This window comes from Aeromonas sp. FDAARGOS 1402 (assembly GCF_019046925.1).
Taxonomy (GTDB): Bacteria; Pseudomonadota; Gammaproteobacteria; order Enterobacterales; family Aeromonadaceae; genus Aeromonas; species Aeromonas caviae.
Genome location: NZ_CP077201.1, coordinates 3,291,080 through 3,348,750, shown reverse-complemented (window position 1 = coordinate 3,348,750; position 57,671 = coordinate 3,291,080). Strand labels below are relative to the sequence as shown.

Annotated in this window: 43 protein-coding genes (1 of these 43 cut by a window edge); 17 read left to right on the top strand and 26 right to left on the bottom strand. The window is 55.9% G+C overall.

Annotated elements, in window-relative coordinates; translation table 11 throughout:
- The 8 genes from pykF to I6L32_RS15845 all read right to left on the bottom strand — a co-directional run.
- Positions 1-470: the 5' end (the start) of a pyruvate kinase PykF gene (gene pykF / locus I6L32_RS15880; RefSeq protein ID WP_111736066.1), read on the bottom strand. Its footprint begins 943 nt before the window's first position; the window shows 470 of its 1,413 coding nt (coding positions 1-470); the start codon lies at positions 468-470; the stop codon falls past the left edge of the window.
- Between the two features lie 44 nt (positions 471-514).
- On the bottom strand, positions 515-1,693 hold the full coding sequence (locus I6L32_RS15875) for a glycosyl hydrolase 53 family protein (protein ID WP_052130432.1): 1,179 nt from the start codon (positions 1,691-1,693) through the stop codon (positions 515-517).
- A 1-nt stretch (position 1,694) separates the two neighbouring features.
- Positions 1,695-2,042 carry a glucose PTS transporter subunit EIIB gene (locus tag I6L32_RS15870; protein WP_216944156.1) on the bottom strand — a complete coding sequence of 116 codons (348 nt, stop codon included), beginning with the start codon at positions 2,040-2,042 and terminating at the stop codon, positions 1,695-1,697.
- A gap of 54 nt (positions 2,043-2,096) precedes the next feature.
- Positions 2,097-4,151, bottom strand: a complete 2,055-nt coding sequence (locus I6L32_RS15865) for a beta-galactosidase (RefSeq protein ID WP_254203842.1) — start codon at positions 4,149-4,151, stop codon at positions 2,097-2,099.
- 63 nt (positions 4,152-4,214) lie between these two features.
- Positions 4,215-5,414, bottom strand: a complete 1,200-nt coding sequence (locus I6L32_RS15860) for an arabinogalactan endo-beta-1,4-galactanase (protein WP_041212960.1) — start codon at positions 5,412-5,414, stop codon at positions 4,215-4,217.
- Between the two features lie 22 nt (positions 5,415-5,436).
- Entirely contained in the window at positions 5,437-6,288 is an 852-nt protein-coding gene (locus tag I6L32_RS15855; protein WP_041212959.1) for a sugar ABC transporter permease, read from the bottom strand.
- A gap of 12 nt (positions 6,289-6,300) precedes the next feature.
- Complete coding sequence (locus tag I6L32_RS15850) at positions 6,301-7,605, bottom strand: carbohydrate ABC transporter permease (protein WP_041212958.1); 1,305 nt, start codon at positions 7,603-7,605, stop codon at positions 6,301-6,303.
- A 78-nt stretch (positions 7,606-7,683) separates the two neighbouring features.
- Positions 7,684-8,886, bottom strand: a complete 1,203-nt coding sequence (locus I6L32_RS15845) for an extracellular solute-binding protein (RefSeq protein ID WP_223302544.1) — start codon at positions 8,884-8,886, stop codon at positions 7,684-7,686.
- Between the two features lie 587 nt (positions 8,887-9,473).
- On the opposite strand from I6L32_RS15845, the gene I6L32_RS15840 reads away from it, so the two are divergent.
- From I6L32_RS15840 to I6L32_RS15825, 4 genes are all read left to right on the top strand, one after another.
- Positions 9,474-10,556 (top strand): ABC transporter ATP-binding protein, encoded by a 1,083-nt coding sequence (locus tag I6L32_RS15840; protein WP_041212956.1) that lies wholly within the window; start codon positions 9,474-9,476, stop codon positions 10,554-10,556.
- 298 nt (positions 10,557-10,854) lie between these two features.
- Positions 10,855-12,897 carry a methyl-accepting chemotaxis protein gene (locus I6L32_RS15835; protein ID WP_216944155.1) on the top strand — a complete coding sequence of 681 codons (2,043 nt, stop codon included), beginning with the start codon at positions 10,855-10,857 and terminating at the stop codon, positions 12,895-12,897.
- A 25-nt stretch (positions 12,898-12,922) separates the two neighbouring features.
- A complete protein-coding gene (locus I6L32_RS15830; protein ID WP_041212954.1) occupies positions 12,923-13,342 on the top strand; it encodes a hypothetical protein in 420 nt (139 codons plus the stop codon).
- Between the two features lie 123 nt (positions 13,343-13,465).
- Positions 13,466-14,470, top strand: coding sequence for a glycosyl hydrolase 53 family protein (locus I6L32_RS15825; RefSeq protein WP_216944153.1), 1,005 nt, complete (start codon positions 13,466-13,468; stop codon positions 14,468-14,470).
- Positions 14,471-14,679: 209 nt separating this feature from the next.
- On the opposite strand, the gene I6L32_RS15820 is transcribed toward I6L32_RS15825, so the two are convergent.
- Together I6L32_RS15820 and galR are read right to left on the bottom strand one after the other, a co-directional pair.
- Positions 14,680-15,966, bottom strand: a complete 1,287-nt coding sequence (locus tag I6L32_RS15820; protein WP_216945183.1) for a maltoporin — start codon at positions 15,964-15,966, stop codon at positions 14,680-14,682.
- A 496-nt stretch (positions 15,967-16,462) separates the two neighbouring features.
- A complete protein-coding gene (galR, locus tag I6L32_RS15815; protein ID WP_041212951.1) occupies positions 16,463-17,464 on the bottom strand; it encodes an HTH-type transcriptional regulator GalR in 1,002 nt (333 codons plus the stop codon).
- A gap of 312 nt (positions 17,465-17,776) precedes the next feature.
- Here galR and galE point away from each other — a divergent pair, with 312 nt between their 5' ends.
- The 3 genes from galE to galK are packed head-to-tail and all read left to right on the top strand — an operon-like array spanning position 17,777 to position 21,030.
- Positions 17,777-18,796 carry a UDP-glucose 4-epimerase GalE gene (galE, locus tag I6L32_RS15810; RefSeq protein ID WP_041213009.1) on the top strand — a complete coding sequence of 340 codons (1,020 nt, stop codon included), beginning with the start codon at positions 17,777-17,779 and terminating at the stop codon, positions 18,794-18,796.
- A 26-nt stretch (positions 18,797-18,822) separates the two neighbouring features.
- Complete coding sequence (galT, locus tag I6L32_RS15805; RefSeq protein WP_041213008.1) at positions 18,823-19,863, top strand: galactose-1-phosphate uridylyltransferase; 1,041 nt, start codon at positions 18,823-18,825, stop codon at positions 19,861-19,863.
- A 9-nt stretch (positions 19,864-19,872) separates the two neighbouring features.
- On the top strand, positions 19,873-21,030 hold the full coding sequence (gene galK, locus I6L32_RS15800) for a galactokinase (RefSeq protein WP_113070408.1): 1,158 nt from the start codon (positions 19,873-19,875) through the stop codon (positions 21,028-21,030).
- Positions 21,031-21,683: 653 nt separating this feature from the next.
- Here the strand turns inward: galK and I6L32_RS15795 are convergent.
- The gene (locus I6L32_RS15795; RefSeq protein WP_216944151.1) at positions 21,684-21,977 is read right to left on the bottom strand and encodes a hypothetical protein; all 294 of its coding nucleotides are present in this window, start codon (positions 21,975-21,977) and stop codon (positions 21,684-21,686) included.
- 1,970 nt (positions 21,978-23,947) lie between these two features.
- Here I6L32_RS15795 and I6L32_RS15790 point away from each other — a divergent pair.
- Positions 23,948-24,106, top strand: a complete 159-nt coding sequence (locus I6L32_RS15790; protein ID WP_162901958.1) for a hypothetical protein — start codon at positions 23,948-23,950, stop codon at positions 24,104-24,106.
- Between the two features lie 137 nt (positions 24,107-24,243).
- Here the strand turns inward: I6L32_RS15790 and I6L32_RS15785 are convergent, their stop codons facing one another.
- The 7 genes from I6L32_RS15785 to I6L32_RS15755 form a co-directional block, all read right to left on the bottom strand.
- Positions 24,244-25,308, bottom strand: a complete 1,065-nt coding sequence (locus I6L32_RS15785) for a hypothetical protein (RefSeq protein WP_216944150.1) — start codon at positions 25,306-25,308, stop codon at positions 24,244-24,246.
- Positions 25,309-26,022 (bottom strand): M48 family metallopeptidase, encoded by a 714-nt coding sequence (locus tag I6L32_RS15780; RefSeq protein ID WP_216944149.1) that lies wholly within the window; start codon positions 26,020-26,022, stop codon positions 25,309-25,311.
- Positions 26,022-29,126, bottom strand: coding sequence for a type I restriction endonuclease subunit R (locus I6L32_RS15775; protein ID WP_216944148.1), 3,105 nt, complete (start codon positions 29,124-29,126; stop codon positions 26,022-26,024). Before I6L32_RS15775 ends, I6L32_RS15780 begins: the two co-directional genes overlap by 1 nt.
- 17 nt (positions 29,127-29,143) lie before the next feature.
- Positions 29,144-34,879 (bottom strand): DUF4011 domain-containing anti-phage protein Hhe, encoded by a 5,736-nt coding sequence (hhe, locus tag I6L32_RS15770; RefSeq protein ID WP_216944147.1) that lies wholly within the window; start codon positions 34,877-34,879, stop codon positions 29,144-29,146.
- A gap of 253 nt (positions 34,880-35,132) precedes the next feature.
- Complete coding sequence (locus I6L32_RS15765; RefSeq protein ID WP_216944146.1) at positions 35,133-37,187, bottom strand: DUF262 domain-containing protein; 2,055 nt, start codon at positions 37,185-37,187, stop codon at positions 35,133-35,135.
- The gene (locus I6L32_RS15760) at positions 37,180-38,631 is read right to left on the bottom strand and encodes a DUF262 domain-containing protein (RefSeq protein ID WP_216944144.1); all 1,452 of its coding nucleotides are present in this window, start codon (positions 38,629-38,631) and stop codon (positions 37,180-37,182) included. The genes I6L32_RS15765 and I6L32_RS15760 overlap by 8 nt, the downstream gene beginning before the upstream one ends.
- A complete protein-coding gene (locus I6L32_RS15755; RefSeq protein WP_216944142.1) occupies positions 38,631-39,956 on the bottom strand; it encodes a restriction endonuclease subunit S in 1,326 nt (441 codons plus the stop codon). Before I6L32_RS15755 ends, I6L32_RS15760 begins: the two co-directional genes overlap by 1 nt.
- Between I6L32_RS15755 and I6L32_RS15750 the strand changes: the two genes are divergently transcribed.
- Positions 39,955-40,935: an IS5-like element IS5 family transposase gene (locus I6L32_RS15750; RefSeq protein ID WP_000019402.1), complete on the top strand. Its 981-nt coding sequence runs from the start codon at positions 39,955-39,957 to the stop codon at positions 40,933-40,935. The genes I6L32_RS15755 and I6L32_RS15750 overlap by 2 nt on opposite strands.
- Positions 40,936-40,972: 37 nt before the next feature.
- On the opposite strand, the gene I6L32_RS15745 is transcribed toward I6L32_RS15750, so the two are convergent.
- The 3 genes from I6L32_RS15745 to I6L32_RS15735 form a co-directional block, all read right to left on the bottom strand.
- Positions 40,973-41,224 carry a hypothetical protein gene (locus tag I6L32_RS15745; RefSeq protein ID WP_216944141.1) on the bottom strand — a complete coding sequence of 84 codons (252 nt, stop codon included), beginning with the start codon at positions 41,222-41,224 and terminating at the stop codon, positions 40,973-40,975.
- Positions 41,224-43,686, bottom strand: a complete 2,463-nt coding sequence (locus I6L32_RS15740; RefSeq protein WP_216944139.1) for a type I restriction-modification system subunit M — start codon at positions 43,684-43,686, stop codon at positions 41,224-41,226. Before I6L32_RS15740 ends, I6L32_RS15745 begins: the two co-directional genes overlap by 1 nt.
- Positions 43,687-43,825: 139 nt before the next feature.
- Positions 43,826-44,272: a hypothetical protein gene (locus I6L32_RS15735; RefSeq protein WP_236754666.1), complete on the bottom strand. Its 447-nt coding sequence runs from the start codon at positions 44,270-44,272 to the stop codon at positions 43,826-43,828.
- 243 nt (positions 44,273-44,515) lie between these two features.
- On the opposite strand from I6L32_RS15735, the gene I6L32_RS15730 reads away from it, so the two are divergent.
- From I6L32_RS15730 to I6L32_RS23685, 3 genes are all read left to right on the top strand, one after another.
- A complete protein-coding gene (locus I6L32_RS15730; protein ID WP_216944138.1) occupies positions 44,516-45,298 on the top strand; it encodes a Sir2 family NAD-dependent protein deacetylase in 783 nt (260 codons plus the stop codon).
- A gap of 29 nt (positions 45,299-45,327) precedes the next feature.
- Positions 45,328-45,660, top strand: coding sequence for a cyclic-phosphate processing receiver domain-containing protein (locus I6L32_RS15725; RefSeq protein ID WP_080769878.1), 333 nt, complete (start codon positions 45,328-45,330; stop codon positions 45,658-45,660).
- A gap of 336 nt (positions 45,661-45,996) precedes the next feature.
- Positions 45,997-46,176, top strand: coding sequence for an AlpA family transcriptional regulator (locus tag I6L32_RS23685; protein ID WP_216944136.1), 180 nt, complete (start codon positions 45,997-45,999; stop codon positions 46,174-46,176).
- Between the two features lie 38 nt (positions 46,177-46,214).
- Here the strand turns inward: I6L32_RS23685 and I6L32_RS15715 are convergent, their stop codons facing one another.
- Complete coding sequence (locus I6L32_RS15715) at positions 46,215-47,408, bottom strand: site-specific integrase (RefSeq protein WP_042863736.1); 1,194 nt, start codon at positions 47,406-47,408, stop codon at positions 46,215-46,217.
- Positions 47,409-47,596: 188 nt separating this feature from the next.
- Between I6L32_RS15715 and sbcB the strand changes: the two genes are divergently transcribed.
- Both sbcB and I6L32_RS15705 read left to right on the top strand, forming a co-directional pair.
- The gene (gene sbcB / locus I6L32_RS15710; RefSeq protein WP_182976553.1) at positions 47,597-49,012 is read left to right on the top strand and encodes an exodeoxyribonuclease I; all 1,416 of its coding nucleotides are present in this window, start codon (positions 47,597-47,599) and stop codon (positions 49,010-49,012) included.
- A 148-nt stretch (positions 49,013-49,160) separates the two neighbouring features.
- Positions 49,161-49,667 carry a hypothetical protein gene (locus I6L32_RS15705; RefSeq protein ID WP_010674463.1) on the top strand — a complete coding sequence of 169 codons (507 nt, stop codon included), beginning with the start codon at positions 49,161-49,163 and terminating at the stop codon, positions 49,665-49,667.
- Between the two features lie 58 nt (positions 49,668-49,725).
- Here I6L32_RS15705 and I6L32_RS15700 read toward each other — a convergent pair whose 3' ends face one another.
- Positions 49,726-51,441: a glycoside hydrolase family 36 protein gene (locus tag I6L32_RS15700; RefSeq protein ID WP_216944135.1), complete on the bottom strand. Its 1,716-nt coding sequence runs from the start codon at positions 51,439-51,441 to the stop codon at positions 49,726-49,728.
- Positions 51,442-51,571: 130 nt separating this feature from the next.
- On the opposite strand from I6L32_RS15700, the gene I6L32_RS15695 reads away from it, so the two are divergent.
- The 3 genes from I6L32_RS15695 to cdd all read left to right on the top strand — a co-directional run bounded on the left by I6L32_RS15695 (position 51,572) and on the right by cdd (position 53,722).
- Positions 51,572-51,931 carry a CidA/LrgA family protein gene (locus I6L32_RS15695; RefSeq protein ID WP_010674461.1) on the top strand — a complete coding sequence of 120 codons (360 nt, stop codon included), beginning with the start codon at positions 51,572-51,574 and terminating at the stop codon, positions 51,929-51,931.
- Positions 51,928-52,614, top strand: a complete 687-nt coding sequence (locus I6L32_RS15690) for an LrgB family protein (RefSeq protein WP_041212945.1) — start codon at positions 51,928-51,930, stop codon at positions 52,612-52,614. Before I6L32_RS15695 ends, I6L32_RS15690 begins: the two co-directional genes overlap by 4 nt.
- 226 nt (positions 52,615-52,840) lie before the next feature.
- Positions 52,841-53,722: a cytidine deaminase gene (cdd, locus tag I6L32_RS15685; RefSeq protein WP_010674459.1), complete on the top strand. Its 882-nt coding sequence runs from the start codon at positions 52,841-52,843 to the stop codon at positions 53,720-53,722.
- Between the two features lie 641 nt (positions 53,723-54,363).
- Here the strand turns inward: cdd and I6L32_RS15680 are convergent.
- From I6L32_RS15680 to I6L32_RS15670, 3 genes are all read right to left on the bottom strand, one after another.
- Complete coding sequence (locus tag I6L32_RS15680; protein WP_128314062.1) at positions 54,364-56,028, bottom strand: AMP-binding protein; 1,665 nt, start codon at positions 56,026-56,028, stop codon at positions 54,364-54,366.
- A 99-nt stretch (positions 56,029-56,127) separates the two neighbouring features.
- Entirely contained in the window at positions 56,128-56,406 is a 279-nt protein-coding gene (locus I6L32_RS15675) for a YfcL family protein (protein ID WP_010674457.1), read from the bottom strand.
- Between the two features lie 107 nt (positions 56,407-56,513).
- Positions 56,514-57,629 carry an ATP-NAD kinase family protein gene (locus I6L32_RS15670; protein ID WP_128314061.1) on the bottom strand — a complete coding sequence of 372 codons (1,116 nt, stop codon included), beginning with the start codon at positions 57,627-57,629 and terminating at the stop codon, positions 56,514-56,516.
- Positions 57,630-57,671 lie beyond the last annotated feature (42 nt).

The following is a 57,671-nucleotide window of genomic DNA, read 5'->3' as shown; positions in this document are numbered from 1 at the left end:
CCCTTGTTCTCGCCCAGGTCACCGTTGTTGAGCACTTTACAGATCACTTCGCGCTCGGTGATTTCGATGACGTCCAAGCCAATCAGGCCGTCGTCAACCAGGATGCGGTTGCCGACGCGCAGGTCGCTGGCAAAGCCGGCATAGGTGACGGCGACTTTGTCTTTGTTGCCCACCACGGTCTGGTCGGTGGTGAAGGTGAAGGTCTGGCCGGTGACCAGGGAGACGTCGTTGCCGCCTTCGAGCTTGATGGTGCGGATTTCCGGACCCTTGGTGTCCAGCAGGATGGCTGCGTGCTTGCCGGTTTCGGCCATGACAGCGCGCAGGTTGCTGATGCGACCACCGTGTTCGGCGTAGTCGCCGTGGGAGAAGTTCAGGCGCATGACGTTCATGCCGGCATCCAGCATCTTGCCCAGCATTTCTTTGGATTCGGTCTTGGGACCGATGGTGCAGACGATTTTGGTCTTTTTCATGTCAGTCTTCATGGTGCTGTTGTCATCTCTTCAATGTGAAATAGTCAGCGGGTCGGGGCAAAGGCGGCCAACGCCGGCAGTCCTCTGCCCTCCCGATCAAACAGGGCCTGGTTCTCCCAACCATTACCGAGGGGTTCGTCTATCCCGAGGAACGCCATGCCAGCCTGACTGGCCCAGCTGTCACCGGTGACCCGGATCCAGCCCGGCTCCCAGTAGACAAACCCGAGCCCGAGCCGATCCGGCACTGCGCCAATAGCGGCACGCAAGGCATCGAGAAACGCCAGTTGCCCCTCGGGCGTCGCAGCAAACCCGCCGCGCACGGCCTCCTGCTCACCGAAGGCGTTGCGAACAGCGTCCTGGTTGACGGTGTCGTGCCCATAGGCGGTCTCAACCACCAGCAGCGGGAGTCTGATTTGGGTGGCAAGGCTGTTCATGGTGCGCGAGAGGTCACCCAAGGATCCGTGCCAATAGGGGTAGAAGGAGAGACCCACCAGATCGAACGGCACATCGCGCGCCTGCATCGCCTTGAACCAGCGCAGGCACTGAGCCTCATCCCCTCCTTCAGCAAGATGCAGCATCAGTCGTGGGGTGATCCCCCCCTCGCTGCCAGCGCGGATCCCGGCGATGGCCGCCTTGAGCAGCTGGGCCAGTCGATCGAACCCCTCCTCTTCTTCCTGTCGGTGTAGTTGCCCCAGCGGCCACAGCATGCCGTTATTGAGTTCGTTGCCGACCTGTACCATTTGCGGCGGCACCCCAGCCTCGCGCAGGCGCTGCATCACGGCGGCGCTGTAATCGTGCAACATCGCAGCCAGTTCTGCTTCCGACTTGCCTCGCCAGGTCCGTGGCGTGTACTGCTTGCCCGGATCGGCCCAGAAGTCGCTGTAATGAAGATCGAGCAACCAGGGCAGGTTGAGGGACCGGCTTCGCTGCGCCAGTGCAATCACCTTTTCCAGATCATTGTTGCCACCACCAAAGGGTTCCCCCTTGGCCGAGCGGGGATCGACCCACAGCCGCAGGCGCACCAGGTTGAGGCCACGCTCGCGCATCAGGGTTAGCAAATCCCCCTGTCGCGTCTCGTCCTGATAGTGAACGCCCAGGCGCTCGAGTTCGGCCAAGGTGGAGACATCCGCCCCTCGGATGGCCAGGTTGTGAGGAGCGGCTCCAGCCCCTGCACTGATCGCTCCCAGCATGACCAACAGTGGCCAGCTCAGCGGGAGGTACATGCTAGTGTTGCTCCGGCTCGTGCAGCTCGAACCACTGACCGAGCTCGCGGCGCAGGTTGTCCGAGCGCTTGCCGAAGATGGCCTGCACCTCGTCACCGATGATGATGACGCCGATGGCACCGAGACCTTGCAGCGCCTCGCTATCGACCTGCAGCAAGGCATTGACCTTGACCCGCAGCCGGGTCAGGCAGGCGTCAAAGCTCACTATGTTGTCGTGCCCACCAAAGGCAGCGATGAGCGCGGTGATGGCCGCCTCGTCCAGCCCGGAGAGCGGCGCCTCGGTCGATTTTTCCTCCTTGTGGCCGAGGGCGGCGGCGAACAGCCGCTTGAAGTCCTGCATCTTGACCATTTGAATCTCCTAAACATAAAAAAAGAGGGCGAAGCCACTGGCTCCGCCCCGCAATCAACGGGCGCGACGCAGCACTCGGCAGCCGAATGGAGGCAGCACCAGCGAATCGCTCAGCGCCTCACCGCTCACCATGTCACTGTGACCACCCGGCAGAGTGACCAGGCGCTCGGCGTTGGCGAAGTTTTGCACGAACACGAACTCCTGCTCACCATCGCTGCGACACTGAGCTGTGACCCCCTCCGGCAAGGCTGGCAAAGCACGCGGCAGGGCCAGGGTCTCGATGAGATGGCCAAAGAAGTCGCGTTGGAACGCCAGATCATTTCGCGAGGCGACATAATAGGCGCGACCTGTCCCGTGCTCGTTGACCGTCACCGCCGGACGTCCGGCATAAAAGTCACCGTCATAGCTGGCCAGGGCCCTCGCGCCTTCCAGATGGATGAGATCGCAAAGGTGAGTGACTTCGTAAGGGCCGCAGAGTCCGGCTTCGTTGCCAGCAAGACCCGAGACGGCGTTACGTTCCTCGTCATAGAGACCGTCTATCTCCTCTGCCCAGATCCCAAGGACCGGGCGCAGCGGCCCTGGGAATCCCCCCAGGTGACAGAGATCGGTCTCGTTGACGATGCCGCTCCAGTAAGTGGTAACAAACTGCCCACCTCGTTTGACAAAGGCGTCAACCCGTTCGGCAAAGCCATCGCGCACCATGTAGAGCATTGGGGCGATAACCAGGTCATAGCCATCCAGCGCGCAGTCGGCATTGATGACATCCACCGCCACCCCTGCCTCCCAGAATGGGCAGTAGTGCTCGGCTACCGTCTTCTCGTAGAAGAGGCCGGCATTGCGCGGCCCCTGGGCATTGTCCATGGCCCAACGGCTCTCCCAGTCGAAAATGATGGCCACTTTGGCCTCGACGCGGCTGCCAGCGACCTCTTGCAACTTGGCCAGGATCTCGCCTAGCGCCTGCACCTCGCGGCCCACCCGGGTATCGATGTGACCAACGTGATCGACCACGGCGCCGTGGAACTTCTCGACCGAACCACGGCTCTTGCGCCACTGGAAGTACTGCACCGAGTCGGAGCCGTGGGCTACCGCCTGCAAGGAGGAGAGGATATGCATTCCCGGCTTCTTGAGCTTGCTGATGGGCTGCCAGTTGGTCAGGCTCGGGGTCGACTCCATCAGGAAGAAAGGTTTGCCTCCCTTGAGAGTGCGCATCAGGTCGTGATACATGGCGATGTACGCCGCCAGGGTCGAGTCATCGCCACTGTTGTGCCAGAGGGGGTAGCTGTCCCAGGAGATGAAATCGATCTCCTTGGCCAACTGCCAGTAGTCATAGTCGTAGAAGTACTCCATGAAGTTGGTGGTGGCCGGCAGGCTCGGGTTGGCCGCCTTCAAGGGCTTGATCTCCTCGGCACAGAAATCGCTCACCTGGGCGGTATTGAAACGCTTCCAATCGAGGTTTAGGCCGTGGATCGAGCTCTCGCCGATGGGAGACGGGGATTCGATCTGTGACCAGTCGGTGTAGGTATGGCTCCAGAAGCTGCTCCACCAGGCGTGATTGAGCGCTTCTATGCTGCCATAACGAGCCTTGAGCCAGTCACGAAAGCGCTCCTGACAAAGCTCGCAGTGGCACTCGCCGCCGTACTCGTTGGAGATGTGCCAGGCGATGACACCTGGATGATGGCCGTAGCGTTCGGCCAGGGCACCGTTGATAGCGCGCACCTTGTCACGATAGACAGGCGAACTCATACAGTGATTGTGACGGCCACCGTGCAGTGCCTTCACACGTTCCTTGCTGACCCGCAGCACCTCGGGATAACGCTGGGAAAGCCAAGCCGGGCGAGCACCACTTGGTGTGGCGAGGAAAACTGACACACCGTTTTCGTGCAAGCGATCGAGCACCGTATCGAGCCAGCCGAATTCATAGCGCCCCTCTTGTGGCTCCAGGGAAGACCAACTGAAGATGCCGACCGACATCACGTTGCAGCGGGTCTGCTTCATCATCTCGAGATCGCGCTCGAACACCTGGGGATCATCCAGCCACTGATCCGGGTTGTAATCAGCACCATGCAGCAGAGCGGGCACCCGTTCACTGAGCGGGGGAAACTTGAACATCACACATCTCCTAAAACGAGGGGGCGCCGGTCATGGCCGGTCGCCCTATCGGTTGAAACCGGGTCAGTTGAATACCTTGATCGAGGGGAGCACATGGCCGGAGCAGTCAAACAGCGCCTGGTTCTCCCGGGCATTGCCCTCTTTCCAGTCGTCGTTGTTGTACTTCATCCCAGCCTTGGTGGCCCAAGTGGCACCAGGGGTTGGCAGCCACGCTGGCTCCCAGTAGAAGACTCCCTTGCCACGCCCGTCCGGTACCGCCACCACGCTCTTGATCAGATCGCGCAGGAAGTCGGCCTGCCCCTGTACGCTGGCCGGGTAACCACCGTCGCTCGCCTCCTTGGCAGTGAAGTTGTTCTCGGCGTTGTCGCAGTTCTCCGTGGTGTAGCCGTAGGCGGCCTCGACCACGATCACATCCTTGCCATAGCGCTTACTGATGTCATCCATGTTGGCCTTGAGGGCACTGATGGGGCCGTTCCAGTAGGTGTAGAAGGAGAGTCCGATGATATCGAAGGGCACCTCGCGCTTGGCGACTTCATCAAACCACCAGACGAAGGTGTCGTTTTTGGTGCCCTCAGCCAGATGCAGCATCACCTTGATATCTTTGCCGTGCTCTTTCACAGCACGTACACCAGCCTTGAGCAGTGTGGCCAGGCGATCAAACTCCCCACCGTTTTGCCCCCAGCTCTTGCCCTCTGGCCATAACATGCCACCGTTGATCTCGTTGCCGACCTGCACCATGTCAGGCATCACACCGGCCTTTGCAAGGGCATCCATGCTTTCCTTGGTATGGGCGTAAACGGCATCCGCCAACTGCTCGACTGACATCGTACGCCACGCCTTGGGCTTGTTCTGGCGGCCCGGATCCGTCCAGAAATCGCTGTAGTGGAAATCGAGCAGGAACTTCATACCAAGGGCCTTGGCACGCTTGGCAAGCGCTATCGTTGCAGCCAGATCGTTGTTACCACCGCCGTAAGGCTTGCCGTCCGCATCCTTGGGGTCTACCCACAGGCGCAGGCGAATGTAGTTAAAGCCGTTCTCCTTGAGGATTGCCATGGCGTCCTGTTGCTTGCCACTGGCATCAAAGAACTTGCCACCAAATTTCTCTACTTCGGCCAACATGGAGACATCAGCCCCCTTGATGAACTCCTGCGGTACCACAACTGGTTGCACCACCACATTTTCGGCCGCCACGGCGGGGGCATGCATACCCAACATGCCGGTGGCGAGCAGCGCCGCCATCACCAGCGTCTTCTTGATTTTCATGTCGAACGTCCTGTTTAACGGATTAACCTTTGGTCCCACCTGCGGTAAGACCGGAAACGAAGTACTTCTGCAAGGAGAGGTACAAGATGGCCACCGGCACCGCGATGAGCACAGCTCCCGCCGCATAGGTGGTGTAGCTGGCCCCCATCTTCTGGGCGACCAGGTTGTAGAGACCAATGGGCAGGGTGAACTGATCCGGGGTGCGCAATATGGTGCTGGCCAGGATGAAGTCGCCAAGCGGGCCGGTGAAGGAGAACAGTGCAACCACCGCAATGATGGGCTTGGAGAGCGGCATGATGATCTCGATAAAGATGCGGAAGTTGCCCGCCCCGTCCATGCGCGCCGACTCGTCGAGATCCTTGGGGATGGCATCGAGGTAACCCTTCATCAGATAGGTGTTCATCGGGATCATGCCGCCCACATAGACCAGCACCAGCGCCAGATGGCTGTTGACCAGACCCAGCATCTGGGCCAGCACGAAGATGGCGATGAGGGCCGAGAACTGGGGCACCATCTGCAACAACAGGAACAACATCAGGCCATTTTGCCGCCCACGGAAACGAAAGCGCGAGAAGGCATAGGCAGTGAAGCTGACGCTGATGAGGGTCAACACCATGGTCAGGAAACTGATCTTCATCGAGTTCCAGTACCAGGCGGCATAATCGATGCGACCGTCAAACAGCTCCTGATAATGAATAAAGGAGAAGTTTTCCGGGATGATCGAGGTGTTGAGCAGGCTGCTGCCCGGATTGAGAGAGGCTCCAACCGTCCAGATCAGGGGATAGATGATGATCACCGCAACCATAGCCAGCAGCAAATAGCTTAGGGTCAGACGGATGGCATTACTCTTTTTCAGACTGTGTTTGGCACTCATGGCTGGATCTCCTTACACCATGTCGTCTTGCTTGAACGAATTGGTCGCACGGAACTGCCACAGGGCAATGCCGACCACGAAGATGGAGAGCAGAATGGTGATGCTCGCTGCAATCGCATACTGGGATGACGACATGGTCAGCTTGTAGATCCAGGAGACCAGGATGTCGGTGCCGCCGGCATTGGAACCAGCCACCGCAGGTCCACCGTTGTTGAACAGGTAAATGATGTTGAAGTTGTTGAAGTTGAAGGTGTACTGGGTGATGAGGATCGGAGCGATCGAATACAGTACCAGGGGCAGCGTAATGGTGGTCAGCTTGTGCCATGTACTGGCACCGTCGATGGTGGCCGCCTCGTAGAGATCATCCGGGATAGCCTGCAACACCCCAGTGGTCATGGCGAAGACGAACGGGAAGCCAAGCCAGGTCTGCATCAGGATGAGGGCCGTCTTGGTCCAGAAGGGATCTGTCATCCATGCCTTGGGGTCGATACCCAGAGAAGCCAGAATACCGTTGTTGATGACGCCAAAGGTCTCGTTGAACATGCCGGCGAACACCAGAATGGTGACAAAACCGGGCACTGCCCACGGCAGGATCAGGATGGTGCGGATAAGCGGCTTGAAGCGCAGATCCTTCTGATTGACCAGGATCGCCAGCAGCACCCCGACCGAGCATTGCAACGTGGTGGCGATCAGCGTCCAGATCACGGTCCACTGCAGCACGTCGAGCAAGGTCGAACGCCACAGATCGAGCTTGAAGATGTTGATGAAGTTCTTCATCCCCACCCAGTCCACCAGCTTGGCCGGCGGCGTGTGGTAGAGATCGTAGTTGGTGAAGGCGATGGAGAAACCAAAGATGATGGGGAACACCACCACGAACACCAGCAGGATGAAGCCCGGGGTGATCATCAGATACGGGAACCCTTCGCTCAGCAGCAACTGGTATTGCTTGCGCACACTGGTCAGCGCTACGCCACGATCCCGGCGATCGCCATTAACATAGGCGTCGCGGACGCTCCAGTAGTAGATGGCGCAACCAAAGATGGCCACCAGTACGCTGATCACCCCCTTGGCCAGGAGGAAGACGGAGTTGTCCCGGGGCAACTCCGTGCCGAGGGTAAATAGCCCCCAGAACCCTTGAGATAGAAAATCATGGAATACGCCGAAGAAGCAGGCCATGACGGTGAAAAACAGGGTGCCCTTGACCCATTGCCGGTTATACCACTGACCGAGTCCCGGGATCAGCGAGAGCAGGGCGGCCACCTTGGCATGATGGGTTCTTGTACCGATCTGGGTAAGCGATCCGGAATCGACAACCACAATGTACCTCCTTTCCATTAAGAGCCCGGGCGGCCACGAATGCCGCCCGGCCCGAATTGGGCCTGCGCCCAACTTGTGTTATTGCTGCGCGTGGTTGACTTCGATCTGCATGTTGATGTTCTTGACTGCACCTTCCAGTGCCGCCTTCACATCCTGCTTGCCAGTCACGCCAAGCTGCAGTGCACTGTTGGCAGGGGTCCACACCTCTTGCATCTCGGGCACGCTCGGCATCGGAGTGGCGAAACCGGCCTGAATGGCCACGGCACGGGATTTCTCGTCATCTTTGATGAGCGGATCGTCAATCAGCGCCTTGAGCGGCGGGATCTCGCCGGTCTTCTCGAAGCGGACTTTGGCGTACTCAGGCTGGTTGATGAACTCGATGAACTGCTGCGCCAACTCTTTCTGCTTGGAATAGGTAGAGATGCTGTACCCTTTCACGCCGAGGAAGGAGCGCATATGCTCGCCATTGGGCAATGTCGGCAGCGGTGCGACACCGTAGTTCACCCCCGCATCCTTGTAGGGCTGGAACGACCAGGGTCCAGTAATGACGGCAGCAGCCTTCTTCTCGGTGAACAGGGAATCGATGGCGTTGGCACCGGTCTCACCCACGATACCGGCCGGGAAAAGTCCTTCACTGTAGAAACGCTTGAGGAAACTCACTGCATCGACCGAGCCCTGGTTGGCCAGGCCCACGTCCTTGACGTTGAGCGAACCGTTGGGGTTCTGGCCGAAGATATAACCCCCCATGGCGGCCACTACACCGTAGGAGTAATAAATCTCATCAAACTTGGCGAGCAGGCCGTATTTGTTCTCCCCGCGCAGGGTCTGTGAAGCCTTGATCAGCTCGTCAAAGCTCTCGGGAGCCTTGGGTAACAGGTCCTTGTTGTAAACCATGACGATGGTCTCCACCGCCTTGGGCAGGCCATAGAGCTTGCCTTCATAAGTCTGGGCATCCACCGCAGGTTTGGTGAAACCAGCCAGATAGTCGGCCCCCGGCTTGATCTCGCTGATCAGCCCCTGCACCACGGCAGTACCAACCTGATCATGCGGCAGTACCAGCACATCCGGACCGATACCGGCCGGGCCATCCAGGCGCAGCTTCTCGATCTGCTGGGCATAGGGAGTTTCGAGGATCTTCACCTTGACGTTGTGCTTGGCTTCGAACGCTTTGACAGCCTCCTCAATGCCGTTTGATTTCTTGATGTCTTCCCACACCAGAAGTTCACCGTCAGCGGCACGGGCTACCTGGCCCAACCCCATAACGCCCAAAGACAACAACATTGCAGCAGTCAATTTGTTGATTTTCATATGATTTCCTTGTCCCTAACTCAGGTAAAAGCAGGTCTTCTCAGACCACGTAGGCAAAGTGAGTGTTACGATTCCATCCAGTCGGTGTAACTTCTGAAGCTTGTTACCAATTCGGGTGTAAAACAAAGCACAACCACATTACACGCCGGACTGGTCTGGCCTCTATGACACAACCTCACTACCACCTAATGCAATGAAAAATAAATGGTTTAATCCCATACATCAGATCCGGAGCAATACGCTCTATCACTTGATTTTTGCCTTACACAGCTCTTCGAGTGCACTGGAACAGCAAAAAAGGTAACGATTACACCGAATGGCTCTACGGTAAGCGGTGCTTGCCCAGCCTGCCAGTAGCACGTACCAAGGCTGTGATCTCATGCACAAAAGAAACAGCATTTTGTGCAACCGCTTACACCTGACTGATATAGTCCTCCCAAAGCCACAGAGTGAAACGGTGTGAAACGCCTTCTCCCTCCCAGGGCAAAGAAGCCGCAGCAGGGGCATGACTGCCCCCAGCATTTGCAGCTAAGGCATTTATTATCAAGGAGTTAAAGCTCATGGCGAGTATCAGGCTGAACAATGTGATCAAGCGTTTTGGCAGCAATGTGACCCTACATAATGTGAATCTGGATGTAGAAGATGGTGAGTTCACCGTCTTTGTCGGTCCTTCCGGTTGTGGTAAATCCACTCTGCTGCGCATGATCGCCGGTCTGGAAGAGATTTCGGACGGCCACATTGCGATTGATGAGCAGGTGGTCAACGATGTAGCCCCGGCTCATCGCGGGGTGGCCATGGTGTTCCAGTCCTATGCCCTCTATCCCCACATGACGGTGGCCGAGAACATGGGCTATGGCCTGCGGGTCAATGGCGTGCCGAAAGAGGAGATAACCCACCAGGTCAGCATGGTGGCCAAGACGCTGCAGCTCTCCCACCTGCTCGATCGCAAGCCCAAGCAGCTCTCCGGCGGCCAGCGCCAGCGGGTAGCCATCGGCCGTGCCATCGTGCGCAACCCCAAGGTGTTCCTGTTTGACGAGCCGCTCTCCAACCTCGATGCCGAGCTGCGTGTCGAGATGCGCCTGCACATCGCCAAGCTGCATCAGGAACTCAAGACCACCATGATCTACGTGACCCACGATCAGGTGGAGGCCATGACCCTGGCCGACAAGATAGTGGTGATGAACTATGGCAAGGTGGAACAGGTCGGCTCGCCGATGGAGCTCTACTACAAACCCTGCAACCGCTTCGTGGCCGGTTTTATCGGCTCACCCAAGATGAACTTCCTGCCGGCCCGCGTACTGGCCTGGAGCCCGGAGCAGATCCGGGTCAAGGTAGCCGGCCAGCAGGAGCTCACCCTGCCCATCCTCACCGAGCGACTCGAGCCGGGCAGCGAGATCTCCCTTGGCCTGCGTCCCGAGCATGTGGTGCCGGGCGCAGAGGGGATCCACCTCGCCTTTACCTGCGAGGTGGTGGAACGTCTTGGCAACAGCACCTACCTGTTCGGTCAGTGCTGCGGCACCGACGGCTTCAAGCTGCTGCTGGCAGGGGATGGGGAGTTTCATCCGTACCAGAAGATGGATGTCTTCTTTGCCCCGCAAAATTGCCTTGTGTTCAATGCCGAAGGGCTCAGGATCAGCCGCTGAACGCGGCTACTGCATGCCCCGATCCATTTTGCCCCCGCCAGTCGGGGGCTTTTTTTTATCCCCGGGCGCGGGACACAAAATGAGAGCGGGCTCGCAACCCTGGACAAATCCCGTACAAGGGTGCCGAGAAAGAGTGTAAAAGATTCACAAAACAATGAAAACGTTACACTAAAAATCAGAATCAGGTGCCCTCCCTTATCGCGGCCTTATCTTTTAACGAGGTAAAGCACTGATAAAATATGACTTATCACTTGTGTCATCAGGCTGGGTTGACTCAAAACCATATGTAATCGATACCATGAACTTGCGCACTCGTCACCTTTCCATCATCCAGCGCCTAGCGCTGGGCTTTGCCGTCATCCTGTTGCTGCTGCTGCTCTCGGTGGCCCTCTCTCTCTACGCCGGCCAACGGCTGGCCGACCAGGTGGGGCTGCTCGCCAGCCATACCGCGCCGACCCTGGTGCAGAGCCGCGCCGTGACCCGCGATCTCTTCACCCTCGACCGACATCTGGGCAACGCATTGTTGCAGACCGGAGAGGAGGAGCTGGGCGCCGCCCGCGAGCAGATGCAGCAATGGCAGGCCCGTTTCGACCAGGATCTGGCCACCTTGGCTCGACAGATAGCGGGGGAGCCGCAACAGAGTGCGCGCGTCGAGAGCCTGCGCGAGCAACAGGCCGCCTACTGGCAACTGGCCCAGCAGTTGGTCGATGACTATGCCCACAACCGCCTCGAACAGAGCAAGCTGGCGGCCGACACCCGCCTTGGCGACACGGCGCGCCAGCTTGCCAGCGCCCTCGATGTGCTGCTCGCCCCTCTGGGCAGCCACCCCGCCGTGCTGCTCAAGAGCCGCCTGCTGGCAAACCTGGAACAGCAGGTCAGCGCCACACAGGAGATCCTCAAGCAGCAGGATCCGGCCCCCGTTGCCGCACGTCTGGCTGCCAATGCACGCGCCAGCGAACAGGCGGCGGCACTGCGCCAGGAGCTGGCACGCCAGCTCGCCGGCCAGGAGGATGCCTTCGGCGTGCCCCTGAGCCTGGAACGCGGTACGGGTGCCAGGTTCGATACCCTCGCCACCCTGCTGGCCGGCCCCGAGAGCCTGCCGGCACGCCACCTGGCGCTGGTCGAACAGAGCATCATGTTGCGCAACCAGAGTGTGCAGGCCAGCCGCCTTATCGACAGCCTGCTAGGCGATCTGAGCGAGCTTGACGCCGCGATCGACGCTCAGCTTCGCCACAGCACCGCCGGCAGCGGCGCCATCCTGCTCTGGCTGCGCCTCGGGCTGTGCGCTGGCCTGTTGCTCTCCCTCGGTCTCGGCGCCCTGGTGCTGTGGCACCTGGTGCGCGCCATCCGCCAGCCACTGCACCACATCCTCACCACCCTCAAGGCCCTGAGTCAGGGAGACATGCGCCAACGCGTGCCGCTACTGCGCCACGACGAGTTCGGCCAGCTTGCGACCGGCATCAACGCCCTGGCCGACGAGATGAGCGGCATGCTCGGTCAGATAGTTCAGGCCGCCGATGCCCTCGGCCGCATGGCCAGCCAGAACCAGCACGCCCAGCATCACGCCCAACTTGCCATCGGCGAGCAGCGCAACGAAACCACAGGGGTCTGCAGCGCCATGGAGGAGATGGACTACTCGGTGCGCGAGGTCGCCGGCAGCATAGGCCAGACCGAGCAAACCCTCGGCAACATAGCCGCGGCGGCCCACGCCGCCAGCCTGCGTGGGGCGGCGACCGGTCAACGGCTGCAGCAACTGGCTGACGAGTTGGCGGAGTCGCGCCGCAGCGTGGAACAGGTGCAGACATTGAGCGTCAGCATCGGTGACATCCTCGCCCTGATCGAGCGCATCACGGAGCAGACCAATCTGCTGGCCCTCAACGCCGCCATCGAGGCGGCCCGCGCCGGCGAACAGGGGCGTGGCTTTGCCGTGGTGGCCGACGAGGTGCGTCAGTTGGCGCACCACACAGCAGACTCCACCACCCGCATCCAGGGGATCATCGACGATCTGCAGCAAAGCACCCGCGGTGCGGTCGCCACCATGCTGCGCTGCCACGACGCCATGGCCCAGAGTCGCACCGACAGCGACGCGGGTTGCGCCACCCTAGCCGAGCTATCCCAGGCGCTGCAGCAGGTGGCCGAGCAGAGCAGCCGTATCGCCAGCGCGACCCTGCAGCAACAGCAGACCAGCGCCGAGATCGCCCGCAACATTACCAACATCACCCGGATTGCCGACGACAACCAGGGCGCCCTGGCAAAGGTGGCACAGACCAGCGACCAGTTGCAGCAGCTATCGCAGCAGCAACTGTCGCTGACCCGCCGCTTCACCCTGCAGAGCGCCTGAGCACACACCACAGAGAGGACCATCCATGTTCAAGAAGACACTGTTGCTGACTACCCTGATCGCCTGCCTCCAGCCCGCGCTGGCCAACGAGGAGGATCCCCTGGCCCGCCCGCTGTTCCTGCGCGGCGAGATGAACAACTGGGAGGCCCCGGCAGACCAGCAACTGGTTACCCAGCAAGGGGACTTGCTGTCGGTCCAGGTGGCCTTGCAGGCCAGTCACGGCGCCTACAAGTTCAAGATTGCCGATGAGAAGTGGAAGGCCGACACCACCTATGGCCAGTTCGACCCCGCCGCCAAGGTCGAGTCGGACAAGCCGGTGGTAGTCAAGGCCGGCTGGCAGTGGAGCGACATGAAGTTCACCCCGCCCAGCGACGGCCAGTATCGCATCACCCTGGATCGCCGCGATCCCCAACACATCCAGGTCACCGTCTCCCCCGCCGGGTGATCCCAGGGCCGCCGCAAGGCGGCCCCAGCCTCCGCCGGGATGGCGCCGCACAGCGACGCCATCCCGGCGCGGGACTGCCTCCCTGTCGCCACCCTACACACATCCAGACAGGAGATAACAACAATGAAGAGACATCTGCTTACCACCCTGCTGCTTGGCGGCGCCCTACTGTTTCATGGCCAGGGAGAGGCCATGGTCAAGGGAGCTGACGTCAGCTGGCTGACCCAGATGGAGAAAGCCGGGTACAAGTTCTATAACGACGCCGGCCAGCAGCAAGATCTGTTCAAGACCCTGAAAGAGCACGGTATGAACACCATCCGGCTCAGGGTATGGGTCAATCCTGCCGATGGCTGGAACAACATCAGTGACGTCATCGCCAAGGCCAAGCGGGCCAAGGTGGCCGGTTTCGATGTGCTGATTGACTTCCACTACAGCGACAGCTGGGCTGATCCTGGCAAGCAAACCAAACCTGCAGCCTGGCAGAGCTACACCTTTGATCAGCTAATGTCGAACGTATGGTGGCACACCTACAACTCCCTCGTTGCCCTGAAAAACGCAGGAATTACCCCCAAGTGGGTGCAAGTGGGCAACGAGACCAACAATGGCATGCTCTGGGAAGAGGGGCGCGCCTCGGTCAACATGAAGAACTTTGCCTGGCTCATTAACAGCGGCTACGACGCTGTCAAGGCGGTCAACAGTAGTACCAAGGTGATCGTCCACTTGGCCAACTGTGAGAACAACACTCTCTATCGCTGGATGTTTGATGGTCTCAAGAACAACGGCGCCAAGTGGGATGTAATTGGTGCCTCCATCTACCCAACACAGAGCGGTAACGGTGACTGGTTTACCCTCAACAACCTCTGCTATGACAATCTATCCGATATGGTGAGTCGATATGACAAAGAGGTGATGATCGTGGAGGTTGGCATGCCTTGGGATGACCCGAAAAACAGCTATGACACCATCGCCGATCTACTCAACAAAATGAAGTGGATCACTAACAACAAGGGCCTCGGCGTGCTTTATTGGGAACCGCAGAGTTACAAGAACTGGCAGGGTTACAGCCTGGGATTGATGGACAATGGTGGCAAACCCACCTACGCACTGGATGCTTTTCTGTTGCAGTAATTGACCCGTTAAAGCAAAGGCGCAGCCACAATGCTGCGCCTCTTTTTTTCAAAGGAGATCTCCCCTTCAACATACTGCCTGATGGTTCTTCAGTGGAATGCTCACCTCCCCCCAACCCCATCATTTCACGCAGGTCCGGACTAATCATTTCGAGACGACATTAAAAAAGGAGCCCGGTTGGGCTCCCATGATATTGATGAATCGTTTTTTTACCACCAGGCTTCGGCCTGAACACCAAAGTTCCAAGTGTGGTCATCTTCACCACCGTTGAAGGATTTGCCTTCGCCATCTTTCAAATAGCTGGCGAACACACGGATCTCCGGGCGAGCAAACAAGCTGGGTCCAGCTGACCAGGCTTGAGCCAAGGTATATTTCTGGCCACTCGATTTCTCTTCAGAACCGCTTGTCCAGGTCTTGGTAGTTTCATAAGTACCGGCTTCAACCAGCGTCTTCATGATGTCAGTCCACGCATAACCACCCCGCGCGACGGCGCTGAACAGTTCGGTGTTGTCATGCCATGCTTCAAGTTTCTCACCCTTACCGTAAGTGAAGACATGGTTCACACTGAATTTCTCACCCATGGGAATGTCACCCGTCAAAATTACACGGTATCCCTTGGCATCGTCGGTCAAATGCCAAACATCATACCACCCACCCCCCTGGGAGATCATGTTCTGGGCCAACCCTTTGTCAGCATATTGCAGCACCAACTTCTCGTAGATGCGGCTATCGGCAAAATATTGACTCATCTCTGCCGTCAGCATGACACCATTCTTGGGATCATAGAGATTACCGACCTTCTTCTGTTCATCGGTCGGATTAGGCATCGCATAGCTGACGCCCGCTTCGGTCCAAGCCCCTTCCCAGGGAGCCCAGCCGGCATAGCGCAGGTCCAGGAAGTTGACGTTGAGGTCATTGTTGACAATCGAGTTATCGATATCGTTGCCATCGGACCGGATCCAGGCCAGTGAGAAGGCGCCTGGGCCGGCCTTGAGATTCTCAATACCGGCGCCAGCTCCCGAGATATTCCAGTACTTGGTATCGATGATGTGGAGATCATGACGCTGGTAGAAGCGCTTGCCAGCCCAGACCACCGCATCGGGCGCGGCTGAGAGCAATCCCTTGGCCTTCACATTGAATTGGCGCAGGGCAAAGGTTGCATCGTCCTTACACTCTTTTTGATCGAAGTTACACACTGTGGTGGTACTTTCATAGTCATTAGAGCCATCGCTCTGCATGCTAAACATGCTGTCAACGTAGAAAGTCTTGCCATCCTTGTTGTAAACCTCCTGACCAATACCAATTTCGGTATAGGTATCGTTTTCGTTACCCAGGCGGCCGACAACGTTCTGTCGACCAGTTTGCATATCACCATCCTGGGACACACCTATGCCAGAGCGAAAATACCCTGTGAAATCAACAGCATTAGCATTTAATACTGTCATTGACAGAGCGAGGGCAACGGAAGTCGTCAGTAGCTTCACTTTCATAGTTATTCCTTTATTCCACTGTTGCATTGTTATCCTGATAAACCGCTTACCAGTCCAAAAGGAAAGCGCTTTCACTATCCGAGAGGGATTATAAGAACAACGTCGTAGTGAATGACATGACGAAACTCACATATTTGTAATAATTACACTAATAAATAAGATATCCTTCTGATTGTCATTACACATCCATAGGTAAGTCGTTGATTTTAAATAAATAAAACAAACCAACCAGAGTGTTATCGATTACATAAGGAGTGAGCGGTAGTTCTCAAGCATGGTTGACGTTAAGGGTGATGAAGGTGATGTGCAGAACATGAAGCCTCTCTTGCGGAAGCATCTCCTGGGCACCAGGAGGCTATTTGTTTCGCCAGAGCGTCTAGTTCAGAGGTTTTGAAGAGGAGGACATTGAGGCATTAAAGAGGAAGATGAGACTTTAAAAAGGCAAGGCCCGAGCTGGTAACCTTGCCGTAATCGCTATAGGCCCACAAGCCCAGCACTTGGACTAATCAATGGTGCGAACCGAGTGACGGCGAACCAGTGTCGGGCTAAACATATGCGTCGTCTGGGGCAAAGGCCCCCCCTTTGCCAAAGCAATGGCCAGCTCTGCAGCCTGAGTGGCCATAGCAATGATGGGATAGCGCACCGTTGTCAGACGAGGGCGCAGGTAGCGAGATATCAACACATCATCAAAACCCACCAAAGAGAGGTCTTGAGGTACATCAATCCCGTTATCACTAAGCACTGACAAGGCCCCCGCCGCCATTGAGTCGTTATAGCAAACGACGGCTGTCATCTGTTGCCCCCGACTCAGCAACTCCGTCATTGCTGCCTCCCCCCCCAATTCATCAGGACTACCACGGGAGATCAGACGTTCATCAACCGGAATATTGTGCTCTTGCAGTGCGTCCAAATAACCCTGCAGACGGTCCTGAGAGTCTGATATCTGATGATTTGAGCACAGGAACCCTATCTTCTTGTGCCCTTCCTGGATCAGGTGACGAGTTGCAAGCCAAGAACCATAGCGATCATCCAGCGCAACACAACGGGACTCGAATCCAGGAACAATACGGTTGATAAGCACCATTCCAGGAACATAGCTCATCATCTGGATCAGCTCTTCATCTGGCAGCATTTTGGCATGAACCACCAGGCCAGAGCAGCGATGCCCTATCAACTGCTCTATTACATGCTTCTCTTTGGCTGCGTCGTGGTAGCCATTTCCTATAAGCAGAAAATTCCCCGTAGCTTGTGCCACTTGCTCGACAGCTTTAACCATGGTGCCAAAGAAGGGATCAGACACATCAGCAACGATCAATCCCAAGGTGTCATTGTTCTGATGGGCCAATGCTCTCGCGTTCGCGTTGGGATGGTAGTTGAGTTCATGCATCGCCTTGAAGACTGCGTCTCGTGACGCCTGACTCGCCTTTGGCGAGTGATTGATGACGCGTGAGACGGTGGCGACAGATACGCCTGACAGGAGTGCTACATCTTTGATGGTTGCCATGAATTAGCTTTTCCGGTGAACGGTATAAATAAAAACCAGTGCTGTACTGGGTCAAGATACTACCGACATTTCCAATACCTGACACGGCTTTCATATCAAAAGCGAGAGCATTCTATCAATACGAGCGTCTCGCTGTGTAATCTATTTACATACACCCTTATCCATTCTCATGCTCATCGCGGTGAAAAATGTGACAAAAATCACATCAAATGGAGATGCATCTTCCAGGAGCTTGTTCACAAGCGCAGAATAAGGGAAAGCGATTACACTAAATAAAACCCAATTAAAACTAGCGCCAAGGAGCGAATCATGTTGAAGATACTCGTGACAGGTGGAACTGGTTACATAGGTAGTCATACCTGCTTGCAGCTTATCGCTGCCGGGATGACCCCCATCTTGTTGGACAATCTGGTTAACAGCAAAGAGAGCGTCCTCGAACGTATCCACAGCCTCAGCGGACTGCGCCCCCAGCACTATCACGGTGATGTGCGGGATGCCGACCTGCTGGATCGTGTGTTTGCAGACCAGCAGATAGATGCCGTGATCCATTTCGCAGGCCTCAAGGCCGTAGGGGAATCGGTACAAAAGCCTCTCGAGTACTATGACAACAATGTCAGCGGCACCCTGGTGTTGCTGCAGGCAATGCGACGCGCCGGGGTCAAGACCCTGCTGTTCAGCTCATCTGCCACCGTCTATGGCGAGCCGGAGATCATGCCCATCACCGAGGAGTCGCCCACCTTTCACGCCACCAATCCTTATGGTCAAAGCAAGCTGATGGTGGAGCGCCTCATCAAGGACTTTGCACACTCAGCCCCCGACTGGTCATTGACCCTGTTGCGCTATTTCAATCCGGTGGGCGCCCATCCCAGCGGCCTGATGGGCGAGGATCCCCAGGGCATTCCCAATAACCTGATGCCCTATATTGCCCAGGTGGCAGTGGGCCGCCGTGCCAAACTCGCCATCTTTGGTGATGACTACCCGACACCAGATGGTACCGGTGTGCGGGATTACATTCATGTCATGGATCTAGCCGATGGCCACGTCGCAGCCTTGAAACATGCGCTTGGGCAAGCTGGCGTCCATGTGTACAACCTGGGCACTGGGCATGGCTACAGTGTCCTGGACATTCATGCCGCCTTCTCCAAGGCCTGTGGCCGCGAACTGCCTTATGAGATCGTGCCGCGCCGCGCAGGGGACATAGCACAGTGTTGGGCAGATCCAACACAGGCCTATAACGAGCTGGGGTGGAAGGCTTATCGCACGCTTGATGAGATGGCGGCTGATACCTGGCGCTGGCAATCCCAAAATCCAAACGGTTACCCCCTTCCATGAATATACAGAACGAGACAGACCTTACTATGCAATTCGAACCGACCGACCACCCTCACCGTCGTTACAACCCATTGATCCAACAGTGGGTTCTCGTTTCTCCCCACAGGGCGAAACGCCCTTGGCAGGGCCAGCAGGATGAACCCGATCGTACCCAGCGCTCCCCTCACGATCCGGATTGTTTCCTCTGCGCCGGCAATACTCGCGTCACTGGTGACAAAAATCCGGATTATCCGTCGACCTTCGTTTTTACCAACGACTTTGCGGCACTGATGGTTGATACACCTATGGCCCCAACCAGCGAGGACCCCCTCTTCCAGCTAGAGAGTGCACGCGGCACCAGCAGGGTAATCTGCTTCTCACCGGATCACAGCAAGACCTTGCCCGAGTTGTCTATCCCCTCCCTCACTGCCGTGGTCAACACCTGGTGTGAACAAACTGCAGAGCTGGGGCGCGAATACCGCTGGATCCAAGTATTCGAAAACAAGGGCACCATGATGGGGTGCTCCAATCCCCATCCCCATGGGCAGATATGGGCCAACGACTTCTTGCCCAACGAAGCCGCGCGGGAAGATGTCGCCCAACGGGAGTATTTTGCCAAACATGGTCGAGCCATGTTGCTCGATTATGCGGAACGCGAGCAGGCTGACGGCAGCCGCACCGTAGTGGAAACGGAACACTGGCTGGCAGTAGTGCCTTATTGGGCTGCCTGGCCCTTCGAAACCCTGTTGCTTCCCAAGTTTGCGGTAACACGTCTACCGACACTGACACCGCAACAGCGTGCAGACCTCGCACTGGCGCTCAAAAAACTGACCAGCCGCTATGACAACCTGTTTCAGTGCTCCTTCCCCTATTCGATGGGATGGCATGGTGCGCCATTCAATGGCGAAGAGAATGATCACTGGCAGTTGCATGCCCACTTCTACCCGCCCCTGCTGCGCTCTGCGAGCGTACGCAAGTTTATGGTGGGCTATGAAATGCTGGCAGAAACACAACGTGACCTGACGGCAGAACAGGCGGCAGAACGCCTGCGTTCCGTCAGCGATATCCATTTTCGTGAACAGGTTTGAGGTTGAGACATGAGTATTGAATCGCCACACAGCGTGACTGAACATACCTTTTACACCCAGTATGGTTATCGCCCGACCCTCGCCATTCAGGCACCTGGGCGTGTTAACCTCATTGGGGAGCACACGGACTATAACGATGGTTTCGTGCTACCCTGCGCCATCGATTATCAGACCGTGATCAGTGCTGCCCCCCGCCAAGACAGTCTGATCAGGGTTATCGCTGCCGACTATCACAACCAACTGGATGAATTTGACTTACGCCACCCCATAGAGGCGCGCCCGGAATACCTGTGGGCCAACTATGTGCGAGGCGTCGTCAAATATTTGCTATTGCGAGGCTGTCAACTGACAGGGGCAGACCTGGTAATCAGTGGCAATGTACCTCAGGGAGCAGGCCTGAGCTCTTCCGCCTCTCTGGAAGTGGCAGTAGGACAGATCTTCAAAGAGATGAATCACCTCGACATCAGCCAAGCAGATATCGCCCTTAATGGACAACTGGCGGAAAACAGGTTCGTCGGTTGCAACTGCGGTATCATGGATCAGTTCATCTCGGCTCTGGGTCAGCAAGATCATGCTCTGCTGATCGATTGCCGCAGTCTGGATACCCGTCCTGTGAGCATTCCAGCCGACATTGATGTGGTCATCATCAACTCGAACGTACGCCGGGGCCTGGTGGATAGCGAATACAATACCCGCAGGGCACAGTGTGAAGAGGCCGCACGGCATTTTGGGGTCAAGGCACTGCGTGACCTGACGATGACCCAGTTCACCGAGCGAGCCAACGAACTGGATCCTGTCGTCGCGAGCCGTGCACGCCACGTCATCTCCGAGAATGAACGAACGCTGGCAGCGGCCGATGCGCTTGCCAATGAAGACATGGTCATGATGGCCGAATTAATGGCGCTGTCCCATGCCTCGATGCGTGATGATTTTGCCATCACAGTGCCTGCTATCGACGCCTTGGTCGACATGATCAAAGAGATCATCGGCAGTCGTGGTGGTGTGAGGATGACTGGTGGCGGGTTTGGTGGCTGTGTGGTTGCATTGGTTCCACAGTCACTGACAGCAGCAGTGTGCGAACAGGTTAATATTCGTTATCCCCAAGTGAGCGGTCTGGCCCCGAGTATCTATATCTGTAAGCCCTCCGCAGGAGCTGGCCCCCTCTGATTTTTCATTGCCACCTTAATGTCATGATCAGCGAAAACAACTCTACATATGTCCAAGCTGATCATGACACACATTGAATCGCCACTGGTTTTGTAAACACCTCGCAATCCAGACTCGCTTACGACATAGGTTAGAACATCTCAGGAGAACGAAAAAATAAAGCGCCACCGTTATGGAGGTGCATTACATCTCTACAGGCTAGTGTTTCAAAGCCGTGGTGAGTTCATTATTGAACAGCGACAGTGAGCTCAGGATGCCAAAATGCAACGAGCTGCCCGTTAGACCGGCTGAAATATTGGCTCCAGAAGGTTTCTAAATTCTGGATCATCTTGCCACTGCAGTAGCCGTTCTTTGCATCGGTTTGCACGAATGCCGCATCATGAACATAGATTCGCGCTCCTTTGAAATCAGCGAGAAGATTCTCCCTCTAGACATTGACCAGCTAAACGGATGGAGAGATGTAACGGATACCTTTGGACTAACTCCTTTTGAATTGCCGCACCAAGCCAAAAGAAACCAAAGTAAGCTGTGACAGAGGGCCGGTAGAACCACTACAGCCGTCATTGTCGCCACCATCATTACCACCGTTATCAATATTGACGCCTTGCACAGTGATAGCGATTGGCTTGGTGATCACGTTAGTGCCAGTACCGCTACGCAAACCGAGGGGGACGCTCTTGGCAACCACAAACTACCAGATCACGGGCTGTCATGCGCACTGTGTAGGTCGGATTGCCCGCCGCATCGAGTACCGCTTGGCAAGTGGTCGGGTCAAAGCGCACCAATTGCGAGATTCCATCGTTGTAGTGTTGGCCAACAACGGCGCTGCCAGATTGGTTATACAGCTCTACAGAAAGACGCTCGGTTGCTACATCAGTACCGGAGGCAGTGATGGTTACGTCGATGTACAGTTTGTCATTGGTCAGGGTTGTGCTGTCTATTGCCATGACGAAAGTGCGGTCAGCAACCTCCTCGGCATGAAGCCCGCACCAGACCCTTTTGCCCATACGTAGTAAGCACGGAGATTACCATCTGGCATTTTCATCGTGCTTGAGGCATAAGGGCTGTGTACAGCGCAGGTCAGGTCTTGAATGTCTTGTTAGTGCAAATACCATCCCAAAGACGGTGGCGCTTTGATACCAAAATCAGGGCCGTAAGAATCGCGTACTCCAACGACTTTCTCATTGATCAGCATAACAAGTCATGCGGTTGGCGTTCAGCACGGTATCGCTCATAACAGAGGATCTGTTTTACCTCGAAGTGCAGATCTACATAAGCGCCATTGTTAACGATATCTGTACGTTGACTTGCGTAATAATCGCCCATAGCCGATACGCGCTGGTTAATGGTGTTAAACACCTTTTCCACACCATTCTTATCGACAATGAACAGGGCACTATGACGTTAACATCAATAGTAGCAGCGGCTGTTACCACATTACTTGCAACCAATACCACAGCCATCAGGAACCTCCTTGACATCATTAACCCCACCAGAACTGATGTTTTAATTTGAGTGCACGAAATAATATTAAGATACCCCTTCATACAAGGAGGAGTATATTTCCAGCAAGTTAACCTTCTAATTTGTGAAACTATGTACAGGACATTTTTACCACAAATCGCTGTGGCTTGAGTGGAACAAACTTAAGGGACGATGAGCCGATCATCACCATCAATTTCAAATCCTCATCATGAACAAGGCACTTCAGTCGCTCGCTGGTAGAAACAATGATGGCGCATTTCAAAAAGTTGATGGAGGGCACTGGATCAGGGATGATAAGTAAAACCTTATGTGAGCGCGATAAACAAACTGAACACCCTTGGTTAGCCAGTAAGAAAGCCCGCGTGTCACAGCCAACTGGATCTGGGAAATCAGGCTAATTTAGACAACAACGCCACATATCCGAACAAAGCTACGACCATTAAAATATCATCCTCAATACAGGTTAATGACAGGGTTAACTTGATGGCATATAAAGGGGCTATTGCCATAATATGGCAATTTTTATCGAACATTTTTCCATTCTTACAGCTATGATTTCATCATGTACACAAACCCTACTCATTAAAAAATATAGTTTTAAAAAACAATCTGTTAGGTGAATTAAACTACTATCTAAATGTCAAAAACTTGTGCCACAATATGGCAATGAGCATTTGGCGCTGCCATATTTTGGCAGACACTCCCACATCTCCCCTTACTGAACCGGCTTATCACACAGATAACTCAGAAAATTCATTAAAATATGAACAAATAGTGACTAAACATGCAAATACAATCACTTAAACACTCATCTCATTGTCTTGTCCCACGATAGTACAATGGGATACCATTAATTATAACCAGGCCCCCTTAACGAGCCTCAAACGCTCCCCTGCACTGAGGGGGCTTTATTATGTATATTGTGTAGCCTTCGGCGCTATATTATAGATGCTCAATAATTATACCTTTTTCATTCTGGCTTTCATTGACATCTCACTCTAAATATGTATTTCAGGATGAAATGTTCTCTATATAGAGAACCTCTTAAATAATATTAATGCTGAGTGATAGCATTACGATTCCATTCACTGGCGGAGAAAAAATAAAGAAAACACCTCTCCCCCCAGAATAAAAATTGAAGAAACCTGATTCTGAAATTTAATAATATATGCAGCTCTCATCAATGTTGTATTCTGGTGATTCCATTATCCAGACTTGTTCAACTTGGCAGCTCTGGAGTAAAGCAACCGAAAGTTGGTAAACACAGACGGAAAACGGGGTCAGTTTTTTCGGACACTACATCTCGGCATTCCAACTCCCCTCTGCACCATACCTTACAGAATTTCCATTTTTTGCCCCCTGTTAGATGGCTTCATTTTTCATACATTGTCGCTATCCAGTACATCCACTGGAGATGACAAGGAGATCTATGATGAGCAACAGCAAAAAACCAATGACCACAGAAGCCGTATCTCGTATCCATAGTGCTGAAGCGCGGAGTAACGGAGGTGGTGTGAGTAAAGACAGTTTCACCGCGCGTGCACAAAAAACCGCTGCAGTCACCCCGCCAAAACCGGAAACTAAAAAGTAAGGAAACAACATGTCTAAAAAAGATGACGACGATAACCGCTCGCGTCAATTAAACCCCGAGCACGATGCCTACTGGCAGAGTCGGGGCTACGATGAGCGCCCTGATGATGAAGATGATGAATGACTTTTTCAGGGAGCCTATGGCTCCCTGCTGCCTATAGCTTCATTATAAAATCGATTGTAATGGCTAAAACATGTAACAACCTCATGATCCAGTTCTGGATCACCCGTTACATGAATCCATCCAGATAATATATCCGCTACGCCCCACATCGGCTCACAATAGTGAAGAACCTCCTCGACATCAAAATATTCTGTCTTGGCTAACTCTTCAAGTGCTCCACGTAACCATTCTCTAACCGTTTTAAATTTTAGATTTCGTTTTCTTGCATAAAACTGACGTAAACTGGTTGCGATAGAATCTTCATTGCAACCCGCGTACTTGGCAAAAGCCTGATAGCCTATTGACTTGGATACAAAACGTTTCAGAAGAGGTTCAAACAATCCAGACCTATGAGGCACCCACTTATCTAGTGGGGATGTAGGCATCATTTTGAGAAATATCGATTGTTTGTGTTCCATCGACACATGGCGGTTAAAATCAGCATCAAACGCCGCTAGCATCTTAATAAAAAGATATATATTGAAATAATGTAGAGTTCTAAACAGGACCCTGTTTTGTTCAGGCCCCATGTTAAAATCGCTATCATTGACTCGCAACTCTACATTCAACTCCATTAGACTAGCTCTCAGCCAGTCGTTCTCTAAAACTTTCTTGGCTCGACTTCTCCCACGAAGACCATCTAGGCTATCCAATAAAATCTGCAATTCATATAGGAAACTTTCTGCTTGCGCACACGTTTGTGGGTAATAACCTGTGATTTGAAGGCCTTTGAAGATGCTTGGCCATTTCACACGAATCGCAAATTGCGATATTAGTATGGGTTCAGATGGCGTATCAAAAAAATCAGCACTAACACCCCTAGTTACTGAGATATCCTTCAATCTTTTGATGAATTTTTCTGACTGAGTACTGTGGCACTCATCCCCTGATGATAAAAAATACTTGTTTAGTGTTTTGGCACATGGAGGATACAGCTTGTCTTTATTTATGCCAGGGGAAGTAAACACGCCTCGAAAAAATTCCCCTTGTGAAGAAAAACCAAGCCATTCGATAAACTGCGATGGGTCATAAAGAAACATTTAATACCCCCACCGGTTAAACGCCAGCGGCATTTTGTTTAGCTTCTCTCGGTGCTCTCTCCAATTTGGCAAGTGCAAATCCATCAGGGAGATAAATCGCTGGTTATGTTTTCGCTCTAAAAGATGCACCATCTCGTGAACAACAATAAATTCCAGACATTCAGGGGGCTTCTTGACCAACTCGAGGTTAATCCAGATGCGAGCAGTATCTGTTTTGCAGCTACCCCACATGGTCTTCATGCGTTTGATACCCACAAAGGAAGGTGACACCTTTAACGTCTCCTTCCACTTGGCGATAAGATCTGGCAAGCGCTGGCGTAGCAACTGGCGGTACCACTCAAGGAGCAACACCTCGCGGCGGTCTGCGTCATAGTGTGCAGGCACCCACATACGGATCCAGCCACCCTGCAGCTTGACGCTGTGGGTGCCCTCGGTCGGGATCACATCCAATCGGTAGCCTCGCCCCCAAAGATAGTGAGTCTCTCCGCTACACATCTTGCGCTCGCTCTGACGCGGCTGTGCAACAAACGCAGCCTGCTGCTGCCGAATCCAAGCGAGTCTTCTCACCACTGCAACTCGAATGGCGGTATCTGACAAAGAAGCAGGAGCGGATACACGCACCCGTCCATCAGGGGGCAGCACATTGATGTGCAGATTTTTGATGCCTTTGCGCTGCAACTCGACAGTCAGCTCACCAAAGGTAACCAACGCCATCAATGGTACTCCGGCTGGGCTTTTACCAGAGTCATCACGTCTGCGACGGTTACATTGTACTCTTTGATCTCTTCGGCAATAGCAAAGGCAACCTCCCGCTCTTTGAAGCGATCACCGAGCCAGTCCGCCTTTTTGGTGTATCTGACGGCAGTATCGATCTTAGTCACCAGCACTTCATCACGGCCCAAATTGTCATATAGCGCGCGCTTGGCTGAGGTATCGACACTTCCAGGATAGGTTTCTGTCCCCCCACTGGCTGGACGTTTCACCTTCATAGCCAGCTCTCGCACTTTCTCCAGATATTCCTGGTAAGAGATAGCCTGGGAGCGACGCAGTTCAATCAGCTCATCGAGGAGCACCGACATCTTTTCGTAGTACTTGGGGTTAACCGGATTCTCGTCGACGATGGTCCGTCGCACGTTGTTTTCAATTGCCTCAGCCATGGCCTCGGGGTCTTTACGCAGCCCCTCGGGAGCCCCCTCAAGCGCTTCGGCCCCCCGCTCAATGATCAGCTCCAGCAATCCCAGCTCTTCAAAGTCCATCAGGGTTTCACTGGGGTCAGCATCGATATAGAGATCCAGCATCTGCCGCATCGCCGGCTCAAACTGCTTCATATCGACGTGATCACTACTGGCTACTTTGATCATGTCGCGCACTTTGCTGTAGTGCTCCACCTCACGGCGGATTGCGGCAGCCTGGCTCGCGCTATAACCGGCCTCTTCCATCTCCCCCGCCATCGCGGTAAACGCACGGATAAGCTTGGCGACGTATTGATAAAGGGTTAAACGCAGAGCCTCCTTGTCGAGCAGTTCATCCTCATCGGCTCCCGGAGCACAGCAGAAGTAGTGCTGATAATCCAACTCTTCGCGGGGTGCCTTGACCGGTTCGCAGAGCGTTCGCACCGCCTCCAGGGCATCGTCAAGGTCTTGCTTCCCTTGTGCCAAGCGATCTTTCAGCAACCCAGCCACATCCTCCTTGTCATAACCCTCAAACGCCTCGGCCGTATAATCCTTGACGGTTTTCTCAAGAGAGCGGAACAGGTCCTTGTAATCGACGATATAGCCATACTCCTTATCTGCACCATCGAGCCGGTTGACCCGACAGATAGCTTGAAAAAGGTTGTGATCGGCCATCTTTTTATCGATGTAAAGGTAGGTCGCCGACGGCGCATCGAAACCGGTCAACAGCTTGTCCACGACAATCAGCAGCCGCATCCGACCAGGCTCCTTGATAAAGCGCTGTTTGACCGTTTTCTCAAACTCCTCCACCCGCTTGCCGGCCTCATCCTCGCTCTGGCCGAAAAAGTTCGCCAGCATCTTGCGATAGATATGGTATTTCGCCAGCTTTTCGGTCAACCCCGCACCGGTCGTCTGTCCTTTGATGTTACTGGCATTGGGCTGATAGCTGGTGATGATGGCACACTTGTCAGCAAATCCTGCCTGACTGAACAGTTCATAGCTTTTGCAAGCCTGATAGACACTGGAGCACACCAGCATGGCATTGCCACGACCATCCGCCAGGCGCTGTTTTCGGTCAAAATCGAGCAGGATATCGGCCACGATCTGCTCGAGTCGTGAGCGGCTCGAGAGCAGCTTCTGCATCGAGGCCCACTTCTCTTTTAACTGCTGGCGACCAAGTCGGGAGAGCGCCTTGGTCTTCACCTCGAACCATTCATCCACCTTGGCCTGGGACTTGACCCGTTGGTCAATATCGCGGGCCTCATAACGCAAGTCCAGCACTACCCCATCGCTCACCGCCTCGTCAAACTTGTAGGTGTGAATGAAGGGGCCAAACACCTCTACCGACTTCTTCTTATCCTTTTTCATCAGGGGAGTGCCGGTGAAGCCAATAAAAAGTGCCTCGGGCAATATGTTCTTCATGGCCCCATGCAACTTGCCCGACTGGGTACGGTGGCACTCATCCACAAACACAAAGAGTTTGCCCTTGGGCGCAAAATCAGCTGGCAGGCTGGCTTTGAGCTCGGCGATAAATTCATCGTCATCTCGCTCAGCCGTCTCATCTTCTTCTTCCGTGTGTCGACCAAATTTGTGTACCAAAGAGCAAAGCAGCCAAGGGTGTGCCTCGTTAAGACGGCATACAAGATCGGCCCCACTCTTGGTACGCAGGATCTCCTCTTCAACCCCGGCAAATACCTTCTCTATCTGCTCATCGAGTTCGGCACGGTCAGTGATGATCAAGACCCGACTGTCAGCGACATTCTCTCGGATCCACTTGGCCAGCCACACCATGGTCAGGCTTTTACCGCTGCCCTGGGTATGCCAGATGATCCCGCCCTCATGACGTTCAATAAACCGCTTGGCTGCCGTGATCCCGAAATACTGGTTATGGCGACAGGTTTTCTTAACCCCACTATCGAAGACAATAAAGTTGTGAATTAACTCAAGAAAGCGCCCCTTCTCGCAGAGCTGGGCCAAGTGGTGATCCAACGGATTTCCATCCTGCAAAGAGCCCGCCTCTTTCCACTCCAGATAATATTTCTCAGGGGTTTCAATGGTGCCGTAACGCAGGCCCTGGCTGTCGTTGCCTGCCATGAGCAACTGTTGGGTGGTGAAAAAATTGCGAATAAAATCCTGTTGCTGGTTGTCGAGGTTTTGCCGGATCCCTTCACCGATAGAGACGGTGGATCGCTTGAGCTCGATCACCCCTAGCGCAATACCGTTAACGTAGAGCACAAGATCCGGCCGCTTGGTATTCTCCCCCGCGACCGTCACTTCCTCGGCGATGGCAAAGTCGTTAGCCTCAGGATTGGCCCAATCTACCAGCCAGACGGTCTGATGCTGCTCACCCGCCCCGCTCTTCTCCTTCACGCCATAGCGCAACAAGCGGTAGACCTCTTTATTGGCATCATAGAGCTGACGCCCTTCCCCCAGGCTGGCCGCCCGTTCGAGCTGACGCAGGACTCGGGGAATAAGCGCAGCATCCACCCCACTGCCCATCAACCAGTCAGTCAGCAGAGCAGGTTCGACATTGCGATTGTTGGGGCGGGTGTGCCAGTTACCCAAATAGCGATAGCCCAGATCCTCAATAAAAAACCTGACTACTCGTTGTTGGGTGGCGCGTTCACGTTGGCCGACAGCTGTCACTGTTTAATTACCTCTGCTTATGCCAATCCAGGCTCGAACGTAGCATCATCAGCTTCAACATCAGCACCATCGATTAATGCCAGCACCTGATCAAGAAAACGTTGTGCTTCATGTACATCTGTTGCTTGCCGTAAATAGTGTGGTATCCGCTCAACAAATTCGGAGCGTGATAGAGGCTGATGCTCAAGCAATGCCTCGAGCATGGCTGGCCGCAACAAACGGCGATCATCATCAACATCCGGTAGCGCAACAGCGATGACATGCTTGGCAAAATACCGAAGCTGTTCCTTGAGTCCCAGCTCTGGTATAGGAGATGTCTCTTGGTGATCCTCTGCCTCTGCAGAAGGCTCGCTCTCCTCCATATACTCATATGAAGGCATTGTAACCTCAGGCTCCAACGTCTTGAGCTGATGGAGTTTCCGGATAATCGGGGAGAGCACCTCGTCAGGATTACTGAACCAGTCTGTGGACCAGATGCGGCTAATTTTCCAACCTAAACGCTCCAGAACCTCCTGACGCAGCCGATCTCTGTCTCGGGCAGACTTGGCCGAGTGATAGGTAGCACCATCACACTCGATACCCATCAAGTACCGACCCGGACAGCCAGGGTCTTTCACCGCCAAATCAATAAAGAATCCGGCCACCCCGACCTGAGGCTCACACTCGAACCCGGCTTTCCTAAGCGCCTCCATTACGGCAACTTCGAAGTCGCTATCTGGTGCCTTCCCTGTATGGGTGATTTGTGAGTCCAGTGTTCCTTTTTCAGCAAACTGGAGGAAACCTCGCAAAGAAACGACTCCAAGTTTACTGGTCTCACTCGTCAGCACATCCTCTGAGCGCATCGAGCTGAAGACATGCATCCGCTTCTTCGAACGCGTGAAGAGTACGTTCAGACGGCGCCAGCCTACATCGGAATTTATTGGCCCAAAACGTTGATAAACCTTCCCACCATGTTCGGCAGGTCCATAGGTAAAGGAAATAAAGATCACATCGCGCTCGTCACCCTGCACGTTCTCAAGGTTTTTAATGAAAAGCGGCTCTTCCATGGCATACAAACCATCGATAACACGATCGACTTCCGGCCTACTGCGGCGCAGTTCATCAATAGCACGTTCGATCTGGTCGCGCTGTTTTGAACTCATCGCAACTACACCAAGTGATTCACCCGGTCTGTGCTGCGCATGATGAAGCACAGCCTCTGCCACGGCCTGTGCCTCTTCGATGTTATGCTGGTTGGAGAAACGTCCTTTCGAAACATAGGTAAATTTGATCCCATACTCCGGAGACTCCGCATAAGGAGAGGGGAATATCACCAGATCGCTGTTATAAAAATGGCGGTTGGAGTAGGCGATCAGCTTCTCGTGCCGGGAACGATAGTGCCAACGCAAACGCCGCATGGGGAACAGCGGCAATGCGGCATCCAGGATACTGTCCGTATCGCTGAGCGCGGCGGCATCATCGTCATCCTCACTCTCCACACTTCGATCAAAGAAACTGGTTGGCGGCAACTGCTTGGGATCCCCCACCACCACCAATTGTTTGCCCCTGGCGATAACTCCCAACGCATCCTCTGGCTTTACCTGGGATGCTTCATCCATTACCACCAAGTCGAATTCCATCCGTCCAGGTTCAAGGTAATGAGCTGCGGACATTGGCCCCATCATGAAACAGGGCTTTATAGCAACCAGAGCACTACAGGCTCGGTTGACCAACTGCCGAATTGGAATATGTCTTGCTTTTTTGCCCAGCTCATTCTTGATCAGTGCCAGTTCGGTGTATTCGCTCTTCTTACCTCCCGCGTTTCCCTCCGGGACATGGCGACGAGCAATCTGCGCAGCAATGCGCTGACGCTGCAACGTAATCAGCTTTTTGTCGTACTCCTTGAATGATGCTTGCAAGGCATTGCGTTGGGTACCAGAGATCCTCATCAATTCAGGATGGGCCTGAATAACCTCGCGGGCTAACTGGTCATGGAGTGCCAAGGCCAAACCCAGTTCAATTTTTTCCACAGGGAGCGTTCCGGCAAGGACTGCAGACCAGATCCGTTGCAATCCGCGTTCCTGCATCTGTTCGTAGCAACGAATAAAGTTGACCCACCCATTCAACCAGCGAGGCTGTTGAATCGCCTTTTCGTTCCGCTCCAGCAATGCGTTCAGTGAACAGTCTGTCGACTTGAGCCACTGACCGTTATCCAACATTGTTTCTTGTGCAAATCGCACAGCATGCTGCTTCTGGTCATGCCATTGCAGGCCAACTTCAGCACCATCACGGCAAAGTAACGCATACTCGCTCGCATTATCCAAATGCCTGATCCTGGTGGCCAAAGAGGCACACTTTATGTTTCCAACCAGTTGATCAGCCAGATTCAGCGTGTCGCCGATAATGGTTAGTGCCTGTCGATTATCTTTATTCAACCCAAAAGCCAACGGGACTGATTGCGCAAAGACACCCAACTCCGGTTTCTTATTTTCAAGGTCAATCTGCAAGGCAGACATTTTTTGCAAGAGATCGGAGAAATGTGTCATCTGACCCAGTGATACCTCCGTATTGACAAACCACCCCTGTAAAGCAGTCAGCGTCGCTTGCACTTGTTGGCAAGCCTGTCTCAATGCTCCTTGTTCACCTAGCCAGACAGGATGATCTTTCAGTTGGTGGGCAATGCGCGGCAGCAACTTGGTCTCATTTTCTGCCTGCTTCACCAAGGCCATTATTTTCGCGCTGAACTGTGACTTCTCAATCTGATGGACGCCTTTAATGATTTCGCCATCCAGAGCCATCACATCAGAGCCTATCGCAACCCGCTTTCCAAAGCCGATGCCGTAACAAGCGCGGACCTGCTTGTACCAATCGCGCAATTGCATCAACTGCACGCAATCCGTGTCCAGTCCACGGTATGCGCTGCCGAGTTGATTACCGAAGGCTCTTTGCTCAAACTGCTGCAGTAACTCCGTGTACTTCACCAGGTTAGTTGACCAACGTTTCAACTCGGCAAACTTGGTTCCTGGCTGTCGAGACAACCCTGTGAGCAAGGCCTTGGCATTACGCCAATCACTCTTGAACCATGAGAAGAAACCACCCTGCTGAATAATCGCAACAGCACGAGCAAGTTGCTCTTGGGACGGTAGTCTGTCCAACTGATACAGCTCGGACAAGTTATCCCTGAGGGGACGCAACTCTTCAATCTGCTGAACCAGCTCGAGCAGTACAGCATCGAGGCCATCATCATCAAACAGTGGGTCACGTACCCTGATGAGCTCTGCCGGCAAGGCCCCCACAATAGACAGCAATTCTGCACAGAATACCAAGCCAGGTTGGGTATCATCGATGTGAGCAGAGAGGCTGCCAGGTAACGCACTCTTGAAGTCACTCAGCTGACCAGAGAGGGATGACAACTCATCTTCGATGCATCGAACAGACTCGAGCCACTTGATCAAGTCACGAAGAGAGAAATGTTCAGCAACACCGTACTTTGCCAACTCCTCACTGGGAAAGTCGCATTGCTCCCCTCGCTCTAATAGACGGAGTTTCTCGGGTTCAATGGCTTGACTCAAGGTGTCATAGTAGCCTTGAAGGGTGTCAAATCTCGCCAGATAGTGACGAACGCGTGCTATCGCATCCGAGGTATCCATCCCGGGAAGTGCGGCGAATAATTCCGATCCGCTCAAGGTAGGTAGATGCTTCTGATCCTGTACCAGTTGCTCAATATGGGAGAGCGTATCGAGCCCCTCACCTTCCAGAGCCCATTTGTCTAAAAAACCTTGATAATAATGATGAAAATGGAGGATAGACGCCTGCCAAGCTTGTAACAAATCAACTATACGAGCGCTGTCAAACAGCTGGATTTGGGTGTTATTCACACCACTCCAAGGGTGCTCATATATTTCTGCATCGGCCCCCACCTGCTCCCGCACCTCCTTGTAGATACGGCTAAACTCCACCACTTGGTCGCTCAGTCGTAGCTGAGCCACCTTGTCCAGTTTTTTACCAGAAAAGTTCTCAATATGGAGTGCTGTTGCATCGATATCCAATTTGTGGCGATAGCGCGTCGCACCACTCAGGATCTGATGGATAGTCCTTCCCGTGAGCTCCCAAGGGGTGTTTATCAATGCCGCATATTCATTGAGCTGCCTCTTGAGCTCTTCATAACGCGTAATCTGGGCGTCAATTTCTTCCGTCGTCGGCATTGTTGCCTGACGCATCATGCGGGCTTCAATATCCTCCAGCACCTTACGCTTATGCGTCTTGTGGCTGTGCAACTCCAAGCAGAACTCACCCAGACCGGCGCGATCCAGACGACGCTTGACGACCTCCAAGGCCGCCATTTTCTCTGCCACGAACAGCACCTTCTTGCCATTGAGCAGGGCCGCAGCAATCAAGTTGGTAATCGTCTGTGATTTGCCGCTGCCGGGAGGGCCTTCAATGACCAGATTCTTCCCATGGATGGCATCGATCAACGCACTGTGTTGCGAACTATCCGCATCATCGATCAGCGGGATCTTGTCATGGATCCCAGGGTAACTATCGATGCAATACTCATGTTGGCTTAATCCACCTGTTGAGTCGGCATTGCTTTCGCCGCCCCCCTGACTGGTGAAAAAGCGACGGATCACCTCATGAGACAAAATGTTGCGTTTGTCCTGAGGCCAACGAGCAGGATCGAGATCCAGATACATCATCATCTTGCCAAAGTTGAGCAAGCTCAGCGCCCCGTAGCGTTTCACCGACCACCTGGGTTTATGCTTCCCAACGACTTTGGTCACCGCAGCGAGATAGGACTCAGGTGTCTGCTCTTCGTCAAACATAGGAAGAGCCAGCCCAAAGTCAGCCTGTAATTTCTCCTTCAAGGAGAGATTGGGCAGGATATCTTCACCCGTGTAATGGATCTGGTATTTGTAGAGGCCATCCTTGGGATCCAGCTTGCCACGCTCACATCGCACAGGAATGGTGAACAAGGGGGCAAAGCGTGCTTTATCCGAAGTATCGCTCTCGTACCATTCGAGGAATCCCAGCGCCAGATACAGGATATTGGCGCCACTCTCTTCTATGGCCGTTTGAGCCTTGTTGTGGATGGCCCGCAGACGTGCCTCGAGCTCTCCGGGGAAGAGCAGAACCTGTATCCGCTTATCGTCATGACCGGGGTAGGATGGCGATATAGTGAGCGCCTTACCTATCTTGGCCTGACGTTCAAAGTCCTCAAGCCCTTCATAACCCGCCAGATTGCAGGCTGTGGTCAGTTCTGACAAATTGAGGCCTTGTTTAACGTACTGGGTCCGAATACCGGTCAGTTTTCCATCTCTAGCCTGGCCATATTGATAGATAAACTCATGGGCCTGCTCCAGCAGTGGCCGGTTTACTTCTGAGGCAGGCACCCGCTGTCCAGTGGGTAAATCGAATTCGGTGCTGATCCCCAAAACCTGTGCCCAATCCTTGGCCGTCGGAAGGGCTCTTAGCTGGACATCCTTACCATCCTCACCAACCTTCAGATAGCCATGCTCCAACAGTTGTTGGCGGGTTGGTTCAGGGACTGGCGCAAACTCCATTGCGACTTCCGCGCAGAGTGTTTCATAGAGCTGCTCTGGCAGCTCATCAACAATACGCAGTGCGGAACCTTTATTGGTGAGGGGAAAGTTGAGCAGACGATTGCGAGAGGTGAGATCCAATAACTTCTTTCGCATCGCCTCAAGGGAGGTTAATACAAAAGGATCCACCCCCTCTATCACTCCACCTGTGGATGATGCTTCTACAACCGACATACAGCTCTCCAATTATTTTTTGAACTCTCAACCCAGGCCAACAACAAGGCCACATCGAGTCCGCACTAAGTCTATTTTTCAGTAATACTTAGCGGCGCATGATCGCCACTGATAACACAACCATCAACAACAAGGTCTCGATATTGCGGTTTTTCTGAATAGCGTTCCAGTGCCACAGACAGTGAACCCCATACCGCTCACATAAACCGGACCATCCAATCTTGGGCAGCATGTTCTCGCTGTCCAACCGTACTCATGGTTGTTCCCTCATCTTGGCAGCCTCTGCAGCCAGCACGGCCAGCATCTGCTCCTGGTGTTCTGCGATCTCGGTTTCCTGCCAGCGACCTTTCTCTTTCATCAAACGGATCATGGCGAGCAACTTGAGGCTATCAATCTGGTTGTTGGCAAGGCTCGCTTCAAAGTGCTCCTGCTTCTGTTGGGGCTGGAAGTTACTCAGGCGCGAATTCTTGCTGTGGCTGATAAGGCAAAGGTTGCCAAACGAATGGAGTGACTTCTCCGAAACCTTGTGCGCTTTATGAATAGGGTGCTGAGGGGCAAAATGCTCCACTGAACTGCGAAACGTGAAGTCAAAAGAATAGGCCACTTTGTCACGATTTCGGTCCCGTACCCACAGCAGGTAGTCGAGGAAATTGAAGACAAAGTTGTTCTCGATATGACCGAAACGCAGTCTGGTTTTAATCACCTCATGCCAGCGCTCATCGACCTCGATTGCGGGCAACAGGGCGTTATCAAGGTACAGCATCTGGTAATAGGAAGCCCCTTCACCCGGCGCCAAAAAGCGCTGGAAGACAAAGCGGCGAGCCTGACTCTCCAGATAGGACAGATAAGCCCCTGCCTCTACCGGTTGATCAGGGTGACAATTGTCGAACAGATATCTCAGTGCACCATTCAGCCAATGTTTGTAAACCAGGGTCGGGGTCGACACATGAAACGCCGATAGCAACATCAGGATCCGCCGGTTAACACCAGAGAAACCATTCTCATTTTCATCCTTGTCAAAGGTATTGATGTAACTGACGCTCTTTTCCGAATACCAGTGCAGCCGCTTCAGACTCCAACCATCCTTGCCATCGGCAAACTCGCGCTTGATGATGAACTGATCAAACAGATACTTGCTCTTTAACAGCCCATAGATAAAACGCTGAACTGCCGCTACTGGATCCGGTTGCCTTATCACTCGCAGCTCAAACTGATCAACCAGTTGTTTATCATCGAGCGGCACCCCCTCCGTATCACCCGGGTCGCGGCTAACGAGTCGCAGCACATGGAGCAAGAAGTTGGAGAAGTTGATAACGCTGTTAAAGCGCTCGGAGCCTGCGCTCTCCTCCTCTACCGTCTGCTCACCATCGAGCTTGTCATCCTGCAAAATGGCCAACAAGGTGCGCCCCTGGCTACCGGCTGCTGCACGGCATTTATCGGCTGCGTCGGCCGTATTAGGGGAACCTAGCAGATCAAGCAGATGGGCAAAATCACGGGGCACAAACTGGCCCCAGTCGCTCTCACCAAACAGACGGTGGCGCTCTTGCGGGGTAAAGCCGTACTGGATATAGCGCTCCATATTGGCGCAGGCATCCCATACCCGTGTCAGGATATGAATACTTTGGCGACGATGCTCTTCCTCGGGTATCTGGTTCAGCGTCTCCATCAGCCGCGCTTTGATCACTTCATGCTTTTCCAACTGCTCGCCGCGATTGTTCATCGCCTCGAAGAAGTGATTGAGATCGGTATCCTTGGGTACTTCGATACGAGAGATCTGCACATGCTTGAAGAGGTAGTCGCAAAAGGCCGTCAGTTTAGCCCCCACCAAACCAAGATCCGCCATTGCCTTGCCAATCAGCTCAAAACCGTTCACCAGACCTTCATTGAAGGTACTCCCCCGCAAATCGTGGGGGGCAACACCCTGCCATAAGCGCTCGAAGGTATGGCTCGATATCGGGCGACTCTCAAAAGCGAGGTTGATGGTCTGATACCAGCTCATATCCACCGAATCTATCGCGTGGTGTTTGAGCCAATTAGCCAGCAGAGAGAGGGTAGTAAAGCGCTGCTGGCCATCGATTACCTCGAAACTGCCATCGTCCCGGGCAAATACCACCAAGGTGCCGATATAGTAGGTTTGCTGTTCCTTGGCTCCGACCGATTTTTGCTGATAATCCAGTACATCCTGCAGCAGTTGGGTGATCTCTCCCTCGCCCCAGGCATAGTTGCGCTGGTACATGGGCACCAGATAGCGGGTGCGCTCTTCAAGCAGTGCACGAATGGAAAAGGGGTGGACGCCTGCATCACTCATAATATTTCATCTCCCGAAACAGCCCGACCAGTTCATCTTCGGCGCCGTTGCGATTGTTCTTGTTCTCTCGACTGCTCATGCTAGGCAAAGGGAAGCCGTGCAGGTCTCCCGGCAGACGGGCATCACGAATGGCACGGATCAGATTGTGCTCCAGCACGTAGTTATCCATGGTCGCCAGTTGCACCACCTGCTGGCGAATACGGCAGCGATAGGCCCAGATAAAGCACTTCTCGATGGCCAGTGACAGCCCTTGGCTGCCGAACTTGTCGATATAGAAGATCAGGGCGCAGTCGAACATGGCCCGCACATAACGATCCCCGGTACGGTGGCGGCGTTCGTAGCTGCCCAGAGTCGAGAGCACCTTGCTGGCCATCGGCGTCAGCGTTTCGCCAAGCAGGGTGGCAGATTGTGTCTTGCCGGAATCAGACTCCTCGGCCACGATGGCGGCGACCCGCGTCTGGTAGTACTCGGCCATCTCGAAAAAGCGCCGACCATTGATGATCATCTGGTCGAGATGAAAGGGAAAAGTCATGCGCTGGCCGTCAATCTTGCGCTGGTACTGGCTGTTGTACTCATCGACAAAGTGGTGGGCGATGCGCAGCGACTCCACGTAAGGGAAGTGCCCTACCCGGTCGAGGTTGACCCCCTTGAAGAGATCCACCTCCCCCTTGCCAAAGTAGCGGGCCGACTTGCCCTCGGCCCACTGGCGTACCCGATAGAGATAGAGAGCGAACAGATTGGCCAGCTCGTCGCTTGGCAAGCGCTCCCAATGGGCGACGGCCTCGGCCTTGAGGTTGGCCTCATGGTCGGCAAACTCGCGCAGGTGAAATGCCTTGAGCAGATCGTGGGGAGCCAGATCGCGCCCCCGGGCATTTTGTGAATCGAAGAACTGGAACGCCTCCGAGATATCCTGCAGCACAAAGCAGACTACCTGACAGCGGTTAAGCAGAAAGTCGATTTGCTGCTCGTCAAATTCAGGGCGGGCCACCAGCCGACGCAGCTCCAGATAGTTGCGTCTGAGGTTGAACTCCGAATCCCGGCTGGGGAAACACTGGCGCTGCATAAACGCATCGATAGGTCCACGCAAGGCCTGCAATTGCTCACGCAGATCCTGACGTTGAAACCGGATACTCTTCTCTTTGCCACTGCGAGTTTCGTTATCCAGCACCTCGATCAGCGCCTTGACGGTCAACATCAGGGTCAAGGTGCGTTGCTGGCCATCGACGATATCAAGCATCTCGCCCTGCTCACTATCGGTGTGCTGATGAAACACCACCGAGCCCAGCCGATAGGCGCTCTTGTCCTGATGGGTCGCCAGATCGGTGAAGAGATCCGAAATATTCTTGGCGCCCCAGCGGTACGGTCGCTGATAGCTTGGGATGGCCAGTTGGGGAATGGCCAGCAACTGGCGTACCGACAACACCTGATTGTTGACGCTCTCCATCATGCCTCCTTCGATAGCGGCAGGCGGATACGGCCGGTCAACAACTGCTGCATCATCCCCTGCTTCACATCACGGGCCTTGGCCAGCTTCTGCTCCAGTGCTGTGAGCTCGCTATCCATATCGGTGAGGATTGTCGCGATAGCGGTTTGCTCTTCTATTTTTGGCTTATAAATCTTTAAAGCTAAAAACGCATTCTTTGAGATATTTTTCATGCTGTTACTTGTCCCGGTTGCAGACTCTTTAATCTTTTTGGCATTTATCGGGTGAGCAAGAACATACATCAACCACTTAGTATTCAATTCAGCATCTTCTCGGAATGAGACTTGCCACAGCCGGTCGGGAAGAAAATAACCAGGCAAACTTTTCTCAATGTAACCGATCTCCCCAACCAACGCTGGCGTATTCATTCGGCTAACAATGATGTTCCCTTCGCGTGGAAAGCATTTAGCTCTACCGATGTCACTGGGAATAATTGATTTCGCTTCTAAACAATTAAAAATACCGCCATTGACACATGACGTTTTTAGAACATGCTTACCATGACCATACGCATCCAGTTGATCAATTGAGTTTACACTGACGCCCGCATCGATATTTTTCGTCACACTGCTCAATGATACTTCATGCCAATCTTCCGGAATGTGTCCCAGCTCGCTGGATTTATAGCCTTTGGGGGTACCATCGGGGCGCAGGGCGAACTGCGGCAGGCGGGTACGGCCGGTCAGCAGTTGCTGCATGGTGGCGCTCTTAATGGCCTGTTTCTTGGCGATCAGTTGCTCCAAGCCTGCAATCAGCGCATCGGTATCGGATAGTACATTCGCAATAGCGGCTTGCTCAGCTTCACGCGGAAACGGAACCGGAATAACCCTAATTAAATCTGTATTTAAATTTGGCTGGCCATTTCCAGTTGCAATTTTTTCCTGCAGCTTCTTCGTTTGAGTATTTATGTAATGAGCAAGGAAAACTTTGTTTCCCAAGCACTGATTAACTAATGCAGCGACGCCATCATTAGCACAACATTTTATTTTAAGTATTTTTGCAACACCAAGTGTTGCACCGCTATTAGAAATAATAAGAGTATCTTCATCTAACACTCTGCTTCTTAATGAACCGAGCTCAGTCAACTTAGTCGCGGTATCAACTACATACATCTGTTCGAGTGAGATATTAGTCAATGAGGCAACTGTCAGCCACGGAATAAAGTTGCCATTGAAAAATCTTGCATCACCCGCGGGTCGAGGAGAACCACCTCTAAGGAAGGTGCGAACAAGTCCCTGATATGAGATCATGTTTGTCATCTGGAGCCATGAAAAAGGGTTCATCATGAGTCATCAGCTCACCTTCGCCGACAGTGAATTCAGCAGTAAGCGCCGTCAGACCAGAAAAGAGATTTTCTTGTCCCGCATGGAGCAGATCCTGCCATGGCAAAACATGGTGGAAGTCATCGAGCCGTTTTATCCCAAGGCTGGTAATGGCCGGCGACCTTATCCGCTGGAAACCATGCTCCGCATTCACTGCATGCAGCATTGGTACAACCTGAGCGATGGCGCGATGGAAGATGCTCTGTACGAAATCGCCTCCATGCGTCTGTTTGCCCGGTTATCCCTGGATAGCGCCTTGCCGGACCGCACCACCATCATGAATTTCCGCCACCTGCTGGAGCAGCATCAACTGGCCCGCCAATTGTTCAAGACCATCAATCGCTGGCTGGCCGAAGCAGGCGTCATGATGACTCAAGGCACCTTGGTCGATGCCACCATCATTGAGGCTCCCAGCTCGACCAAGAACAAAGAGCAGCAACGCGATCCGGAGATGCATCAGACCAAGAAAGGCAATCAGTGGCACTTTGGCATGAAGGCCCACATTGGTGTCGATGCCAAGAGTGGCCTGACCCACAGCCTAGTCACCACCGCGGCCAACGAGCATGACCTCAATCAGCTGGGTAATCTGCTGCATGGAGAGGAGCAATTTGTCTCAGCCGATGCCGGCTACCAAGGGGCGCCACAGCGCGAGGAGCTGGCCGAGGTGGATGTGGACTGGCTGATCGCCGAGCGCCCCGGCAAGGTAAGAACCTTGAAACAGCATCCACGCAAGAACAAAACGGCCATCAACATCGAATACATGAAAGCCAGCATCCGGGCCAAGGTGGAGCACCCATTTCGCATCATCAAGCGACAGTTCGGCTTCGTGAAAGCCAGATACAAGGGGTTGCTGAAAAACGATAACCAACTGGCGATGTTATTCACGCTGGCCAACCTGTTTCGGGCGGACCAAATGATACGTCAGTGGGAGAGATCTCACTAAAAACTGGGGATAACGCCTTAAATGGCGAAGAAACGGTCTAAATAGGCTGATTCAAGGCATTTACGGGAGAAAAAATCGGCTCAAACATGAAGAAATGAAATGACTGAGTCAGCCGAGAAGAATTTCCCCGCTTATTCGCACCTTCCCTAACAACATCAGCAAGTTCACCGATATGTTTACACTCCCAATCCTCAGGAATAACCCCCACCTCGGTCTGCTTATAACCTGTCGGAACGGTCTGAGTGGCCGCCATTTCGCTCGCTTTATCCTGCATCATCTGATTTGCCATTATGCCCACTCCAGCCCCATGGCTTTAAGATGGGCTGCCACCTTGGCCTCCAGCTCGCTCACGTTTTGGGTGAGTTGTGGCAGGGAGCTGCTATAACGCTCCTCCAGCTCCTTGACCCGATTAGCCAGCTGCTGGGTGACCCGTTCAATCTCGGCTTCCAGCGCGCCGCACTGACTCGCCTGCCATTTATCTTCCACCAGCAGGGTTTTGATCTCGTTATCCTGCAGTTTGGGGTAGTGGGCAAACACCGCTTTATCGAGGGCGTCGCTGGCCTCCTTATGGGCTTTCTTGGCCCGGGTCTCGGCGTCGAACAGCTGCTGCGCCTGCTTGAGCACAGCCAGCTCCTCCTTGTCGGTGGCGACCTTGATACGCCCCTTGACGCTGGCGGCGGTCACCTTCTCCTTGTCGTTCATCGCCTCAACCAGACCGCCCTCTTCCCCGCTCTGCTCCTCGATAAAGCTCTCCAATGCCAGGCTCGCTTCATCCAGCGCGGTTTGCAGGGTATCGAGCTCTTTTTGCTCATTGGCAAAGAAGCGGGCCACCAGCAAGGCGGGTGGGAGCAGCTCGGCCTTGTACTTGGCTTTGCCAATCACCAGATCCGGGCTCTCTTTGATCTTTTCGCCCTTGTCGGCAATCAGCTCGCGCAGTACCCGACCCGCAGGCCAGCCATCCTGTGAGAGCACATAGAGATCGTCTTGCAGCTGGCTTTGCCAGTAGTCCATCAGCAGCTGATAGATGGCGTATGGGTCGAGCAGCTCACCGGTCGCCTCGGCGCTCGCGCGGTAGTGCTCAAGCAGTGCTTCACTCACCTCGTCGATCAGCGCCTTGGGCGAGTCGCCCTTGGCAAACTCGCCGAACTGGCACTCGCTAAACCACTGGGCGAACGGCGCCAGCGCCGCTTGTTTGAAGCGGGCAAACTCCTCACAGGCCAGTATGGTGCCTTTGACCTTGGCGGCGGCGACCCGCGCCTCACTGTAACCGGGACGCAGCGGGGCAAACAGGGTGGCCTTGAGAGTCGGGAATACCCGCCAGTAGGAGCCAAGCGCCGCGATATCGCGCTCGGGGATGCCCCCTTGCAGGTGACCGGCCAGATCGTGTAGGTCTTCCCCTTCGCTGTCATTGATATAGCGCGGGATATTGAGGTTGTAGTCGTTGCGGGCGATCTCGCCAAGCGGTACCCAACGGCTGTAACCCTCCAGGGTCAGGCCACGGGTGAAGGTATCGACAATCTTGTGGATGTCCTGCTCGCGCAGCCGGTTCTTGTTGCCATCTTTGATAAAGCCTTTGCTGGCATCGATCATAAACAGCCCTTGCTCATTGCCAGCCAGAGCATTGAAGGCGCGGGAGTGGGCGCTCTCTTTGTCGATGACGATGATGCAGGCGGGAATACTGGTGCCGTAGAAGAGGTTGGCGGGCAGACCGATGATCCCCTTGATATAGCCCTGCTTGAGCAGGTTCTCGCGGATACGCGCCTCGGCATTGCCGCGAAACAGCACGCCGTGGGGCAGGATCACCGCACCCTTGCCGGTGCTCTTCAGGCTCTTGATGATGTGCAGCAAGAAGGCGTAATCGCCGTTTTTCTCTGGCGGCACGCCCCAGACAAAGCGGCCGAACTCGTCGTGTTCGGCATCGAGGCCACTGGTCCAGTTCTTGTTTGAAAATGGCGGGTTGGCCACGGCGAAGTCAAAGGTTTTGAGCTGGTTGTTGCCCTCCTTCCATTGGGGCGCGGCCAGGGTGTTGCCCTTCCGGATCTTGGCGGTGGGATTGTCGTGCAGGATCATGTTCATCCGCGCCAGCGCACTGGTGGCGTTGTCCATCTCCTGTCCGTAAATACTCAGCCCCTTGGGACCCGCCTCGTCACTCGCCTTGAGCAGCAAGGAGCCCGAACCACAGGTGGGGTCGTAGACGGTGGCATCTTGCGGGGTCTGACGGCTGATGCCGATCACCTTGGCCAGAATGCGCGACACCTCGGCCGGGGTGTAGAACTGCCCCTTGGACTTGCCCGACTCGGTGGCAAAGTGGCGCATCAGGTATTCGTAGGCATCACCCAGCAGGTCATCCCCTTCGGTACGGTTGGCCGACAGATCCAACCCCTCGAAGATGGCCACCAGCTTGGAGAGGCGGTCGATCATCTCCTTGCCCTTGCCGAGTTTGTCTTCGTCGTTGAAGTCGGCAATGGTGATCACCCCTTGCAGATCGTTGGCAGTAGCCAGCGCACTGATGATGGTGTTGATCCCCTCGCCTATCTCCTTGCTGCCCTTGAGCGCCACCATGTCGTCAAAACTCGCCCCGGCTGGTACCTCGATCATGGCGTACGGGTTGCCCTTGGCCTTGTCGGAGACGTATTTCACAAACAGCAGGGTCAGCACATAGTCCTTGTACTGGGAGGCATCCATCCCGCCGCGCAGCTCATCGCAGCCAGCCCAAAGGGAGGAGTAGAGTTCGTTCTTCTTGATAGCCATGGTGAATCCGGTCTTTGAAACGGTAAAGGTGGCGCTAAAACAGCGTGTTAATGCGGGTTAGTGTATCCAGTTGAGATTGGGCAGACTATGGCTTGCGCCTCAGAACCTTCGTCTGATGGTGCAGTTGCCTATAAAACCCTCACTCGGATTTAAAAACGGCGGGCGGCGTGCTGCCACCATCGCAACGCAGCGTGCCTAATGAGTCGCTGCGGCACAGGGTGCCATCGGAGGCACGCAGGTTGCCGAGACTATCCTCACGCCACGTCACCCGTTCGCCGGTTTTGGCATTGCTGCCACGCACATGGCCCAGTGCGTCTTTGCGATAGGTGGTGCCATCGCTGCCCTTGAGGTTGCCCAACGGATCGGTGCGCCAAGTAATGCCGGTACCTGAATCCCTGACGGTGCCAAGGCAGTCGGTGCGCAGCAAGCCATGGCGGCCATCCTGGCATTGATAGCGGGTGTGGCCGAGGCTGTCCTTGCGGTAGGTGCAATCGCCCGCGATTCCAAGTTGGGGGAACGCACCGAGCAAGAAAACGGCTGGCCAGGGCAACCGGGCAATTGACCAGGAGATCAAACGGACGCTCATCGCATGTCTCCTCTGGATGTGAGCTCGACTGACTATACCGAGCGGACTGTGCCGGTTCGATACTGGGGTTTTGCACATGTCGTGTTTTCAGGCGGATACAGTAGCAAACTGCCCACATCCCATCTCACCTCCCCTTTGTTGCCCAAACAGGCATTGTCGCAAGGCTTCTAAACTGCCCTTACCCGAGTGGGATGACGCCAACTAATTTGTCAATTTCAGCCGATGCTGACCAAAGGTAATCTTATGCAACCAATTTCTTCCCGAGCACGAAGACATCAGCGCCGTCATCGAAAGAGACGAGCACAAGCCCTTACTACCGGCCAAGGTTATCGCCCCAATATCATTTTCTTCACCGGGGCCGGCTTGTCAGCGGAAAGCGGAGTACCTACGTTCAGAGGCAAGGAGGGTATTTGGCATCACGATGAAAACTGGCGCTATTCCCATGCGAGCAGCTTGGACACAGATCTGGCTGGTTTCCTGGCCTTTCACAACCAGCGGCGTCAAACCATGTTGAAAGCCTCCCCCTCGCAAGCCCACTATCTGATCGCCAAGCTACCGCCGAAATATAGTGTCGGGATCATCACCCAGAATATTGATGACTTACATGAGAGGGCTGGTAGCCATGGTGTTATTCATCTGCATGGTTCAATCCGGTTTTTGGTACCCAAGGGCTTTCGTAATCCAAAATACCGGCAGCCATGGTACAAAGATGTAAAGATGGGCGAGTGCTGCCCATGTACCCGCTCACAATTTCGCCCTGATATCGTGCTGTTTGGTGAGACGGCTTATGAGTATCAACACGCTCGTCGCTGGCTCTGCGAGGCCGATATTGTGATAATTATAGGAACCAGTTTACTGGTTGAACCTGCATTCTCTTTGCTGCAAAACATCAACCCCGGCGCATCTGTCTATTACATCGATCCCGACCCCGGGTTGTCATCCAGACTGCCGTTTCCCGGTGAGCAGATTGTTGATGGGGCTAATCGCGGTGTTGTTCGCCTATTGCAGAAAATATGTCATGACTGATGAGCCTGTAGTGACCAAGAGGAAGCAACATGAAATTGTATCTGGACGATGAGAGAGAAACACCGGCAGGGTGCGTTCGCGTATTCTGGCCAGACGAAGCGATTGCATGGCTAAAAACAGGAGCAGTGACAGAAATTAGCCTCGACCATGACCTAGGTGATGATAATAGAGGAACAGGCTACGACGTTATTCTTTGGATAGAAAAAGAGGTAATGACCAATCACTTCATACCACCCCTTATTCGTGTTCACTCCGCGAATGTCTCCGCACGAAGTAAAATGGAATTGGGTATTATGGCTATTAATGATTTTCTGGCTAAGCCATCACGGATCGCCCCAGATGATACAAATTGTGTTCGCTGACTCAGTGACATGAGGGAGGGCCAATTGAATAAAGCAGTAGGGGTGCATGTTAGGCTGCGGTGGATTCAACTCTGAAGCAAAACCCTACCCTAAAGGCAACCAAGGAGACAGAACGAGCACTTCCGCCATTGAAATTTACATATCATGACCATGAGCTATATTGATACACGACCATTTTCATTGCTTTTATAATATACGAAAACAGTTTTAAAGTTCATTTTTATAGTATGAGCATGGCGACTTGCTTTTATATATCACAAAAGCAAGTCGCCTAAGAATAGAGCAAATTGACACATTCACCAATGATGTTTAACCTCCTAAAAAACAGGAGGCTATATGAACAAGAATGAACCAGCACTAATAAAAACCAAAGCACTATTAAAAAAACTTGGCATATCTAGATCGACTCTGTACAGGTGGATTAAAGAACACAAGTTTCCACCGCCACACAATAAAAGTTTTTATTCTGCCGCAGAGGTCAGCAGTTGGATATCAAGGGAAAACCGCTCATCTTAGATGATGAATTATACCGCTATTCAATGACTCCATTATATTTACATTTCCTGAATGGATTTCACTGCCTCCATTAATTTTTTATCCCATAACTCATATGCCTCACGTTGCTCATTGGTCCAATCATGAAGATTGTAAATAGCCATGACACCAGCCATCCTGTGACCAAGCATTTTCTCGGTTACCTGTGGCATGATGCGCTCCTCCGATAAACGCGTACTCAGCGTCCGACGCATGTCGTGCATACGCCAATACGGAAGATCCAGTTTATCTCGCACCCGCTCTGCTAGCTGGATCAGGGACGCACTGCTCAATGACTGCTTTGGATTCACCGGCGAGCGACATACTGGCCCCCCCTTTAGCCGAGATTTCGCCGCCGCTTCTTGCAGCAACATCATCACCCGGGTAGGAATAGGCCGACGTATTGGTGATCCACTTTTGGCACGAGCAGCGGGAACCGTCCAAATTTGCTCCTCCAGATTAAACTCACTCCACTGCGCCCCCAATGCCTCGCCACTGCGACAGCCCAGCAGGATCACCAGTTTGGCGGCCAATTTTAATCCGCGGCTGGCCCTGCTCTGTTCAAATGCAATCCAAATCTGAGCGAGTTCACGCATGGTCAGCACACGAGTACCTCTCTCAGGTTGAGATCCAACATCTTCGGTGCGTAATTGCAACACCGGGGAGCCGCCAATGAGATTTCTCCGAATACAAAAACTAAGAATGGACTTTAATCTGCGTAATAAATGACCGGCATTTTTGGGCTTTTTCTTGCCAATTTTATCAAACCACTCCAGCCAGCTGGAAAACGGGATCTGTTCAACCGGAATACCAATAAACAGAGGTTCGAAATAGCGCTGCATGGTATGCTCATAGAGCATGACCGTACGAGGCCGCAGCTTGGGCAGATGGTGCTCACGAAAATGCTCGCAGCACTGTTTCAGTGTGACATCATGCTTCTGGTGGAGCTTATCCCAGAAAACTCTAGGGTGTTCATTACGCTCCAGCGCACCACGGATAGCAGGGATCAATGCCCTGGCATCAGCGAGTTTAAGGTCGGGATAGCGTCCAATTTTGAGTCTCGCCGCTTTTCCTTGCCAGCGATAGCGATATTGCCATGAGATGGTGCCACGCTCGGTGACCCGAGCTGACAATCCATCACGATCTGACAATTCCGTCTTACCAAAGTAGGGCTTACCATACAGGGCACGTAGCTTCGCATCAGTAAGTGGCATATGACTCTCCTGTGATTGGCCATCTGATTTTTCACTGACACATTAACGCGCCCTGACGTGTACACAGATACGTACCAAACTGGTCTGAAACGGACTGAATCAAGATCAGACAAAGTGAGACAATCTGAGATAACACTCCGTATAACGACTTGTTTTTCAAGCATATAAACACAATTCAGAACCACGAAATGAGCCAGCAGACAAAGCCTACCTTCTATTTCCACGACTACGAGACCTTCGGCATCAGTCCGGCCAAAGACAGGCCGTCGCAGTTTGCGGGCATTCGCACCGACGCGGATTTCAACGTCATCGGCGAGCCGCTGGTGATTTACTGCAAGCCGCCGGCGGATTACCTGCCGGAGCCGGAAGCCTGCCTCATCACCGGCATCACGCCGCAAAAGGCGATGAAGGACGGGCTGTGCGAGGCGGACTTCATCCGCCAGATCCACGCAGAGTTCGCCACCCCGGGCACCTGCGTGCTGGGCTACAACAGCATCCGCTTCGATGACGAGGTGACCCGCTACACCCTCTATCGCAACTTCTATGACCCCTATGCCTACGCCTGGCAGAACGGCAACTCCCGCTGGGACATCCTCGACATGCTGCGGGCCTGCTACGCCCTGCGCCCGCAGGGGATAGAGTGGGCGTTTGACGACGAGGGCAAGCCGAGCTTCAGGCTGGAGAAGCTGACGGTGGCCAACGGCGTGGCCCACGCCAACGCCCACGATGCGCTCTCGGATGTGCTGGCCACCATCGAGATGGCCAGGCTGGTGAAAAATGCCCAGCCCAAGCTCTTCGAGTACCTCTTTGATCTTCGCAACAAGAACAAGGTGAAGGCCCTCATCGACGTGGTGACCATGAAACCCCTGGTGCACGTCTCCGGCATGTTCTCCCCCTGGCAGGGGTGTGCGAGCTGGGTGTCGCCGCTCGCCTGGCACCCCACCAACCAGAACGCGGTGATCATGGTGGATCTGACCCGTGACCCGACTCCGCTCATCGAGCTCTCCTGCGAGGAGATCCGCGAGCGCCTCTACACCAAAAAAGAGGAGCTGGGGGATTTGGCCGGCATTCCGGTCAAACTGGTGCACATCAACAAGTGCCCGGTGCTGGCCCCGGCCGCCACCCTGACCCCGGAGCGGGCGGACGAACTGGGCATCAATCGGGCTCAGTGCCGCAAGAGCCTGGATCTGCTGCGGGCCCACCCCGAGGTGCGGGAAAAACTGGTGGAGGTATTCAACCAGGAGTTTGCCGGCAGCACCGACGGCGACCCCGACACCCAGCTCTACGCCGGCTTCTTCGGCCACGGCGACAAGTCCACCATGGATCTGGTGCGCGCCACTCCGGCGGATCTGTTGGGGGAGCGGGAGTTTGCCTTCACGGATCCCCGTCTGCCCGAGATGCTGTTCCGTTACCGCGCCCGCAACTGGCCCCACACCTTGAGCGAAGCGGAGCAGAAGCGCTGGCGCCTGCACTGCAGCGACTACTTCAGCCGCCGCCTGCCGGATTATGTGCCGCGCCTGGAAGCCCTGGCGGAACAGAACCAGGGGAACGAACGGAACTTTGCGACTCTAAAGAGTCTCTATCACTACCTTGAAAATCTGTGAGATGTGAGCCGTTTCACAGTTAAAAACCGATGCGTTTCCCCGGCTCGCGACATAATGGGCAGGGAGCCCAAGCTCCTGATAGTGTGAATATTTAGATGCGCTGACGGCATGGATGCCGTGCTTTCGACTGTTGGGGAACTCTCGTTTTATGCGTTCAGCTCTGCCTGCTTTGACACTCGTCGCCTGTGCCCTGCTGCCCCAGGCCGCCCTCGCTGGCGCCCGGTTCGAGGTGCCAGACTACCTCTTGCGCCTGCCGGAGCAGACCTACCGGCTCATCGAGCACAACTTCAGCACCCTCTACCAGCAGACCGACTTCACCCCGCAAATCACCAACAGCTATTTCAACCACTCGGATCTCTACCGCTTCGCCGGCATTCCCCTGGCCATCACGCCGCAAAACGGCTTCCAGATGGAGGTGTTCGGCCAGCTCTACAACAAGTCGTCCCAGATCTATGCCCAGATGAGCCAGGATCTCTCCCTCTATCGCACCCTGCGGGTGGACATGATGGGGGATCAGAGCGACGAGATCGCCATCGGCATGGGGCTCGGCATCCCCCTGACAACCCGCCTCACCGTCAAGGCGCTCGCCTCCAGCAACGAGATCCCGGGCTATGGCTCCGCCAATTACGCCATCGGGATGGAGTGGCACTTCTAGAGACCATTTCGCCACGTAAAAAAGGCTCCCGAGGGAGCCTTTTTGCAGTGCAACGCCATCAGGGGTAGCTGATCACCGCCCCCTGCCCCCCTTGCAGCACCAGGGTGCTCCCCAGGGGCGTCTCGTCCCAGAAGTCCGTGCCCCCCGGCGCCAACGGGAACTCGCAGGCGTGCTCCCCCCAGTTGAACAGGCAGAGCAGCTCGCCGCCCCCGGGCAGCGCCACCCGCCCGCGCTCGAATGCCATCCCCTCGAAGCGGGCCGCCGGGGTGCGCGCGGCGCACAGGGCGAGCAGCTTGCCAAGGCGCGCCCCTTGCGCCGCGTCCAGATCCTGCAATCTGTCCCCCGCCAGCACCATGCCACCGCTCGCCACCAGGGCAGCCAGGTGGAAGTCGTACTCGGCGCGGCTCCCGTGCTGGCCCGGAATATCCCGCAGGCAGACGCAGTCGGGGTCCAGCACCCAGAGCCGCTCGTGCTGCCAGGCGCGGCAGAAGGCTTCTCGCGCTATCTGGCGAAAACGGGGGCCCTGGCGCTCCACGTCATCGCTCACCCGCATACCGTGCACCAGGCCGAGGCTCGGCCACAGCGGCGCATTGCAGCCGAGCAGGAAGGCCCCCTCCCCGGCGCCGCGCAGGATGGCGGCCATACCGCGCCGATAGGCCTCCACCCGGGTGGCGGCGGGGTCGTGGAAGCGACCACCGTGGATGGCCCCCCAGAAGTTGGCATCGAGCTTGAAGTAGTGAATGCCCCACTGGGTACGCAGGGTGCGAAATACCTGCTCCAGGTGCGTCTGCACCTCGGGGTGGGTGCCATCCAGCACGTACCAGGGGGTGCAGCGCCAGCCCCCGTAGGTGACCCGCTCCGAGGGGAGCGGCAGGCCATCCTCCCCTTTCACGAACCAGTCAGGGTGCTGCTGGAACACTTGCGAGCCGGGCTCGGCGATAAAGGGGGCGACCCAGAGCGCAGGCTCGCAACCGGCGGCGCGGATCTCCCCTGCCAGGGCCGCCACCCCCTCCTCGAACTTGGCGGAAGGGGTGAGCCAGTCCCCCATCTTCGCCTGATAGCCATCGTCTATCTGCACGTAGCGCAGGGCCGGGAAACGCTCGGCCCGCACCGCCAGGTTCTCGCGAATGTCCGCCGCGCTCACGTTCGCGTAGTAGTGATACCAGGAGCACCAGCCGCTCGGGCGCGTGGGCACCTCCCCCACCAGGGAGCCGTGCTCGGCGGCGATATGCTGCGCCAGCGTCGCGAGCAGGGCCTCCCTGTCCGGCCCCTCCAGGCAGATCAGCGCCTCGCTCTGCCAGTGCGCACCCGGCGCCAGGGTGCGCCCTTCGGTGTTCATCACGATCTCGAGGTGCCTGTCGGGATGGAGGCGAAACTCCCCGCCAAAGCGCTGGCAGCTCGCAAAGGCCAGCAGCAGCCAGCCCCCCTCCTGCGCCACCAGCAGCAGGTTGTGCACCGTGTGGTAGCCATGGTCGGCGGTGATGCGATAGACAGACGCATCGGGGCAGCGGCCCAGGTGCTCGGGGGCATTCCAGCGTCCACCGGTCTGGGCCAGCATCTGGAACCCCTCCCCGTAGATGGCCGCGTCGGGCGCAAGTCCGAGATCCCCCTCAAACAGCCGCCAGTGGTGGACGGCCTCGGACTGCTTCCCGGTGTTGTCGAGCCTCACCCGGCAAAGCGGCCCCTCCCACTGGCGGGTTTGCAGCAGGGTGTCAGGGAGGGCGGGATCGGCGGGCAGTTGGCGCAACCGGGCCAGGAGAGAGGGGGTCGACATGGGAACTCCTTCTTGTGAATGGGGATGAAGCCGGGGCCATTGTATCCCCTGCGGGCCAGTTGACCCTGTTCCCTCCCCCCCGTGCCTGTTAAACTGCGACCTTGCTCACACTTGCCAAGATGAGGCCCCCGTGCTGCTGCAACGCACCCTGCGCTACCTTCGTGATTTTCTGGTCATCATCGCCTGTCTGCTGGCAGGCAAGGCCGTGGCGGCCATCCTGCCCTTCGCCTTCCCCGGCAGCATCATCGGCATGCTGCTGCTGTTCGTGCTGCTCTCCTTGCAGATCGTCCGCTTCTCCTGGGTCGAGCTGGGGGGCGGCCTGCTGCTGCGCCACATGGGGGTGCTGTTCGTGCCGGTGGCGGTGGGCCTGGTGGCCTGGCTCGAGCCCCTGCGCCAATCCTTCGGTCTCATCATGCTCTGCGTCGTGCTCGGCATCGTGCTCATCCTGGGCGCGGTCGGCCACCTCTATCAAAGGATGAACAAGCCATGATCCTCTGGTTCGCCCTGCCCCTCACCCTGGCCCTCTATTTCATGACCCGGGCCCTCTACCGCCGCCTGCCCTGGCCCGTCATCAATCCGGTGCTGATCCCCACCGCCGTCATCATCGGCCTGCTGCTCTGGCTCGATCTGCCCCTGGATCAGTACCAGCAGGGGGCCTCACCCCTGACCGCCCTGCTGGAACCCGCCGTGGTGGCCCTGGCCCTGCCGCTTTACCAGCAGGCGCGCCAGATCCGCGACAAGCTCACACCCATCCTGGCCTGCACCCTCACCGCAGTGCTCATCTCGGTCTGCACCACCCTGGGGGTCGGCCACCTGATGGGGGCGGATCCGGCGCTGCTCGCCTCCATCGCCACCAAGTCCATCACCACGCCGCTCGCCATGAGCGTCAGCCAGTCCCTCGGCGGCATTCCCGCCATCGCCGCCGCCGTGGTGGTGGTGGTGGGGATCCTGGGGGCCCTGGCGGGCTATCCCCTGCTCAAGCTGATGCGGGTCACCGACCCCGAGGCCCAGGGGCTCGCCATGGGAGCCTGCGCCCACGCCATCGGCACCGCCGCCTCCGCCGAGCAGGGAGTGACCCAGGGCGCCTTCTCGTCGCTGGCCATGGTGGTGTGCGGTGTGCTGACCGCGGCCATCGCCCCCCTGCTGTTCGCCCTCTACCACTGGCTGACCTGATCCCCGTTGCCATGGCCGCCCCTGCGGTCATGGCCTCTGTGCCCTTTCACCGTTTCCATCCGATACCCTCGCCTCCCTGATGCCGGGAGCTGGCGCACAGATTGCGAAAGACAAACGTTTCCTTTACCATCCCCGCCCCTTTGCCCATCAAGGCGTGAGCGCGCTCACACAATTCGCCGCGCTTGCTCCCTACAATGGCCCCCCAATTGGCCTTTGAGGACACAGTATGCATCCCCGCTTTGCCAAGCCATTCGAGACCCTTTCCGCCCCGCTCCAGGCCGCCCTGCTGCCCATGCTGGGGGACGATTTCCAGGCCCGTTTCACCCCGGACCAGGTCGCGACCCTGAAGGCCGCCACCGGGTTGGATGACAGGGCCCTGCGTCTGGCCTTGCTGCCGCTGGCGGCCGCCTGCTCGGTGGCCCCCATCTCCAGGTTCTTCGTCGGCGCCATCGCCTGCGGCCTGAGCGGCACCTGGTACTTTGGCGCCAACATGGAGTTCGCGGGCCAGGGGCTGTTCCACTCGGTCCACGCCGAGCAGTCCGCCATCTCCAACGCCTGGCTGGGTGGCGAGACCGGGATCTCCGAGATCACCGTGAACTACACCCCCTGCGGCCACTGCCGCCAGTTCATGAACGAGCTGAGCACCGCCAAGACCCTGAAGGTCTCCCTGCCGGACGATCTCAGCGAGCTGCAATCCTTCCTGCCCCACTCCTTCGGCCCCGCCGATCTCGAGATCACCGATGCCCTTATGAGCCCCCAGGCCCATGACGAGCTGGTGCTCGAGAGCGACGACCCCCTGTGGCAGGCTGCGCTCGCCGCCGCCCGCCAGAGCTATGCCCCCTACAGCCAGGGCTATGCCGCGGTGGCGCTGCAGTTCGAGGACGGGCGCATCTTCTGCGGCCGCTATGCCGAGAACGCCGCCTTCAACCCGAGCCTGCCCCCCATGCAGATGGCCTGCGCCCACGCTGTGCTGGGTGGCGAGGATCTCGCCACCGTGCGCCGCGCCGTGCTGCTGGAGAGCAAGGATGGCCAGATCAGCCAGCGGGATTCGGCCCAGTCCACCCTGAAGGCGCTGGGTTCAGTCGAGCTTGAGTACAAAGCCGTCTGACCCCGGCATCCGCCAACGGGAAGGGGAGCTGCGGCTCCCCTTCTTGCTCTCTGCGGCTCTCATCCTGCCCCTCACCCTCTTTCTCTGCGCCTCTGGCGCCGTGCATCAGATGCCTCCCTGCCCCATGTGAGGGCGGCCTCCCTCCGATGACCTTATTTGGCAGACCTCCTCTGCGGTGGCGGGAAGCCCAGGTTAAGGGGCCAATGCCCCACCCTGCCCCTTGCGGCCCCCGTGTGTGACCCCAAGATGCATTTGCCAAGCCACTGGGATCCCGCCTTTCCATGGATTTTGCAAATACCTTTCCCTGCCTGTTCCCCCGACGCGGGGCGGTATGGCGGCGGCAGGAAACGTCGGGGAAGGGATAAATACCTCGTCCCCGCCCCTTGCGGCCCCCGTGTGTGACCCCAAGATGCATTTGCCAAGCCACTGGGATCTCCCCTCTCCATGGATTTTGCAAATACCTTTCCCTGCCTGTTCCCTCGATGCGGGGCGGTATGGCGGCGGCGGGAAGCATCGGAGAAGGGGTCAATGCCCCAGCCCCGCCCGCCCCCTGTCGGCTGCTTCCCCCCTGAAATACAGCGGGGGAGCCACTGGCTCCCCCGCTGTCATTGATGTGGCCCATATGGCGGCACCGACCCCTGTCAGGACTCCCACAGGATGCGCTGGCTGCCGGACCAGCGCTCGCCGATGTCCGCGTATTTTTGTTCCAGCAGGTGGCGGCGGATCTTCATGGTGGGGGTCAGCACCCCGTTCTCGATGTTCCAGGGGCTCTTGACCACCAGGATGCCCCGCAGGCGAGCATGGGATTCCAGCTTGTCGTTGACCCGATTGAGGGCGGCCTCCAGCTGGGCTTCCACCCCGGCTTTGTCCCCCTTCATGGCGCTCTCGGCGAGCTGCACCAGGGCGACCGGCTGCGGCATGCCGTAGCCGATGACGCAGAGCTGCTCGATGATGGGCTCCTGCCCGAGCATCCCCTCGATGGGCACCGGGGCCACGTACTTGCCCTTGGCGGTCTTGAAGACGTCCTTCATGCGGCCGGTGATGGTGAGGTAACCCTCCCTGTCCAGCTTGCCCATGTCACCAGTGTGCAGCCAGCCCTCGGCGTCGATGGCCTCTGCACTGTGCTCGGGATCCTTGTAGTAGCCCACCATCATGCCGTCGCAGCGACAGAGGATCTCCCCCTCGTCGGAGATCTTGATGGTCACCCCGGGCCCGGCCTTGCCGACGGTGCCTATCTTGTCCGCCCGGAAGGGGTAGTTGAGGGTGGAGTAGGCGTGGTTCTCGGTCATGCCCCAGGCCTCGGTGATCTCGAGGCCGATGCTGTGGTACCACTCCAGCAGCGCCGGGGCCACCGGCGCCGAGCCGCAGCCCAGCACCCGCGCCTGATCCAGCCCCAGCCCCTTTTGCAGCTTGCTCTTGATGAGGCTGGAGACGAGGGGGATCTTGAGCAGCAGCGCCAGCTTTTTCTGGGGCAGCTTCTCGTGGATCTTGATGCGGAACATGGCCCAGAGCCGCGGCACCGAAATGAAGACGGTGGGACGGCAGCGCTTGACGTCCTCGATGAAGGTGTCGAGGGATTCGGGGAAGGCGATGGTGGCACCGCTGAACAGGCTGCCGCCGTAGATGTAGACCCGCTCGGTGATGTGGGCAAGGGGCAGGTAGGAGAAACCGCGATCCTCGGCGGTGAGGGAGACCGCCTCCACCAGCTTCTCGCAGGACCAGGCGTAGCGCTCCACGCTCAGCATGGCCCCCTTGGGCTTGCCGGTGCTGCCGGAGGTGTAGACCAGGCTCAGCAGGGCATCCGGCGCCTGCACCGGGCTGTCCGGGATGGGGTCGTATTGCGCCAGCAGATCGTCCCACTGGTGGGCGGCCGGCATGGTGTCGTAAGGCAGGGCGATACGCAGCAGATCCCCGGGCACCCCCGCCTCCTGGCTCTTCCAGTCGTCCAGCTTGCCGACGAAGATCGCCCTGGTTTCGCTGTGGCGCAGCACGTATTCGATGGTGTCGACGTTGGCGGTGGGGTAGATGGGCACGCTCACGTATCCCCCCATCTGCATCGCCAGATCGGCGATGAACCACTGGGCGCAGTTCTTGGAGAGCAGGGCCACCTTGTCACCGGGCTCCAGGCCCAGGGCGCGCAGTGCCGTCACCATGCGCCGCGCCTCGTCGGCAACCTCACCCCAGGTGAAGTCGACGTATTCGCGGTGGATGGTCTGACGCAGATAGATTCGGTCGGGACACTGCCGCTCCCAGTGATAGAGCATCTCGAGCGGCAGTCTGGTGGCAATGCGTGAGGTGGAGGCCATGGTTTAATCCCTGAAACAAAAGGCGAGCCTCATTATTAACCTTTTGATAACACTCAGGGAAGCAGATTACTTAAACTTGTGTTTGAACTGCGAATGGGATCAAGCTTCCGCCTGGGCCTGCAGACGCTTCCACATCTCCTGCACCAGCACCTCGTCCTGCTCGGAGAGCTCACCCTGCAAGATGGCCTCGTTCAGGCTGCGCAGCACATAGCTCTTGACGTCCCGCACCAGGGTCTTGCCCTCCAGCTCGGCGCGCGCCACCGCAAGGGAGATGTGCCCTCGCAGATAGCCACCCGCAAACAGCTCGTCTTCGCTGGCCGTGGCGACCATGGCGTCGATCAGTCCCAACAACTTGTGTTCAAAATCGTGAATCGTCATTTAACGCAGCCTCATTTCCGGGGTTGCCGGCAAAAAATTCGGGGAGTGGAACCGCGATCCGGTTGATCGCGGCTCTCTGGCGCCAGGCCAGCCGCATCCTTGATGTCCTATTCCGGGTTGGCCACCGGGTAGATGACCTGATCCTTGTATCCCGTGGTTATGCGCAGATAACCACTCAACGACCGGTTCAGTGCCGGATCGTCGGTGTCCACCAGCAGCGGACGGCCTTCTAGCGCCGCCAGCTTGGCTTTGGTGGCGAGCACCTGGATATGCTCGCGCCCGACGGCCCGGATCACGTCTGGACTCAATTGCTGATTTCCGCGCCCGAACAGATGTCCCTGACCGCCGATCAGGGTGATGATCAGACGGCAGCGACGGCCGCGGATCCGGGTCAGGATCTCGGCGGCGCTGAGATCCTGCCCGATAAGCCGGCCATTTTCCACCAGATCCACACCGAGCAAGGTATTTTCCAGACCCAGCTCCCCCATGCAGGCGGCCACCGTGCTCCCCGACCCCATCAGGTAGAGGGTATCGGGCTCCATCTGCTCCACCACGCCGGCGGCAAGATCGGCGAGCACCAGCTCCTCGGACTCCCGCCCCCCCTGCTTGACCGCCTGCACGTAGCGCAGATCCCCGGGCACCAGCAACTGGCCGTAATGGCGGGCGCGCACCTTGCCGGCGCGAAACGCCTCCTCGTCGATGTCCATCACCTCCGCATCCACCAGGCTCAGAAGCTCCCCTGCGATCATTCTGGCCGCCACCCGGCCACTCGCCGCCGGCGTCACCCCGTAGACCCCGGAGTGGATCTTGCACCCCGCCGGGATACCGAGCACATGGCAGGACTCCCCCACCGCCGCGCAGATGTCACGGGCGGTGCCATCGCCACCGGCGAAGAGCAGCAGCTCCACCCCGGCATCGCGCAGGGCCAGGGCGGCAGCCCGGGTGTCCTCGGCGCTCGTCTGCGCCCCGGCAGGCCGATGGACGATGCGATGGGGCAACCCCAGCTCGGCGGCGAGGTCGGCCCCCATCTCTTCGGCCACCGTCAGCAGCTCGAAGGGGGTGGTCAGCTCGCACAGGGGCAACAGGGCCTGGCGAGCCCGCTCCCGGGCCTTGGGGACGGCCCCGCGCGCCAGCGCCTCGGCGACCATGCCGTCACTGCCCTTGAGACCGACTGCCCCGCCGATTCCGGCGACGGGGTTGATGATGAGCCCTAATCGAAACATGTTTCCCTCCTGTTGGATCGCCGCCATTTTTATCTTTTCCCG

Coding starts and splice junctions, on each gene's coding strand:
- I6L32_RS15680 (WP_128314062.1), bottom strand. CDS start 56,028: ATGGCCTCCACCTCACGCATTGCCACCAGACTGCCGCTCGAGATGCTC.
- I6L32_RS15705 (WP_010674463.1), top strand. CDS start 49,161: ATGCGTTCAGCTCTGCCTGCTTTGACACTCGTCGCCTGTGCCCTGCTG.
- I6L32_RS15760 (WP_216944144.1), bottom strand. CDS start 38,631: ATGGAGAGCGTCAACAATCAGGTGTTGTCGGTACGCCAGTTGCTGGCC.
- I6L32_RS15870 (WP_216944156.1), bottom strand. CDS start 2,042: ATGGTCAAGATGCAGGACTTCAAGCGGCTGTTCGCCGCCGCCCTCGGC.
- I6L32_RS15670 (WP_128314061.1), bottom strand. CDS start 57,629: ATGTTTCGATTAGGGCTCATCATCAACCCCGTCGCCGGAATCGGCGGG.
- I6L32_RS15865 (WP_254203842.1), bottom strand. CDS start 4,151: ATGTTCAAGTTTCCCCCGCTCAGTGAACGGGTGCCCGCTCTGCTGCAT.
- I6L32_RS15755 (WP_216944142.1), bottom strand. CDS start 39,956: ATGATGAACCCTTTTTCATGGCTCCAGATGACAAACATGATCTCATAT.
- I6L32_RS15735 (WP_236754666.1), bottom strand. CDS start 44,272: ATGAGCGTCCGTTTGATCTCCTGGTCAATTGCCCGGTTGCCCTGGCCA.
- I6L32_RS15825 (WP_216944153.1), top strand. CDS start 13,466: ATGAAGAGACATCTGCTTACCACCCTGCTGCTTGGCGGCGCCCTACTG.
- I6L32_RS15675 (WP_010674457.1), bottom strand. CDS start 56,406: ATGACGATTCACGATTTTGAACACAAGTTGTTGGGACTGATCGACGCC.
- I6L32_RS15830 (WP_041212954.1), top strand. CDS start 12,923: ATGTTCAAGAAGACACTGTTGCTGACTACCCTGATCGCCTGCCTCCAG.
- I6L32_RS15785 (WP_216944150.1), bottom strand. CDS start 25,308: ATGTTTCTTTATGACCCATCGCAGTTTATCGAATGGCTTGGTTTTTCT.
- I6L32_RS15725 (WP_080769878.1), top strand. CDS start 45,328: ATGAAATTGTATCTGGACGATGAGAGAGAAACACCGGCAGGGTGCGTT.
- I6L32_RS15795 (WP_216944151.1), bottom strand. CDS start 21,977: ATGGCAATAGACAGCACAACCCTGACCAATGACAAACTGTACATCGAC.
- galT (WP_041213008.1), top strand. CDS start 18,823: ATGCAATTCGAACCGACCGACCACCCTCACCGTCGTTACAACCCATTG.
- I6L32_RS15780 (WP_216944149.1), bottom strand. CDS start 26,022: ATGGCGTTGGTTACCTTTGGTGAGCTGACTGTCGAGTTGCAGCGCAAA.
- I6L32_RS23685 (WP_216944136.1), top strand. CDS start 45,997: ATGAACAAGAATGAACCAGCACTAATAAAAACCAAAGCACTATTAAAA.
- I6L32_RS15835 (WP_216944155.1), top strand. CDS start 10,855: ATGAACTTGCGCACTCGTCACCTTTCCATCATCCAGCGCCTAGCGCTG.
- I6L32_RS15715 (WP_042863736.1), bottom strand. CDS start 47,408: ATGCCACTTACTGATGCGAAGCTACGTGCCCTGTATGGTAAGCCCTAC.
- I6L32_RS15765 (WP_216944146.1), bottom strand. CDS start 37,187: ATGAGTGATGCAGGCGTCCACCCCTTTTCCATTCGTGCACTGCTTGAA.
- galR (WP_041212951.1), bottom strand. CDS start 17,464: ATGGCAACCATCAAAGATGTAGCACTCCTGTCAGGCGTATCTGTCGCC.
- I6L32_RS15790 (WP_162901958.1), top strand. CDS start 23,948: ATGAGCAACAGCAAAAAACCAATGACCACAGAAGCCGTATCTCGTATC.
- I6L32_RS15750 (WP_000019402.1), top strand. CDS start 39,955: ATGAGTCATCAGCTCACCTTCGCCGACAGTGAATTCAGCAGTAAGCGC.
- I6L32_RS15860 (WP_041212960.1), bottom strand. CDS start 5,414: ATGAAAATCAAGAAGACGCTGGTGATGGCGGCGCTGCTCGCCACCGGC.
- I6L32_RS15690 (WP_041212945.1), top strand. CDS start 51,928: ATGATCCTCTGGTTCGCCCTGCCCCTCACCCTGGCCCTCTATTTCATG.
- I6L32_RS15840 (WP_041212956.1), top strand. CDS start 9,474: ATGGCGAGTATCAGGCTGAACAATGTGATCAAGCGTTTTGGCAGCAAT.
- I6L32_RS15875 (WP_052130432.1), bottom strand. CDS start 1,693: ATGTACCTCCCGCTGAGCTGGCCACTGTTGGTCATGCTGGGAGCGATC.
- I6L32_RS15730 (WP_216944138.1), top strand. CDS start 44,516: ATGCAACCAATTTCTTCCCGAGCACGAAGACATCAGCGCCGTCATCGA.
- I6L32_RS15845 (WP_223302544.1), bottom strand. CDS start 8,886: ATGTTGTTGTCTTTGGGCGTTATGGGGTTGGGCCAGGTAGCCCGTGCC.
- cdd (WP_010674459.1), top strand. CDS start 52,841: ATGCATCCCCGCTTTGCCAAGCCATTCGAGACCCTTTCCGCCCCGCTC.
- galK (WP_113070408.1), top strand. CDS start 19,873: ATGAGTATTGAATCGCCACACAGCGTGACTGAACATACCTTTTACACC.
- I6L32_RS15700 (WP_216944135.1), bottom strand. CDS start 51,441: ATGTCGACCCCCTCTCTCCTGGCCCGGTTGCGCCAACTGCCCGCCGAT.
- I6L32_RS15855 (WP_041212959.1), bottom strand. CDS start 6,288: ATGAGTGCCAAACACAGTCTGAAAAAGAGTAATGCCATCCGTCTGACC.
- I6L32_RS15745 (WP_216944141.1), bottom strand. CDS start 41,224: ATGGCAAATCAGATGATGCAGGATAAAGCGAGCGAAATGGCGGCCACT.
- hhe (WP_216944147.1), bottom strand. CDS start 34,879: ATGTCGGTTGTAGAAGCATCATCCACAGGTGGAGTGATAGAGGGGGTG.
- I6L32_RS15740 (WP_216944139.1), bottom strand. CDS start 43,686: ATGGCTATCAAGAAGAACGAACTCTACTCCTCCCTTTGGGCTGGCTGC.
- sbcB (WP_182976553.1), top strand. CDS start 47,597: ATGAGCCAGCAGACAAAGCCTACCTTCTATTTCCACGACTACGAGACC.